The following is a 56,553-nucleotide window of genomic DNA, read 5'->3' as shown; positions in this document are numbered from 1 at the left end:
GCCCTTCCCCCTGGGCACAAGATGCATTTTGCAAATAAGTATCATACCAATACTGGGCTGTCAAGCAATTCTAACCTATGTCCTTCCTCGGCTCAAACGGGCGACGGGCTTCCCCCACTATGGCCAATGTCGGGCTCGGCCCTGTTCCGCCGCCCAAAGCCCGAAGTGCAACGCCCCGCGAAGCCCCATTGGCCGGCCAAGCACACTCGTCTCATACCAGCGTTTGCGGCGAAGTATGTATGCCGGGCTCCCTCCGGTGACCAGGAAGAAGCGGAGCGCTCCCAGCATCGCCAACTTCAGCGAGAGCAAGGCGATGCCCCAACCGACCACGGCCGCTGCAGGCCGAAGGAATATCCACCGCATCGCGCCCTCCCGGTCGCTAGAGTATGGTCCTTGCAAGCGCGATTGTCACCGCGACCAAAGCCGCGAGAGCTATCCACGGCCATATCGGACGCGCGTTGCCCTGACTATCGCCGCGCTGAGGCCTCCTACGGCGCTGTCTCCGGTTCATTCGCGCCCCCGGCCAAGGCCCTCTCAATGTGCGCCAGTGCGGCTCTTGCGGCCTGGCGCTCCGCCTCCACCTTACGCCGTCCGCTGCCCTGCGCGAGCGCCTCGTCGGCTACGACAACCTCAACGGTGAAGGTGCGGTCGTGCCCCGGCCCCGATTCCGAGAGCGCCCGGTAACGCGGAACGCCAAGTCCTTTGGCTTGCGCCATCTCTTGTAGCAGGGACTTGGGGTCCTGCGCTACTTGATTGGCGCCAACTGCTCCGATGTAGGGCTGCAAGACACGCAGCACAAAGACCTCCGCCGCCTCGTGGCCCTGGTCAAGGTAGACGGCCCCCACAAGTGCCTCCAGTGCGCACGCAAGATTGTTGGGCTTGGCCCTGCCGCCCGTCTGCTCTTCACCTTGGCCCAGCAGCAGGTGCTCGCCGAGACCCAGCTCAACTGCCGCCGCGCTCAAAGTCTCGCCGCGTACGAGGGAGGCCCGCGCCTCCGTGAGGTCCCCCTCGGTCATCTCGGGGTGGTCAAGGTACAGCTTGCGGGCAACTACCATGTCCAAAAAGGCGTCCCCCAAGTACTCCAGCCTCTCATTGGATGCGGGAGTGTCTTGGGGGTGCTCGTTGACGTAGGAGCTGTGGGTCAGGCTCAGGCGCAGCAGACCCGCGTCGTGGAATCCGACGCCTAGGGCCTGCTCGACCTGCGCCAGGTCCAGGTTCATTCGACGACACTAACTCCCGGCGGTGAAGGCGCCCTTGGGCCACGGCGGCTGGGGACGCTTCACTTCGCCGATGTAGATGTGGTCCTCCATCATTTCTGCCAGCAACTCCAATGCGCGGGAGGCGCGGGCCTCTGGCGGTTTGAGCAGCTTGACGAAGGCCGCGGCGCCGTTGGGGAACACGAACGTGGGGGTGCCGAAGACGCCAAAGCTCTCGACGGCCTCTATGTGGTCGGCGGCCACTTTGTCCTTGGTCGCCGGGTCCTCCATGTCGGCGCGAAACTGCTCGAGGTCCAACCCCACACGACCCGCAATCTCCATCAGCGCCTCGCGGTCGCCGACGTTGACGCGCTCCTCGTGCCGGGCTCGGAGTAGGGCCATATGGAACTTCTTGAACACTTCAGATCCCTGTGCCTTGGCGGCCTCGCCAGCCCGGAGCGCCCACATGCCCCGGAACTCATAATCGTCAGGTTGCTCCCAGACCTTCCAGTCCGCGCCCTCCTTGCTGTTGATCTGCTCCAGCAGGAAGCCGCGCCAGTTCAGTTCCAGTTCGTCACCCGCCGTCTCTTGTGCCGACTCCAGCCACACGGCTGCGTTGTAGACAAAGGGTCAGGTGTAGTCATAAAACACGTCGCAAGAAAGCTTCGCCATGCCGCACCTCCCGATCAAGTGGGCTCATTGTAGAGGGACGCCGCCCCAGCGTCAAAGCAGTTGCTGCACGCCAACACGGGATTACCCGCGTAGCTGTCCTATTGCCCGGCCTTCCAGACTTGTGCGAATATAGCGAGTAGCTTTCGCAAGGAGCAAACATGGACGTTGTTGAGACGGTGGACCTGACGAAGATTTACGAGACACGGCAGATTGCCCTCAATAGCGTCAACCTCTCCATTCCACAGGGATGCATCTTTGGTCTCATTGGCCCCAACGGCGCCGGCAAGAGTACGGCGCTCCGCCTCATCATGGGCCTCCAGCGCCCGACTGCGGGGACAATACGTGTCTTCCAGGAGCCGATGAACCTCTCATCGGGCCACCTCCGCCGCCGAATTGGCTTTCACTCTCAGAACGGCAACTTTCCCATCGACATGACGCCTATCACATACCTGGACCTCGTGGGCAAACTCTTCGGCATCACCACCAGTATCCGAAAACCCAGGCTTTCAGCGCTGTTGCACGCTATGGACCTCCTGCAAGCCTCGTCCCAGCGCGTTGAGCACCTGTCCAGTGGGCAGCGCACCCGGCTAGGCATTGCCGCCGCCCTCATGAATGACCCCGACCTCCTCCTCCTGGACGAGCCGACCATCGGCCTTGACCCGGAGGGCCGCCACTACACCTTGGACCTTTTTGAGGAGCTCCGCCGCAAGGGCAAGACCATCATCCTGTCCACCCACATCCTGCCCGACGCCGATGAGACCTGTGACTACGTGGGCATCCTGAATCATGGGAAGCTGGTGTTCACCGGCTCCGTCCTCGATATGAAGCAGCTCGCCCTTGCTAATACTATCGACGTGCTCGTGGAGGGTGAAGTCGAGCTCGGCCTCCAGGCCGCGTCGGTGGAAGTGCGCGGCATCCAGTTCGAGCGGCTTGGAGCAAACACGGTGCGTATTGCGTTTAACAACAGGGAAGGCGAGTTTATCTCGGTCCTTAGCCAGGTGCTGGATGCTCTTGCCCGCCACGGGGTGGTCCTCAAGTCAATCCAGCCTGCCGGTGACCTGGAGGACGCCTTCCTGAAGACGTTGCAGGAAGATCGGCGGAAGGGCTTCGCCAGGGCGCTGGACACTGAGGACATCATGGCCCAGTTGGGGATCTACCCACCGTCCAGGAACCCTCGGGAGGGTCTGCCCTCGCTCCGCTCTGCTTCATCTGATGAGGTGAATTGATGCGTAGAGGCCTTGGCACCAACGCGTTCCTGTGTCTGCTCGAATACGACCTTATGATCCTGGCGAAGTCTTGGATCGTCAGGTTCTGGTTTTCTCTCACAGTGCTTGGCGGCATCGTGGCCGTCATTGTGTCCCGCAACTTCATCGACGACTCCTCTTTCCTTATGGGCTGGGCTCTCGTCCTGTACGTGGCGTTGGGCAGCCTTGTGATCATGGCCAATAGCGTCAGCGCCATATCGCAGGAGTTCCGTTTCTTGGGCGAGTCCATTATCAGCCGCGGCATCGCCCCGACGCCCTACCTCTTGGCGAAGCTGGTTTCCCGGTCCTTTGGCAATGCCGTCATGTTCCTCGTCGTCGTAGCGCCGACGGCTTTCCTGATGCGTGCAATGTCCCTGAACAATGACATGACCGTGGAGGGCATTCTTGTCGGCATCGCCTACTGGGTGCTCTTGATCACCGTTCTCTCCTTCCTCGGCATAACCGTGAGTGTGCTGGTCAACAACACCATGCTTGGCCTGGTGGTGCTTGGCGTTATCTGGTACATGGCCCTTGGCATCCTTGACATCGCTTACGCCGAGGATTTTTCGCCCGAGGGGGTGTTGGGCAACCTGCCATTGGTGTTGCAGGGCAAGTCGCTTTCTGCCGAAGTCACAGTGCTGATCATCATCGGCATCATCCCCGTTCTTGTTCTGCCTATCCTGGCCGTCCGGTTGATGAACAGTCGCGACTTGTAGTCCACCGGACCACGCTGACGAATGTTGAGGAGGCGGGCGCAAGCCCGCCTCCTTGTTCGAGTTTAACGCCACGCCTCCATATGTGTTGACGCTCGCCCAAAATGCGTGACGAATTTCGTCACACCAAGCGAAAATCGCGTATAATGGAAAGAGAAGGTTAATTGGACGCGGCGCCGGGCCGCTCCGGCGCCGGAGAGGAGGCAAACGATGGACATCATCGAGACCCTGCAGACCGGCGACTACGAGCAACTCTTGGTTGCGGTCGACAAGACCTCCGGCCTCCGAGCCTTTGTATGTATCCACGACACCACCCTTGGACCCTCGCTGGGCGGCGTGCGCATCTGGCCCCACGCCACTGAAGCCGACGCCCTTGCCGACGTGCTCCGGCTTGCACGCGCCATGACGTACAAGAGCGCGGCGGCCGGTCTGGACTTCGGCGGCGGCAAAGGCCTCATCTGGGCTGACCCCAGCACCGGCGTCTCCAACGCGGCCATCCGCGCCTTTGCCCGCCACGTCGACTCTCTCGGCGGCCGCTACATCACCACGGAAGACGTCGGCGTTACACCGGAGCGCCTTGTCGAGATGAGCAAGGAGACCCGCCACGTCGTGGGCCTGCCCGCCCATATGGGTGGCAGCGGAAACACGTCCCACATCACCGGCTTTGGCGTGTACCGCGGCATGGAGGCAGCCGTTTACGAGGCGTTCGGCGTGGACTGCCTGAAGGATGTGACCGTTGCTGTACAGGGTTTCGGCAAGGTGGCGAACTCCCTGGTCGGCCACTTGTTGGCCGCCGGCGCACGCGTCACCGTCACGGACGTGGACCGTGAGGCCCTGGAGCGTGCCAGGCTCCTCAACTGCCGCGTGTTGGAGGACCCCGATGCCATCTACGACGTCGAGTGCGATGTCTTCGCGCCCTGCGCCCTCGGTGGCGTCCTGAACGAGAAGACCATCCGCCGCCTGCGAGCCAAGGTTGTGGCCGGCGCCGCCAACAACCAGTTGCTGACCCCGGACGACGGCCGAAAGCTCTGGCATCACGGAATCGTCTACGTGCCCGACTTCATCATCAACGCCGGTGGCGTCATCAACCTGGCCGTCGAGGTGGATGGCTACGACGAGAACATCGCGCGCGAGCGCGTCGGGCATATCTACGATACCGTGACCGAGGTGCTCAGCGTTTCCCACAAGCGCGGCATCCCGCCCCACGAGGCGGCTGACCGGCTGGCGGAAGAGCGGTTGGAGCGCGCTCGCCTCGCCCTCAAGGGCCAACTGAACGGGCAGGCCCACGAAGACCGCGAGCGCTTTCTCCGGGTGCGGACGCCGGACGGTGCCTTGGAGCACGCTGCGGCGTAGAAATCTTGTCGCCGGGAGCGGCGGGGAGCTAACCGAACCCCATTCGGTCGATCTCCTCGTCGCTCCAACCGAAGTGGTGGGCCAGTTCGTGCACGACGGTGACCTGCACCTGGCGCTCGAGTTCCTCGTGCGTGGAGCAGATGGCCTCGAGCGGCCGCTGGAACAGCGTGACCCGGTCCGGCAGCGCGAAGTTGTAGTGCCCCCTGTCTGTGAGAGGTGTGCCCTCGTAAAGTCCCAGGAGCCCGTACCCGTTCCTGATCCCCGTCTCCTCCAACTGGTCGACTGACGGCCAGAAAGCGGTATGAACGTCCACGTTATCCAGCAATTCGAGGACCTCCGAAGGCAGGCTGTCCAGCGCGTCAGCCACCAACTCCTGAAAGGCGTCCGGAGAAAGGCGGACGCTCATTACGCTGCCCCCGCAAGGTCTCTGATGGCCTTCACGTGGTCGATTTGCGCGCGGTCCGGCCCCTTCCCCTCCCCCGGCGTCTCCAGCAGGAACGGCACGTTCTGAAATGCAGAATGCGCCATGATTACCGCGAATCCCTCGTCGCCAATGTGGCCCTCGCCTATGTTCGCGTGCCTGTCGACGCCCGACGCAAAGGGAGTCTTGGCGTCGTTGGCGTGGACGGCCACAAGGTTGGTCAGCCCGATTGCCTCATCAAACTCCGCCATTGCCTCGTCCAGCATCTCCGCCTGCGAAACATCGTAGCCGGCCGCGAAACTGTGCTGTGTATCGAGGCACACCTTCACCCGAGGGCTGTTAATGCCCTCCATGATGCGCCCGATCTGTTTGAATGACGCTCCGATATGGTTACCCATGCCCGCGCAGTTCTCGATGATCAGGTTCGGCCCCTCTGGCGCAGCTCCCAGCACCTCCCGCAGCGCGGCGGCCGTCTGCGGCAGCACCGCCTCGAAGCCCTGCCCCATGTGACTGCCCGAGTGAAAGATGACACCCCGTGCGCCGATCTGCGCGGCGCACTCCATGTAGTTGGCAAGCGCCCCTTTGGATTTGGCCAGCAGCGCGGGGTCCGGACTGCCGAAGTTCATCAGGTAGATTCCGTGCAGGAAAGAGGGCAGGATGCCCGTCTCCTCAGACTTCTCTCGGAAGGCGAGTACCTCCCCCTCCGGCGGAGGCTTGTAGGCCCAGCCCTGCGGCGGCGAGCAGAAGATCTGTATCGTCTCCGCGCCTATCTCCACGGCGCGGTCGATCGCCTTGCTGATGCCTCCCGCGGACGACACGTGTGCGCCAATTCGCATCGCGCTACCCCAGGCTTCCCATTTTTGTGACGATGTCCCACTCCTCCGCTGTAACGGGCTGAATGGAGAGTCGAGCGCCGCGCTGCGCCACCATCATCTTCTCCAGTCCCGGCGTGCTCTTGATGGCCTCTAGCGTCACCGGGCTCTTGAATTCCCGGTCTGCCCGGATGTCCACCATGTACCACACGGGGTTGTCAGGGGTGCTCTTCGGGTCCGGGTGGGCCGAGTCGGGGTCCCATGCCGTCTCGTCCGGGTACCCGCCGCGCACGACTACGGCTGTCCCCACAACGGCCATCGGCGCAACGCTGCTGTGGTAGAAGAGGATGCCGTCGCCTTCCTGGATAGTGTCCCGAAGGAGGTTGCGGGCCTGGTAGTTGCGGACGCCGTCCCACTCGGCCACGCCGTCACGTTGCAGGTCGGCGTATGAGTACGCATTGGGTTCGGACTTAAACAGCCAAAACCGTCGTTCTGCCATAGCTGCCTCCCGCACCATTGTAGCGAATCACGACCGCTGGCGCGCCCCGCGCTCCTCGCCCATAATGCCCATATGAGAGAGCGCAATGGGGTGGTCTACTGGCTGGGACAGGTTGAGTACCGCCCCGCATGCGCGCTGCAGGCGGCGCTGGTGGAGGCCCGAAAACAGGGGCGCATCGGAGACACCGTGTTGCTGCTTGAGCATCCTCACGTCTACACCCTCGGCCGCCGGGGGCGCATGGATGACGTGCTCCTTGACCGTGACGCCCTCACCCGTGCCGGAGTCGAAGTTCACGAGGCCGACCGCGGCGGCGAAGTCACCTATCACGGACCCGGTCAGTTGGTGGGCTACCCCATCATGGACATTCGCCCCTTGGGCGGACCCGTGCGGTACGTCCGCGCCCTTGAGGCGGCCCTTATGGAAGCGCTGGCGTCGTACGGCGTCGAGGGCCATCGGCAGCAGGGGATGCCCGGAGTGTGGGTCGGTGAACCCGGCAACGAGCGCAAGATCGCCGCCATAGGGCTGCGCGTGAGCCGCGGCGTCAGCAGCCACGGATTCGCCCTCAACGTCAGCACGCGCCTCAGCTACTTTGAGCACATCGTCGCGTGTGGAGTGCCGGACCTGCGCGTAACGTCCCTGGAGCGGGAGCTTGGCGGAGATGTGGACCCCGCGGCAGTTAGGGAAGCCACTGCCAAAGCCCTTGCAACTCACCTGCGAATGGACATGCACTGGAGGTCCGCAGCAGACATTGAAACGATTCTCGCCCTGGAGGCGGCTGGCGCCTCCCTGCTCTAGGACTGCACGTCGATAATGTTGAACCGGATGCCCAGCATCAGGTTGCGCCAGTCGCGGGTGTTCAGCCGAATTGCTTCCGTACGGCGCCACAGCCCGGGGCTCCAGGTGTCCGCCTCATCGAGCGCGCTCATTGCCATCTCGAACTGGTCTTCCGCCATGTCCGCGAGTTCTCCCCAACGGGCCCTGTCGCTCCTTGTTGGGTTCTCGGTTTCAACCCACTCGTCAATGATGGTGTAGAGGTAATCGGCGGCTTGATACGTGCGTGCTTGCGCTTCCATGGCAAAGACCGTAGAGCGTGCCTGTCGGTGGCTCTCCACAAACGTCCGGTTGAGATCTTCGGGTACCAGGTCCACGAGTTCTTCGCTCTTGGTCGTAACCTCTGCCACGTTTGTCTTGGCTAGGTCAAAGGCCTTGCTGGACTCGCCGAAAAACTTCGCGGCCTCCCCGTAGTTGTCGTTGTTGGCGGCCCGGTGCCCTTCCTCGACCAAAAGCTGAGCGTCACCGTGATTGGGCCCAAACTCACCGTTGTTGAGAAGCTGCAATTCCTCAAGCAGACTGATGGCCATTGTGAGGTCCCGTTGCGACCCCATAAGACTCAGGACCTCGACCTGGAGCTTGCGGCTGCGCTCCTCGGCGCTTTCCAGCGAGTTCTCCGTCCGGTCCAGCTGAATCTGTGCGTTGCGCAAATCCGAGGACAGCCGCGCCGTGTCAGCTTCCATGTCCCTGACGGTGGAGCGGGACGCGTCAAGCGAGACGCTCAGGCCCGACCGTTCCGCGCTCACGTCGCTCAATTCCGTCTTGAGTGAAGCCACTTGGCTTTCCTGACCTGAAAGGCGCGCCTGCAAACTCGTTAGCTCATCTTTCTGTTCCGCGGTTTCCGCCCGGAGCGCCGTGACGTCCGGCCCGTGAACCCCAAGACCAATTATGAGGCCGCCGGCAAAGAGGGCGGCCATCAAGACCACAAGCAATGTACCCAGAAAGACCTTCTGCATCTGCACCCTCCCAGGTTGTCACTGTCATTGTATCACCGTGGATACCGCGTAGCTATCGCGTCGTTGGTGGGTTATTCCCGAAGCGGCCCTTCCGCAGTGGCGGCGCGTGTGAAGCGCCGTATTCGCGTACAATGGAAATGCCGGGCTGCAGGCTCCCTCGCGGGCGAGCGCCCCATCAACCCCATGACATTGAAACGTAAGAGAAGGGGAGCAAGATAGCGTTGCCGCCGTTATTGACCCTGAACGGCATCAAGGTGCACTTCTCCGCCAGGAAGATGCTCTTTCGGGCCGACATAGTGCGCGCTGTCGATGGCGTCTCCCTGTCGCTCAATCGGGGCGAGACCGTGTCGGTCGTGGGCGAGTCCGGCAGTGGCAAGACCACCCTCGGCCGCGCATCCCTGCGCTTGGCCCCAATCACGGAGGGCACCGTCGTCTTCGACGGTGACGACATCACTCGCATACCCGACGGCAAGCTGCGCTGGTTCCGCCGTCGCGCGCAGGCCGTCTTCCAGGACCCCTACTCCAGCATCGACCCATTCATGGACGTCCGGCAGGTCCTCGAGGAGCCGTTGCTCATCCATGCTATTCAGGACAGGGCGGATCGCGTTCACCAAGCGCTGGAAGAGGTGAGGCTGGCCCCGGCGGGCGAGTTCTCCGGCAAGTTTCCCCACATGCTCTCCGGCGGTCAGCGCCAGCGTGTCGGCATCGCCCGCGCGCTCATCATGCAGCCCGACTACATCCTCGCCGACGAGCCTGTGTCCATGATCGACGCCTCAAGCCGCACGGAGATCCTCTACCTCATGCGAGAGCTGCAGGAGCGGATGGGCATCGCTTTTCTGTACATAACGCACGACATCGCGACGGCGCGCTACTTCTCGGACCGCATAGCCGTCCTTTACCTCGGCAGGGTGGCCGAACAGGGTCTGCCGGGCGAGGTGCTGGACGACCCGATGCACCCCTACACCGTCGCGCTAATCGCAGCCGTGCCGGAGGCCGACCCGGACAACCGTCTCCGCGACCGGCCCACCGTCCCGGGCGAACCGCCCAACCCAGCCAATGTGCCCACCGGCTGCCGATTCCACCCCCGCTGCCCGGAGTTCATGGCCGGCCTATGCGACGTCGTGGAGCCGGAGCTTGTGGAGGCCCGCATCGGACGTTTCGTCGCCTGCCACCTCTACTCGCCTGTAACGCATGCTGACGGTGCCGAGACAGCGCGGCCGACCGAGGTGTAACCCATGGACCTGCACCATCTCATCCGCGACATTCCCGACTTCCCTCAACCGGGCATCGTCTTCAAGGACATCACCCCGTTGCTGAAGGACCACGCCGGCCTCGCCGCTGCCGTGGACGCAATGGCCGCTCCCTGGGCCGAGGAGCATATCGACACGGTGCTCGCCGTCGAGGCGCGCGGCTACCTGCTCGGCACGCCTGTCGCGCTCCGGCTCGGCGCCGGATTCGTCCCTGCGCGCAAGCCCGGCAAGCTGCCGTACGAGACCGTCAGCGTGGACTATGACCTCGAGTACGGCTCAGACACCATTGAGATGCACCGCGACGGCGTGGAAGCAGGCCAGCGTGTCCTCATCGTCGACGACATCCTCGCGACGGGCGGCCCCCTGGCCGCCGCAATCCGCATGGTTGAGGGCGCCGGCGCCGAGGTTGCGGGACTATCCGTCCTCGCGGAGCTTGGCTTCCTCGAAGGCCGGGCGAAGCTGCAGGGCTACCGGCTGGAAGCGGTGATGACCCTGTAGGGCCGTCAGTCCACGGCTTCTGCCGCCGTATCCTGCCGCAACCAGCACTTCGCCGTGTGCCCTGCTTCGACGGTGAAGAGGGGTGGGTCCTCCGCGAAGCAGATGTCCGTGGCGTAGCTGCAGCGGGGGCTGAAGCGGCACCCGGCAGGCGGGTCGAGCAGGTCTGGGGGCGCGCCCGGAATGAAGTCCGGCTGCTCGCTCATGCGCAGCTTCGGCGCGCTCGCCAGCAGCTTCTCCGTGTACGGGTGCGACGGGCGCCGCAGCACCCCCTCTATCCCGCCGATCTCCACGACACGCCCGCCGTAGATCACCGCGATGTAGTCGCACACATCGCTCGCCAGCGCCAGGTCGTGGGTGATGAAGATGAGGGAGAGACCCAGCTCCCGCTTGAGCCGCTTCAGCAGGTTCATGATCTGCGCCTGCACGCTCACGTCGAGCGCCGACGTCGGCTCGTCGAGCACCACAAGTTTCGGGTCGCGCACCAGCGCCATCGCGATGACGACGCGCTGCTTCATCCCGCCGCTCAGCTCGTGCGGGTAGCGCCCGAAGACCTCCGTCGGCAGGCCCACCATCTCCAGCATGGCCCGCACCTTCGCGTGCGCCTCCGACTTCGAGACCCCGCCGTCCACCAGCAGCGGCTCGGCGATCTGATGCCCCACGCGCATGACGGGGTTGAGCGAGTTCATCGCTCCCTGGAAGCCCATGGAGATCACGTTCCCGCGAATGCGCCGCCGGAATTCCTCCTCGCTCAGGGAAAGCGCCTCCACGCCATCGAGGTGCACGGCCCCCTCCGGCCCGTGCGCGTTGCGGGGCAGCAGCCGCATCAGCGCCAGCGCCAGGCTGCTCTTGCCGCTGCCCGACTCGCCCACAAGCCCGAGCGCCTCGCCCGGATCGAGCGAGAACGACGTGCCGTCCACGGCCCACAGCAAACCCCGGTCCGTGACGTACGCCAGCCGAAGGTCCTCAACCTCAAGGAATGCCACGCTGCCTACCCCACCTCAAAGCGCATGTGGTCCTCTCCCAGGACCACCTCGCATTCTACGCCCTGCTGCATGTAGCCCTGCAGCTCGTCCAGATGCTCGTCGGAGAAGAGGTGCGTGAGGACAAGCCGCTTGACGCCCGCCTCGTGCGCGATAGTCTTGACCTCTTCCGGCAGCGAGTGCTTGGTGCGCCGGGAGGCCGTGTACAACTCCTCGGTGGCGTCCTCCTTGGTGAAGGGGCGGCGGCCGTCCACGCCCTGAAGCGGCTGCCAGAAGACCTCGTGCACCAGCACGTCCGCGCCCTTGGCCAGCTTGCGAATGCCGTCGCACGGGATCGTGTCGCCGGAGAACACGATGGAGCCGTCGTCCGTGTCGATGCGGTAGCACAGCGTAAAATTTCCGCCGACGGTGAAGTGGTCGGCGCGCTCTGCCGTCAGCTTCCACGTGTCGCTCTCGAGGGTGAAGCCCGCGTCGATGTCCTGCACGCCGCTGAGGATGGTCCCGCGGTTGATGTCCGCGCTCAGCCGGTTGTTCAGGTCGATGGTGAACCCGCCGGTCACGAACAGGTCGCTCGACAGCTTCTCGGTGCCGATCGGCCCGTACACGTTCAGCGGTGTCTCGCGCCCCGACCGCCCGTGCAGCACGAAGGAGGGGTAGTCGACGTTGTGGTCGTAGTGATGGTGGGTGAACAGCAGCCGCTGCACGTCGTGCAGGTTGATGCCGTTCTCCGCCATGCGCCGCGCGGACCCGTACCCGCAGTCGATCAGGATGCTGTCGCCGCCGATCTGGATCAGGCTCGAGCTGCCGCACCGGTGGGGCCGAAGCCGAGGAGTGCCCGTGCCCAACATGAGGACCTTGATGTTCATGGCGCCCTCCCTCTACGCGGAAGCGGGGGGCGCCGCCCCCCGCTCCGTGGTCAAACTGTGATTCTCGGCAATGCCTAAGTCGACTTGAGCTGCCACAAGTGGGACCAGAACCCGGACAGCGCGCCCGGCCACTCGAAGCCGCTGACGACTTCGGGGTTCACGACCACCTCTGCTGGCAACCAGTAGAGCGGGATGCTCGTGTAGTTGTCGTAGAGGAGGTTGCCGTACTCGGTCCAGAGCTGCGCCCGACGGGCGTCGCTGGTCTCTCTGCGAATCTCAAGGAACTTCGCGTCGACTTCCGGCGTCGTGGCTACGCGGGAGAAGGAGGTGTTTGAAGTGTAGACGCTGGAACCAACGATCTGTCCCGCGCTCGTTGAACCCAGGGAGAGGTCGTTGGTGTACTGCTGGGTGCGGCTCCTGGCGCGGCGGGTCGCGGCATCGTCCTGCACAAAGTTGACCTTCACGCCAACGTCGGTCAGGTACGCGGCGATGACTTCCGCGATGTCGTCAGCGCCCGGCAGCTGCGTGCTCTTGAAGACGTGGACGTTGGTTTCCAGCGGGTTGTTCTGGCTGTAGCCCGCCTCGCTGAGCAGCGCTCGCGCCGCCGCCGGGTCGTAGCCGTAGGCCTGCGGGAAGCGGTCCACCCAAGATTGGGACCAGCCGGACAGCGTGGGGAGGAAGTTGTTCACGTACATGATCTGGCCCTTGCCCGCAAGAAGCGCATCATTCAGCTCGTCGCGGTTGACGGCCTTGTTCAATGCCTGGCGAACACGAATGTCCTGCAACGGTGAGTCCGGGTGCATTGGCCACTCGCGAGTGTCCTCGTCAACGAAGCAGCAATAGTACGTCATAAAGGTCCTGCGAAGCGGGGCCATGCCCGGAATGACCCTCATGCCGTCGCCCAGCGCCTGCCCGTAGAGGTCGTCGGGCAGGTTGGTCACGTGGATTTCCTTGGTCAGCAATGCTGCCAGTCGGGTGGAGGCCTCATTCATGTACCGGAACTCCAGCTCCGGAAATTCCGGCTGGATGCTCCGGTGGTTCTCATTGCGCTTGTAACGGAAGTAGACGTTCTGCTCCCGCTCAAGGAATTGGTAAGGACCCGTACCGACCAGCGGTTCGTCATTGATGTCCGGGTCGCCGCCAATCGAGTCATAGTGCGCCTTGCTGACGATCGACACGGCAGGCTGCGCCCTCGAGAGCAGGTTCACCAGGTCCGCGTCAAACTGGTTGAGGTGGATGAGCACCTCGTAGTCGTTGACGGCCTCGACCCTGTTGACACCGCGGCGCAGCGGCGCGCGAACGCCTCCCACGGCGTCGTCCTTGATGTACTCCTCGAAGGCAAACTGCACGTCCTGTGCGGTGACCTCACCCCAGCCCTTGTGGAACTGCACGCCCTGCTGGAGCTTGAACCGCCAGGCGCTGCCACCCTCGAGGGCCCATTCCTCTGCCAGCTCCGGGATCTGCTGACCGGTTGCCGGGTCCATACCAATTAGCGATTCGTCGATGGGGTCAAACTGCACGGCGGCGATCTGCCCGACGATACGCCGGACGTTCGCCTCCTGCGAGAACGGCACGATGCCCACGATGACCCTCTCCACTGTGGGCTCGGCCATCATGACCTGAGGTGCTTCCCGAGGCATCATTGCCGGCTCGGCCGTCGGGGCCGCCATCGCGCCTCCCGCCTCGCCCGTCGGCTGGTCCGGCGCGGCCGGAGCCGCCGGCTGCTGCGGCGCCGACGCGCTGCCCGTCGTCGTTGCCGTCGTCCCGCCCGAGTCTGATTCGCCGCCGCACGCCGCGAGGATCCCGATCATCGCTGCCAACGCCATGGCTACGGCGGCTAACCTGATGAATCCGATGTCTTTCATTAGTCTCCCCTCTCCTGGTTACCAATAATGCCAAAGGGCTCTGTATGGCTTGGGAAGCATACCTTGATTCAGATAGCATCCCCTATCTGCTGTCGGGCAATGATGCTAGCGCAAGCTAGGCAATAATTCAAGCGTCTCATGGCGGACATTCCATAATGGAATGAATTCGCTACCCCCTAAGGCGCCCAAATGCCCCCTACTGCCTCTGGATCGTCGAAGGCGGCCCCGTTTCTGCGCCCGCTACACCCGCCCCCGTATCTCCGAGCCGTCGACGGCGTAGCGGAGCGCCCGGAACACCGCGCGGTTGTGCTTCTCGCCGCGCCACTGCCGGATTTCGGGGTTCATGTACTCCCAGACTACGTCCCCATCCGTCGTAACCTCGAACAATCGACCTGTGCGGCCGTCGCAGATGGCCGTGTTGCCGTTGGGCAGCCGTTGCGCCCCGCTGATGCCCGTGCTGAAGAAGGACAGCCCGGGGTCGCCCCGGTACTGCCACACGATTTCCTTTGTGCCGGGATCAACCTCAACTACGCGCGAGTACACGCTGCCCACCGTGCGGTGCTCGCCGTTGTCGAAGATGAGCAGGTTGCCGTTGTCGAGCTGCGTCGGGTTGTGCTGGTGCGAAAGCTCGCCGGGCCCGAAGCGCCAGTACACGTCGCCCGAAGCCTTGTCGATGAAGATGAGCTGACTCGTCTGGCGGAAGCTGATGCAGACATTCCCGTCCGTGAGCTCGGTCACGCCGTTGCAATGGGTCCATTCGCCGCGAAACTCCCGCAGGCAGATCACTTCCTGTTCCGGGTCAAGCCTGTCCTTGCCGTGCCACTCCCACACGACCTCCCCGTCCCCGTTCAGCTCGAGCAGGAAATCCCCAAGCATGGCGTGGGCCGGGACGTGTCCGGGGGGCCAGTCTGCGCCGCCCCGCACCCGTGCCGCCTCCTCATCCGTCATCTCCTCCCACCCGATGACCATGATGTTGCCGTTCTTCAGCACGATGTGGTCGTGGTGGATGACCCGGTTGTCATAACGCCAGACGACGTTGCTGTCCCAGTCCAGCTCGACCAGCACTCCGCCGAAGCCGCCGCCGGTCCAGGGCTCCGTGTTGTCGTAGCACCGGACGAGGAGATTGCCGTTGTCCTTCATGAAGCCGTAGAAGGGCTTGGCCGGGTCCGGCGGCGTCCACTCGTGCACGACGTTGCCGTCCATGTCGATGAGCCGCGTCGTGTCCGCGCCAATGGTTGTGTACACCGTGACCCCGCCGTACGAGCGCTCCGGCTCGTGGTGCGTCACCCCGTGGTTGCCGTAGACTGCAAAGCCCATGTGCCTGCTCCCTTCGCGTCTCGTCCGATACTGCGGTCAAAGCGCCGAGACGACGCGTGTCGTATTGCCGATTTCGGGGTCGCGCGCTAGGTTCGCCCAGCGCCCATCGAGTGTCAAGGACGCCAGTGGCAGCTACACCCGCCCGCGAATCTCCGGCCCGTCGACGGCGTACCGGCGCGCCCGGAACACCGCCCGGTTGAACTTCTCCTCCCGAAACTCGAGGATCTCCGGGTTCATGAACTCCCAGACCAGATCCTTGTCCGCCGTCACCTCGAACAGCCTCCCGGGCCGGCCCTCGCAAACGAGCGTGTTCCCGTTCGGGAGCCGCTGCGCGCCGCTGATGTGCGTGCTGTAGAACGAGGCCGTCGGGTCGCCCTTGTATTCCCACACGATCTCCTTCGTGGCTGGGTCGAGCTCCACTACGCGCGACGTGGCGGCCGCCTTCGGCCGGTGTTCGCCGTTGTCGAAGACCAGCAGGTTGCCGTTCGCCAGCAGCGTCGGGTTGTGCTGGTGGAAGAGCTCCCCCGGCCCGAAGCGCCAGCACACCTCGCCGGTTCCCTTGTCGATGAAGATGAGCTCGCTCGTCTGCCGGAAGCTGAGGCAGATGTTGCCGTCGGGCAGCTCCAGCACGGCATTGCAGTGCGTCCATTCACTGCGGGTGTCCATTGGGCAGATCATGTCCTGCGCGGGGTCAAGCCTGTCCTTTCCGTGCCACTCCCAGACCACCTGCTTGTCCGGTGTCAGCTCCAGGAGGAAGTCTGCTAGCATCTCCTTCTCGTTCCCCTCGTCGTCGAGTTCCTCGTACCCGCCCTGTACCCGCTCCTTCTCTTCCGCGGTCATTGGCTCCCAGCCGATGACCATGATGTTGCCGTTGCGCAGGACGATGTGGTCGTGGTGGATGACCGGGTTGTCGTAGCGCCACACCACGTTGCTGTCCCAGTCGAGCTCGACGAGGACGCCCCCGTTGCCGCCGTGCAAGTACGGCTCCGAGCCGTCGAAGCACCTCACGAGCAGGTTGCCGTTGTCCCGCAGGTAGCCGAAGAATGGCTTGGCCGGGTCTGGCGCCGTCCACTCGTGCACCACGTCCCCGTCCATGTTGATGAGATTGGTGTTCGGGCTGCCGAAGGTGCTGTACAGCGTTACGCCGTTGAAGGTGCGGTCCTTTTCCCAGTACGTGACTCCGTGGTTGCCGTGCACAGCGAATCCCATGCGTGTGCTCCTTCGCGAGTATTGCGGCCTGCGCTGCGACATGCCCATCGACGCGCAGAACGCAGCCGGCCTGAGGATTTCGCATAAGATTCGCCGGGCGCAGGATGGGTGTCAAGGCGGGAAGGAAGTTGCGGAGGGCGTGCCGGGGCTAGTCTGTCGGCGTCAGATAGAAGTTGTAGCCCTCCTCGTCCGCGGTGACGTCGAGCATCATGTCCCCAAGGTCCGCGTTCATGTCGGGGTCGACCAGGAGTACCGGCTCGCCCTCGCAGCGGAAGACCATGTCCAGCAGGTCCGGCTCGTCCATCTCGAAGGCGAGATCGTCGCCGTCCCAGATGACGCGCATGACCTGCCCGGACGGGTGCCCCTCCGATATGCGCCCGTGCAGAAGGGCTTCCAGCGCCGCCGATGTCACGTTGAAGAGCATATGAAGAGTATACGGCAACTATCTGGCGTTTTCTTGGAAGTTACGGCTGGGTTTTCGCGCTATCGCATCGTGCGGAGACGCGGGTTCAGCACCGGCTCGATGGCCAGCGCCAGCAGCACGAAGGCCATCGCCGTCAGCACGATGAGCAGCCCCGGCGGCAGCACCCACCACCAGTAGCCGACGTACACCGCCCCCGTGCGGAAACCCTGCTCCAGTATCTGCCCCCACGTCGGAATCGACGGGTCGCCGAGGCCGAGGAAGCTGAGGCCCGCCTCCGCAAGGATTGCCGCCGGCGTGAAGAAGATCATCTGCGCGAAGACGTACGGCGCCGTCTGCGGGAAGATGTGCCGCAGCATCACGCGCCGCTGCGACGCCCCCAGCGCCTTCGTCGCCTCCACCAGCTGCCCCGAGCGGAGCTGCAGCACCATGCTGCGAATGAGGATCGTGAGCCCTGGCCAACTGAACGCAACGAGCACAAGGATGATGAGGAAGAGGTTGGACCCCAGCACGATGACCATGAAGATGAGGATGGGCAGCAGCGGCACATTCGCGACGACGTCCGCCAGCCGCTGGATGGCCGTGTCCACCCAGCCGCCGAGGTAGCCGCTCATGATGCCCAGCGACGCCCCAATGCCCGTCGTGAGCGTTGACGCCAGCAGTCCGATGAAGAGCGCCACCGGGAACCCGAACAGCAGCCCCACGAACAGGTCGCGCCCCTGCGAGTCCGACCCCATGCCGCCGAACACGTCCCCGCCCACCACAACCTTTGCGCCGTCCATGCTGTCGTTCTCGTCGGCGAAGGTGGCGGTGACGACAAAGGTGTACTCACCCTCCAACGGCTCGAAGGCAACATCCTCTCCCGCCGTCGGCGTGCCGAAGGCCGCGTGGTCGCCAAAGCCGCGCAGGTCCCGCTCGTCGAACGCCGTGCCGTAGCGCTCGTTGTGGTAGTCGGCGAGTGCCGAGCGGAAGGTTTCCTCCGTGCTCAGGAGAATGCGGTACGGGTTGTTTACGTAACGCACGAACGGCCCGTCCTCGCCGTCGCGTGAGCCGGAGGGCACGTGCTGCAGCAGCCGCACCGTGCCGCCGTCGGGCCGCTCGAGCGCGAGCGTGATGAGCGGCGGCCGCCCGTAGAACGTGACCGGCTCCAGCGAGAAGGAGATGAACGTCGGAAAGCCGTCGAAGGTGTGCGCGAGGGGCAGCCGATACGTCTCCGCCGTCACGCTTCCGGCGGTGCGCACATCGTCCGGCTCGGCGGTGACGAGCGTCGCGTGGGCGACGTTGTCCGACCCGGGGAAAATGTTCGTCCACGTCGGGGGCACGGCCTTGGGGTTGTCGGCCCACACGGCGGGGTTGCTCCACTCCCGCGTCCCAAAGTCGAGGGGGTAGGTGGCAAGCACCCATACGGACACGGCCACCAGGAAGCCCAGCAGGGCCAGCCCCGCCTTCCCGATAGCGCTCCCCACGAGCACCCTCACCGCGCCGCTGAATGTTGCGTTCATCCGCTGTACCGTACCCTCGGGTCAAGCAGGAGGTAGAGCACCTCCAGCACGAAGCGCGCCACCACGTACATCAGCGTGAAGATGAAGGTGAGCGCGACGATTAGGCCCTCGTCCGGCGTGCCCGCCACCGCCTCGAAGTAGAGGCGGCCCATGCCGTTCCAGTTGAACACCGTCTCGACGAGGATGGAGCCGCCAAGGGAGCCGACGAGGCTCAGGATGAGCCCCGTCACGATGGGCGGCGCCGCAACGCGCAGGATGTGCTGCCGCATGACCGCGCTCTCGGCGAGGCCCTTGGCGCGCGCGACAAGCACGTGGTCTTCCTGCGCCACGTTCAGCGTCATCGTCCGCACGGCGTACAGGTACGGCCCGACGCTCACCAGCACGAGGGTGATGATGGGCAGGATGGCGTGCTTCAGCAGGTCGAAGAAGCGCGCTATGCCGCCCTCCGGAGGCGGCGTGCTGAACATGCCCCCGCTCGGCAGGATGTTGAACTGGAATGAGAGCAGCAGGATCAGCAGGATGCCCGTCCACCACGCCGGCAGCGCGAATGACACCGCCGCCCCAAAGGACACGACGCGGTCGAGGCGCGTGCCGACGCGTGTCGCCATCTTGACGCCCACCGCAAGCCCGATGACCGCCGTGATGATGAGGCTCGTCGTCAGGAGGATGGCCGTGTTCGGTAGCCGCTCCAGCACGATGTCGGAGACGCGGCGGCTCCCCTCGGAGCTGCGCAGCGTGCGCGCCTCGCCGAGGTCCAGGGTGATGACGCGGAAGACGGTCGCCGGCATCCGCTCCCACCACGCCTTGTCGAGGTCGTAGAAGACGATGAGCTCCTGCCTCCTGACCTCCAGCGCCTCCTCGAGCGCGTCCGTGTCGCGGGCCTGCGTCGCCTGCGCCGTGCGGAGGGCGCGGATCTCCTCGTTGATGACGGCTGTCAGGATGCGGTCGGAGAACCCGGTGGAGCCCAGCGTCACCACGAGCAGCACAAGCACAGTGAGCAGCACGCCCAGCAGCGTTGCGGCGCGAATGCCAAGGGTGCGGACGAGGGCCAATGGGCTCCTCCGTCAGGTTCAGTATCGGCGCGGCGCAGTGCCGCTCGCACCAGTATACCGAAGGCAACGGGGCAAAGCGCGAGTACGGGTCAAAGAAAGGGACGGTCCCAAAGGAGCCGCCCCTGCTGAGTTCATCTTGAATGAGGTCCCTACCGCCAGAACCGCCGCCGGAACACCAACCCCAACAGCGCGAGCCCCGCCAGCGCGTACACCGACTCCGCCTGCTCCCCGCGGCCGCAACCGCCGCCGGTGTCCTGCTGCGTTGGCGTCTGCGCCTCGGGCTGCCCCGCGGCCGTCGTCGCCGCAGGTTGCGCGGTGTCCATGGTGGTGGCCGTCGTGGTGCTCGGCGTCACCACGGCGTCCAGCGACGCCTCCAGGTCGATGCGCCGCTGCGTCATGCTGGAGACGGCGTCGCTGTACCCGCCGAGGTAGAGCTGATACAGGCCGGGCTGCAGGTTGTCGCCGACAGCCTGGTCAAGCGCGATGGTGAACGCGCCTCCCGCGCCGGACTGCGCCTGCCCCATCGCCAGCACCTTGTTCTCCGCCGGGTCGAAGAGCGTGTACTGCAGCCCAACGGTGCCGGGGCCGTCCACCTGCACCGTCAACGCGTTGGCCGCGCCGATCTGCAGCGCAGATGGCGTGTCCGACAGCCGCACTAGCTCGGCCTCGCCGAAGCTGAAGTCGCCCTTGGAGAAGGGGTAGTCCGGGTGCCGGTTGGCCGTCAGCTCTGCGAACTGCGCCGGCGGGTCGTAGCGGGTGAGCATGAACGGGCCGTTGCTGATGACCATCAGGTTGTGCTCGCTGAACCAGTCGAGCACCGCCTGGTAGCGGTCCTGCGCCTCGCCCGCCGTCACGTACGACCGTCCATTGACGGTGAACACGCTCTCGGGAACCGTGTCGTTGCGCTGAAAGTCGAGCAGCGTCGTGCGGACGAGCCGTGCGTCGCGGTCCTGCACCAGGCTGATCCACGGCACGTCGAAGCGGGCGGCGGCGGTGTCGCTGTAGGCGGCGCGCCGCTGGTTGAAGACCAGGTCGTCCATGGCCGCCAGCACTTCCCACGGCATGGACACGCTGGACGGGCTCGCGTAGGACGCGATGTAGTTCTCCTCGAAGTGCCAGAAGTCCACGTAGACCTCCAGCCGGTTCTCGTCCAGCACGCGGATGCCCTTGAAGGTCTCCAGGAAAGGGCGCGCCGTCACGGCCAGCGCGCGCTCCACCTTGGATTTCTCCTCGTCGTAGGCCATGTCGAAGCCCTGGTAGATGGAGTAGAGGACGTCCGCCATCGTGATGTCGATGCCGTGGTGCCACTCCGCCGAGAAGTACTTGCTGTAGTCGAGGGTCACCTTGCTGGTCGCCTGCGTCCCGGCGGGCACGTTCTTCCATGTGTCCGTCGGCGGGTCGACCATGACCGCGTCCGAGGGCACGGACAGCTTGCCCGACGGCCCCGCGGTCTCCACCTCGAACGAGGCCCGCACCGGCTGCGGCACCCCGGAGAAGGGATGGTTCCAGATGGGCGGGTCGTTCAAGTTGCGCCAGATGTCCGTGCTGTAGACGTCCCCGAAGCCGCCGACGGGGTTCCACGTCGTCCGCTCCGTCCACACCCAGAGGTGCCCGACGGTCAGCTCGCTCTGACCTGGCACCTCGGCCTCGCGCAGCGTCCACGGCGCCTTCGGCCCGGCGACCAGGTCCTGCGTGACGCCGGTGAGGGCGCTGTTGGCCGCGAAGCTGTTTTGCACCGTCGCGACCCATATGCGCACCGAGTCCTCCACGGCGATGCGGGTGGCGCGCTCGTAGAGCTCGTTGCGCTCCCCCTCGTTGCTGAACTCACCCGTGAAGATGCGCTGGCCGATCTCGTCGAGCTCCTCGTTCTCGTACTGCCAGAAGCCGGCCTCTCGCCATCCGGGCATCCCGCCGGTCCACGGCGCCGTGAACTGGTTGATCGACGAGTAGTCGTACCGGTTGGGGGCGGAGCGGCCCCAGCCCTCCGTGTACAGGTGCCACTCAAAGGTCTGCGGGTTGGACGAGTAGACCGTCAGGATGGCGGGCGCGAAGTTCTGGTACACCGGGTCCACCTGGAAGCCCGCCTCGCGAAGCTCCGCGCGGACCAGGTCGCCTATCTCGCGGCGCTCGTCCTCGATGCGGATGATGAACTTGATGCGGATGGGCCTGCCGTTGTAGTTCCACACGCCGTCGGCCATCTCGGCCCCGGCGTCCGTCATGGCGTCGTTGATGAGGCCGCGCGCGTACTCAGGGTCGTAGCGAATGTTCAGGTCGCGGATCAGGTCGAAGACCGTGAGCTGGTCGAAGTCGGTCGGACTGACGTGCGTGACCATGGGGTCCGCCATGCCGCGGTAGATCTCCCCCGCCACGAACTCCCGGTTGACCAGGTGCTGCATGGCCCAGCGGACGTCGCGGATGGAGAAGGGGTTGAGCTGCCCCTCGGGAGCCTCCGCCGGGTTCAGGATGATGGATAGCGTTGTGGCCGGGGCCTCGAAGATCTGCAGGTCGTCGCGGCCCCGGAGTTCGGTGGCCGCCGCCGTCTTGAGGCCGAAGAGGTAGAGGTCCATGTTCCCCTGCTCCAGGTCCAGGGGCGCGCGGTCTACATGGAAGGCCTTGAAATAGACCGTGTCCACCGCCGGTCCCGTCTGCGACTGCTCGGGGCTGGCGGCGTACGCGCTCCCCACGCCGAGGGCGGTGACCAGGAGCATGACAGCGCTCAGGGTGAGCATGAGCCGGAATCGACGGGCCTGCATGTGGCCTCCTCCTCTTATGCTATCAATACTCTCGTGAGGACGCGCCGCCGGACGGTGCGTGTCCCCGCATTTTACTTGTCATAAACGATGCGTCTACTACCCACTCCCGGCTAGGACGAGGTCTTTCGCGCGGCGAGGAACGCCAGTCCGCCCACCACGACGGCGGTGCCGGCCACGGCGACGATCAGCAGCCACCACGGCGCCTGCGTGTCCTCGATGATCGGCGCCGGGATCTCTGGTATGACGACCTCCGGCGCGGTCGCTGGCGCGGGCTCCGACGGCGGTGCCGGGACGGCCGCGGCCGCGAGCGCGCCTAACCCTTGTAATTGCGCCTCCAGTGCCCCCATCCGGTCCACCAGGTCTTCCTGGGTGTCCTGGATGTTGTCAAACCCGAACTCCATGAAGAAGGACGATGTTGCAAAGTTGCCGGAGTCGTCAAACACATCGATGGCGTGGGCCCCCTCGCCCGAGATCGGGATGAACACCTGGCTCGTGAACCGGCCGAGATCGTTGGTGCGCTCCGAGGCGACGGACACGCCCCCGACACGGATGAGCACGTTGATGTCGGGCTGGAAGTTGAAGCCCTGCAGCGTGACCGGCTGTCCGCCCGGGCCCGCCGGCGGGTTCAGGAACACCTCCGGCGACTGTATTGCCGCGCGGCGCGTGAAGCCGATCTTCTGGTTTGTCGGGCCGAACTCACCCAGGCGCGTGTCCGCCCACGTCATGTACACGTCCTTGTCAGAGGCGGCGATGGAGAAGTAGTCACCGATGAAGACGCCTCCCGGAAAGCCCTTGTTGGCGTTGGAGTGGAAGTCGGTCACGCGCGTGTCCGGCGTGTCGATGTCCAGCTCCTCGTCACGAAAGCCCCAGGTGTTGCCCTGGTCCGTGGAGGTTGTGTAGTAGATGTGATAGCGCGTCTGCGCGCGGTCGTCGCGGAAGTCGCCCCACATCACGTGCAGGTCGCCGTTCGGCGACGTGGCGATGCTGGGGAAGAACTGCAGGTGGTGCGTCTCGTCGCCGTTCAGCGCCCTGGCGCGGGTCCACGTCTCGCCGCGGTCCAGTGAGCGCGTGAAGTAGATGTCGCCGTCGTCCACGCTCGAGTCCGGCGGCCGCCCGGTGTACACCACGTACACCTCGTCCCCGGGTCCCGTCGCAATCTGCGGGAACGACGATCCCCAGTAGCGGAAGAAGCCGTTGCGCGGCGAGAAGCCGGTTTCATTGAACACGCTTGTGCGGATCGGCTTCCCGAATGTCTTGCCGTCGTCATCCGAGCGGGCGATGTAGTTTTCGGCGAGGCCCTCCTGGGAGTCGTCGTCTGTGGAGTCCAGCCACGTGACGTAGACGGTGCCGTCGGGCGCGACCTGCGGTTGCGATCCCTGCAGCACGCGCTGCGAGCCGGTGGCCTCCCCGGGGGCGTCCTGCAACTCCTGTAGCGCCTCATCAGAGGAGCCCTCTTCGGAGGCGTCGGGCTCGGAGCCGCTGCCCGCGGCAAAGACCCTGCGCACGACGGGGCTGACCACCACGGGTTGGCTCCAGCTCCTCCCTCCGTCCTCGGAGCTCACGACCTGGATGGAGGTCTCAAGCACCGGGACGCCGAAGAACGGGAAGTTGCCGGAGAACGGGAAGACGATGGGGTACACGGACTCGAAGTGCGTGTAGGTGACGTAGATGATGTCCTTGTCCGGATCGTCCGCGCTGGGGCCGATGGCCAGCCACGGCTTGTCTAGGAACCCAAGGCTGATGTCACCCTCAAGGCGTCCGGTGCGGCCCGGCGCCAGGTTCTTGTCGATGGTGCTGCGGTAGGTGGAGATGGGCTCGCTCCACGTCCGGCCGCCGTCCTCCGACTTGGTGATGCCGATGCTGGACACCGTGGCCGCGTCCGCGGCGGGCCCGACCGTGAACTCCTCCACCCCAATGGAGATGAAGATCACGTAGACGTTGCCGTCCCGGTCAAATGCGACGACCGGGTCGCCGCCTGCGCCGATGTCCTCGGCGAGGAAGGGCGGCTGCGAGGGGCCTTCCCACGTCACGCCCCCGTCGATGGAGACATAGATGCTGATGTTGGGGAAGTTGTAGTCGACTGCGCCCATGACCAGGTGGTCCGGGTCGTTCGGGTTCACCGCGATGTGCGGCTCAGTTTGGATGGGCGAGTTGGAGAAGTCCCGCGGGATCAGGATGTTGCGGCTGAACGCCGGTGCCGGGTCCCGGAACGGCACCAGCCCCGCCCCCTGCGAGACCGGGGCGGTCGGCGGTGCGGCCGGAGCCATGAAGACTTCCGGGATGTTCTCCCAAGCAAGGCCGGGGGGCGGCCCATAGTTGTTCCGGGCCTTGTGGGTGTAGTTCAGCGGGCCTCGCGGGTCCATCCCCCGGGCCATGATGCCAACGGAGCTGGAGAGGATGTCTGTGAAGGGCGTCAGGTAGGTGAAGGGGGCAACGTTTACGTAGTTCTCCACTTCATTGAAGAATGGGCTCACCACCTGGGGCGCCCGACGGTTCAATTCTTCCGGGTCGGCCTGCGCGTTGGCGTCGTTCTCCGGCCCCTCGGCCAGGGCTGCGTGCGGCGCCGCTGTCAGCAGCAGGATGAGGGCCAGCAACCCCACGACCAGCCTGATGCTCCGCTTCATGCCATGCTCCCCTTTCGCTCTCCTCGTTTATCGCGCCGGTCCGGTGTCTGCCCTAGTTCTCGACGAGGCCGGTTGCAACGTCGATGCGGTTGATGAGCAGCAGGAAGACGTCGCTCTGCAGGTCGCCCGAGAGCGTGCCGAACTCCACCGCGCCCGTGTCGAAAAACGCCTGCAGCGACTCGCACGTGTCGGTGTATTCTCCCTCGAACCACTCGAAGTACGTCGGCAGGAACTGGATGACGCGGTCAACCTTGGCTCCCAGCGTGGGGTCTGCGGCCACCGCAAGCTCCTTCACCGTCTCCCAGTACTCCGTCGCCTCTTCCAGCGTGTCCGGTGTGTCCTTGCGCAGTTCGACCAGGAGCAACCGGTCGTCCGCCAGCGGCACGAGTGCCTCCGTAAAGCCGGAGATTTGTGAGGTCAACGCCGCTTCGCCGCCTATTTGCGTCTCCAGGGCCCTCACCTGCCTCTGTGTCGACGTGAGATCGACTTGCAGGCCCCGCTGCGCCGCCTCCGCGGCCGCGAGAGCCTCGCCCTGCCGCTTGATCTCATCCATGAGGTTCTCGTTGGTCGCAGTGGTAAGCGCGACCTCCTCCTTGAAGTCGGCCACCTGGTCAAGGAGTTCCTGGTACCGCGAGTCCTTCTCGGCTATAGACGCTTCCAGCCGCGCAACCCGTTCCTGGCTTGCGTCGAGGGTCGACGCCGCCTCAGTGGACTGGGGTTCGAATGCCACGTACCCGATGCCGACTCCGATGCCCAGCGCCAGCGCGATCAGCACGAGAGTAAGGCTCAGCGTTCCCATCGAAGTCGACTTGAACATCTGCTTCTCCTTGCAGGCGGACCGGCCCCGTCGGTCACGCACGCCGCCGCCTGCTCACCACGATGTGTGTTCTATTGTCCCGGCTATCTCTTGGGATGCGGCAGCGCCCCGCATCCTTATGAAATCTCTGTGCCCTCGGCCTCCCCAGCGGCCTCTTCTTCCGGCTCCGGGGCGGTTGAGAAGTAGCCCTTGCCGGCGCGGTAGAAGGAGTCCAGGCCGAACACCAGCAGCGGCGCGGGGTCGTTGACGTCCACCTGCCAGATTGTCCACGCTTCCACCCTGGCCCCTGGGTACAGCCGGGCGCTCAGGAAGGGCTGCGGTGGCCGGGTATTGTAGGGAATGATGTAATCATGCCCATCGCTGGAGAGCAGGCCGAAGTCGAGCTGGTTCACCCAGTCGGTGTGGCCCTCGGGTCCCTGCGTGTAGTCGATGCGCACCCACGCGAGCATGTATTCCGTGCCCGGGAACGCCGGCAGGTTAAAGCGGTATGCCTGCTGGATGATTTCCCATGCCGGCTCACCGCGCAGGACCTGCACCACCGTGATGTCGTGCGCCAGCGGGCTGCCGTCGAAGTACCGGCTCACCACGCGGACGGGGTAGTTCAGCGGCGCCGGGTCGCGGTAGGAGTGGCCTGGCCCTGGCTTGATTGGCACCAGGTTGATCTCGCCCTCCTGCAGGCGGCGGATGAGGCCCTTGGTCTGGTCGTCCATGCCGATGGCCCAGCCGAGCGTCACCAGCGGGCTCGTGGTCGCTGGCGCGCGGCTGATGACCCCCACGACATACCCTTCGTCGGTCAGGACGGGGCCGCCGCTCTGTCCCTGGTGGAACGTGGCGTCGGTCTGCAGGTAGGCGTATTGCTGTTCATCGTGCAGAAGAATCTCCGATACGATGCCTGTGGTTGAAGTCGTGGCCTCGTTGAAGGGCGTGAACCCCGTGGAAACCACTTGGTCGCCCTTCTGCAAATCCTCAAGGCTCCCGAACGGAAGCGCCGTGAGATGCGGCCCGCCGCTGATCTTCACGACAGCGAGGTCGCGGACTTCGTCCCGGCCAACAACCAGGCCGGTCTCTATGCTGCCGTTGGCATGCGTGATGGCTACCGACGCGTCGGCGCCCACAACGTGCTCCGCGGTCATGACGTACCCCAGCTTGTCGAAGATGAAGCCGGATCCCAACCCGCCGGAGGACTCCACCTGCACGATGGCCGGCCGTACCATATTCAATATCTCAGTGAACGTGGGCTTTGGCGGCGGGGCCGGCGTGGGCGGCGGCCCGACTGTCGCCGCCGGTGCAGCCGTTGGCGCGGCAACCGTCGGGCGAGGCGTAGCCGTTGGCGACGCTGGTTCGGCCGTCGGCGCCGGGGCGGGTGTCGCGGGCGCCGCAGTCGGCAGCGGTGTGGGCGCGGGCGCCGTTTTCGTCTCCGGAGCCTCATCCGTGCAGGCGATGAGTCCTGCAGTCAGCAAAAGAACGGACACTGCGGCTAAGACCCTATTCATAACAGTTCCCTTTCCGCTTGCTGGGACAGGGTGGGTTCAACGCAGTATAACGGGAGGCTGGATTCAAGTCGGATCAGACGGACGGCGCTTTTCCTGTGCCGGCACAAGGCCCAACGACTCCGGTCTCAACGCCATGGCTGTGTTGCCCTCTATGGTACCAACCCCCCGCACAAAATGAAACGCACCAGTATAGGGCCACACGCCCGGCGCTCCAGGTACCGGCTCGCCGTTCAATGAGCTGACGGTATGGCTGGAATGTCCGTGCATGCATAACCCCGTAAGCCTTGTAACGGACGCCCGCGTCGCGAGGGTATCACTGCGCGCGAATTTGCTCGACGGCGCAGCTGCGCGGGGACCTGAACGGTGCCCACGCGCCCGCCTTCCGCTCGTTGACACAAGTATGGCCGGTTTCTAGAATGTTGCCCTATTTCCCACACCCACTCTGTTCTGTGAGCGACGCCTATGGCGACCATAGAGGCCCTCTACAGGCTCCAGGAATTGGAGCTGGCCCTCAAGGAGAGTAAGACCGGCCTTGCCGGTATCGCTGCGCGGATAGAACGGGACGAACACGCGCTCCACGCCCACGCCCTCGCCGTCCGCGCCCAGCGGGCCCTCGCCGCCCTTGAAGCCGAGCAGGCCAAGCTCGACGGCGAGGTGCAGGGTACTGCCGAACACCTGAAGGGTTTGGAGCAACGGCTCTACAGCGGAAGCACCGCCGCCTCCAAGGACCTGCTTGCGCTCCAGCGGGAGATAGCCCACTTCAAGGAGCGGCAGGGCAATCTGGAGGAGCAGCTTCTGGCCAAGATGGAGCAGGTGGAGACCGCGCAGACTCGCGCCGCCGGACTGGAGGCCGCCTACCAGGACGCCGAGTCCCAATGGCGGGGTTCCCTGCCGTCTCTGCAGGATGAGCAGCGTCGGCTGCAGCAGCACGCCGAGGACATCGCCGCGGCGCGGAACGAGGCGGAGGCGGCCTTAACCCCCGCTGAGTTGAGAGGTTTTCGCAGCCTGGAGGCGAGCAGGGGGCAGGCTGTTGCTCGACTCGAGCGAGGCATGTGCGGCGGCTGCGTCATCGCCGTTCCCTCGCACGAGATCCAGCTGATGCGCTCCACCCACGACCCTGTCCGGTGCCCCAACTGCGGCCGCTTCCTCTATCCGGGGTAGCCCCGAGTCTCCACGCAGATCCCGATACCGAGGTCAGCATTGAACCCGCAGCTATCGCTCGAGATCAAACAGGTGGCCGTTTGCCTCCTCGTTGTGGCCGTCGCCCTCATCGCAGTGGGAATCATCAGCAACACCCTTGCGCGGCACGTCATTCAGATAATTCCGCCGCTGCTGGCCTTCCTGATCATCCCCCGCTGGATGTTCGCCGGTGTGTGGGCCGCCGTCGGCGTCCTCGGCATGTGGTTCGCGGTCATGTTGGCCATCTGGGCGTACCTGCTGGGGCTGTCCGACCTAGCCTCCGGGACCTTCACCAACGTCGATGTCTTCCTCACCATCGTCATCGCCGGATGCTCTGCCCACGCCATCCAGAAAGCGGTCCAGGGCGCCCGTCGAGGGCCGCTGCTGGTCGGCGTCGTCGCCCTCGCGGGAGGCCTCGCCGCGCAGGTGGCGGCCATTGTCCTCAGCTACGAGCTATTCGCGTGAGTCGGACGCCTGACTCTGCCCCTGCTACAATGTCATGGGGCCGGTGGGCTGGGTGGCCGCTCCGATTCGTCGGAGAGGAAAGTCCGAGCTCCTCACGGGCAGGGTGCTGGGTAACGCCCAGGCGGGGAAACCCGACGGAAAGCGCCACAGAAACATACCGCTCCGGCTTGCCGGAGTAAGGGTGAAATCGGGAGGTAAGAGCTCCCGGCCGACCGTGGTGACACGGCGGCGGGCAAGCCCCACCCGGAGCAAGGCCAAATAGGGGGGCCAAGAGCGCCCGGCTCGCCCCCGGGTTGGCCGCACGACCCCGCCGGCAACGGCGGGGCTAGAGGGATGGCCACCGCCCGTTTGGCCATAAGGAGGAAGCCCCTTGGGGCGTAAACTCATGGCGGACGGGTACAGAACTCGGCTTACAGGCCCACCGGCCCCTTCTCCCTTCGAGCAAGCGCGATGACCCCCGACACCCTCACCGCCCGCGAGGTCAAGCGCGGCCTCGCGACGGCCATCGTCGGCGCCCGCGTCCGCATCTACCGCTCCCTCCCGAGCACCATGGACGCCGCCCGCCGCGCTGCCGAGGGTGGCGCCCCCGAGGGCACAGTCGTCCTCGCCGAGCAGCAAACGCGGGGCCGGGGCCGCTTCAACCGGGAATGGCTCTCGCAGCCCGGCCAGAACCTCTCCCTCTCCATCCTGCTCCGTCCCCCTCTCGACCGGATGCGCACCCTCAACATGGCGGCCAGCGTCGCCCTCGTCGAGGCCATCCGCGCCACAACCGGCCTCGCCGCGACGGTCAAGTGGCCCAACGACGTCCGTGTCCAAGGCAAAAAAGTCGCCGGGGTGCTCATCGAGGCACACGCCGTGGGGGACCCGGCCGGCTACACTGTCCTCGGAATCGGCCTCAACGTGAACCACGATCCCACGCCGTCGCTGCCGCCCCCCGCAGAGGCCACCAGCCTCGCCGCAGCCCATGGCCTCCCCGTCGACCGCCTCCCCGTCCTGCAAGCGTTCCTCCGTTCCCTCGATGCCCTCTACGCGCCGGAAGCAGACGATGCCGCCCTCTTGCAGCAATGGCGCAAGACCCTGGACACCCTCGGCCAACGCGTACGCGTCGCATGGGGCGGCGACGGCGCCACCATCGCGGAAGGCGTCGCAGAGGACGTCACCCGCAACGGAGACCTCGTCCTCCGCCGTGACGACGGCACGACGGTGTCGCTGAACGCGGGCGAGGTGACGGTGCTTCCACCAGCCTCCCAGTAGCGTCGACTTGAGGAATCCCGATCTTATCCATCCCTGCTCTGTGACCCCCTCCCCTCCCTCCACGCGCCCCCGCGTTTGAGGCTATGCCCTTCCTAAGCTACAATGGATGTCGTATGTGCCCCATCAGAGGCACGGCAGGGCAGCAATTGCGGAGGAATTGTGGCGGCGCAGGGCAAGCACCCCCTCTTGGGCATGCGCGACCTCTTTGAGGAAGAGAATCGCCGGAAGCTGCGTGTGCAGAACGAGCTGCAGGCGGCGCTCGCGCTGTGCGGCTACCGCACCGTCGACACCCCCGTGCTCGAGCCCACCGACATCTTCCTCCGCAAGTCCGGCGGCGAGCTCGCATCTCAGATGTACAGCTTCGTCGAGCCCGGCGGCCACCAGGTGAGCCTTCGACCCGAGTTCACGTCGCAGGTGATCCGCCTCTTCCTGCAGCAGAACGGCTCGCTCCCGCTGCCCGTGCGATGGCAGTACGCGGGCCCCGTCTTCCGCTACACCGCTGGCGATACCGGCCAGGGCCGCCAGTACACGCAGGTAGGAGCCGAGCTCATCGGCGCGGGCGGTCCCGCCGCCGAGGCTGAGGTGATGGCGACGGCCTGCGGCGCCCTGACGTCGCTGGGGCTGCGCCCGCTGCGGCTCGTGGTCGGCGACGTCGGCGCGGTGCTCGGCCTGTTGCGGCAGTTCTCGCTGTCCGAGCGGGCGACGCACTACCTCCTGAACGTCATCGGACAGCTCCGCGACGGCGAGGAACACCTCGACGCCGTCCGCGCCCGTGCCGAGGAACTCGGCCTGCTCGTGCAGGGCGAACGGCAGGGCATGGCCGCGCTCGGCCAGCACCTCGCCGCAGTCGACGCCACCGAAGCGTCCACCTTTGGCGCTCGCAGCGCAACGGAGATCCTCGAGCGCCTCGCCCGCAAGCTGCAGGCGTCCGACGACCCCGGTCAACTCGAGCGCGCCATGCAGTTCACGGGTGCCCTCGCGCGGCTCAACGGCGCCCCGCAAGACACCGTCGACCGCGCCCGGTCGCTGGCGGCCTCGCACGGCCTCGACCCATCGCCGCTCGACACGCTGGATGCCTGCGTCGCGGCCCTGTCGCTCCACGACGCAGAGGACGTCGAGGTCTCGGTCGATCTCGGACTCGCCGGGGGCCTCGCCTACTACACCGGCCCGCTGTTCGAGGTGTGGGGCGGCCCGGCCTCCGTTCGTCCTGAGGGAAATCGAAGGATGAACGGCGTCCGGCTCGGCAGCGGTGGACGGTACGACGGCCTCGTGAAGGCGCTGGGCGGCTCGGACGACGTCCCCGCCCTCGGTTTCGCGTACAGCCTCGAGAGCGTCCTGGACGAGCTCGCGGAAGCGGGCGCACTCACCGACGACTCCCGCGGCGGCAAGCGGGCGCTCGTCGCCCCGCGCACGCCGGCAGCCGTGGCCGCCGCGCTGCGGACCGCAGCGTCGCTGCGCCTCGGCGGCGAGGCTGCGGCCGTCGCCCTGAACGGCGAGGTCGACGAGGACAGCGCCCGCAGGCAGGGCTTCGTCGCAATCGTAGCAGTGGATGAGGATGGGGCAAGTGAACGCACCTGGCTCTAACGGCGCCTCCGACCGCGAGGAGCTGCGGCTCGCAATCCCCAGCGACGGGGCGCTCTACGACCCGACGCTGGACTTCCTGCGCGCCTGCGGCATGCCCAACCGGCGCAGCAGCAGCCGCGGCTACACCGGCCGGCTCTCCGGCGTGCCTGGCGTGAGCACGCTCTTCCAGCGCGCCTCCGACATCCCCAGCAAGGTGGAGGACGGCACCGCCGACTGTGGCATCACCGGCCTCGACCGCGTCCTGGAGTCCACGCAGGAGGACGGCGACGCCACCGTCGTCATGGAAGACCTCCGATTCGGCGGCTGCGAGCTCGCCCTTGCCGTCCCCGAGACCTGGCTTGACGTAACGACGACTGCCGACCTCGCGGACATCGCCCTCGAGTTCCGGGAGCGTGGTCGCGAGCTGCGGGTCGCGACCAAGTACCCGCGCATGACGCAGCGCTTCCTCTTCTCCAAGGGCATCAACTACCTGAAGCTGGTGCCGTCGAGCGGCACGCTGGAGGTTGCCCCGGCCATCGGCCAGGCCGACCTCATCGCCGACATCACCGCCACCGGCACGACCCTCCGCGAGAACCGCCTCAAGACCCTCATGGACGGCACAATTCTCACCTCGCAGTCCTGCTTCATCGCAAACAAGCGGGCCCTCCGCGAGTCCGGCGGCAAGATGGCGCTGGTCAAGGCGGTGCTGGAGCGGGCCGAAGGCTACCTGCGGGCGCAGGACTTCTGCCGCGTCGCCGCCAACGTCCGCGGCCCGTCCGCCGAGGCCGTCGCCGCCCTCATCCTCGAGCAGCGCGACCTGTCCGGCCTCGAGGGGCCCACCGTCGCGCCCGTCTTTGAGCCCAACGGCCAGGACCTGTACAGCGTGACCATCCTCGTCGAGAAGGCCCGGGCCCTGGACGCCGTCGAGCACCTCCGGGGCTTCGGCGGCAACGGCATCACCATCTCGCAGCCCACGTACCTGTTCTTCGCCCAGTGCGAGGCGTACGAGCGGCTGGCTGCCGCTGTTGATGCGAGCGATGCGTCCTAGCGTAAATTGCATGTTCCCTTCCCCCCTGGGAGGGAAGGTCAGGATGGGGGCAAGACCATAGCTATGCGCGTAGTTAAGGGATATGAGGCGGGGCGAAAGGCCCTCGAGCGCGGTGCTCAGCGCGTCTGGGACGCCGCGTCGCCCGAGATGCTCGACGGCATCGAGGCCCGCTTCGGCGAGCGCCTCACGCCCCGGCAGGCCGTGCAGCGCGTCCTCGACGACGTCCGCGACAGCGGCGACGCAGCCGTCCGCTGCTACGCGGAGATCCTCGACGGCGGCGCGCCGGAGTCCCTTGAGGTCCCCCCTTCCGCGCTCCGGCAAGCCTACGACGACACCGCTCCCGATCTGCGCGCCGCCATGCACACCGCCGTCGGCCGCATTCGCGCCTTCCACGAGGCCTGTCTCCCCAAGTCGTGGATGGATGCCGCCACCGGCCTCGGCGAGCAGTTCACGCCTATGGCCCGCGCAGGCGTCTACGCGCCCGGTGGCCAGGCCGCCTACCCTTCGACGGTGCTGATGACCGCCGTCCCCGCCCGCGTCGCCGGCGTGGACGAAGTCGTCCTTGCGACGCCCGCGCGCCACGGCGTCGGCCCCAACCAGGCCGTCCTCGCGGCCGCCTGCGTCGCCGGCGTCGACCGCGTCTTCCAGATAGGCGGCGCGCAGGCCATCGCCGCGATGGCCTACGGGACGGAGTCGGTGCCCAAAGTGGACATCGTGTGCGGCCCCGGCAACATCTTCGTGACGCTCGCCAAGCAGATGGTCTACGGCGAGGTCGCCGTTGACGGCCTCTTCGGCCCCACCGAGACCCTCGTCATCGCCGACGCCACCGTCGACCCCGCCGTCTGCGCCGCCGACCTGCTGGCGCAGGCCGAGCACGACGAGCTCGCCTCACCGGTCTTCATCACCACCGACGCCGCAACCCTCGACGGCGTACGCGCCGAGATCGATCGCCAGCTCCGCACACTCCCCAAGCGCGAGATCGCCTCCGCCGCCGTCGCGAACCAGGGCGTCGCCGTCCTCGTTGACGACCTCGATCAGGCCGTCTCCCTCGCCAACCTCTACGGCCCGGAGCACATGTGCCTCCTCGTCGAGGAACCGCGAAGGCTGCTCGGCGGCATCCGCAACGCCGGCGGCGTCTTCCTCGGCGAGGCCTCGCCGGAGGTCGCCGGCGACTACATCGCCGGACCCAGCCACGTCATGCCCACGGGCGGCACGGCGCGCTTCAACAGCCCGCTCGGCGTCCACCAGTTCCTCAAGGTCACCTCTGTCATCGCCCTGGAGGAAGAGGTCTTCCACGCCCTCGGCGAGGACGCCGCGCGGCTGGCCGAGGCTGAGGGCCTCGAGGGCCACGCCCGCGCCGCCCGTATGCGACTCGACAGAACTCCAAGGAATGCATAATGAACGACAGCGTTGACCGTCTCGTGCGGCCCCTCGTCCGCGCGCTCGACCCGTACAAGGCCGTCGAGCCGCCGGAGGAGCTCGCCAAGCGCGAGGGCATCGACCCCGCCGGCATCGTCAAGATGGACGCCAGCGAGAACCCTTACGGCCCGTCGCCGCGCGTGGCGGAGGCCCTGGGCGCGTTCTCCGGCTACAACATCTACCCCGACCCGTTCCAGCGCGAGGTCCGCGCCGCCCTCGCCGCCTACGCGGGCGTGGAGCCCGAGTCCGTCGTCGCCGGTGCCGGCTGCGACGAGCTCATCGACCTCGTCGTCCGCCTGACCATGGACCCCGGCGACACGGCTATCAACCTGACGCCGACGTTCGGCATGTACTCCGTCACGCTCAAGCTCGCGGGCGTCGAGGTGGTGGACGCTCCGCGCGATGCGTCATTCGCCGTCGACATGGACGCCGTCCGCGCCGCCGCTGCCGACGGCCGCGCCAAGCTCGTCTTCCTCTGCAACCCCAACAACCCGACGGGCACCCTGTCGCCCGAGACGGACATCCTCGCGCTCCTTGACCTCGGCCTGATGGTCGTCGTCGACGAGACCTACCACGAGTTCTGCGGCTTCACGTCGGCCCACCTCGTTGACGAATACCCGAACCTCGTCGTCCTGCGCAGCATGAGCAAGTGGGCCGGCCTCGCTGGTGTGCGCCTCGGCTACGGCATCATGCACCCACGGCTGGTCGAGCACATCATGGGCATCAAGCAGCCGTACAACGTCAGCGTGGCGGCGCAGGTGGCCCTCGGCGCCTCCCTGCAGGACACCGACGTGCTCCTGCAGCGCGTCCGCATGCTGGTCGAGGAGCGGGAACGCATGCGCGGGCTGCTCGAGGACTCCCTCGGCCTCCACTGCTACCCGTCGAAGGCCAACTTCCTGCTCTGCGAGGTCCCCGACGGCCGCGCCCCCGAGCTCCAGGCGAAGCTCGCCAAGCGCGGCGTCTTCGTCCGGCGCTTCAACGAGGACCGGCTGACGGAGTGCCTGCGCATCTCCGCCGGCAAGCCCGAGGAAACGGACGCCCTCATCAACGCCCTGACAGAACTCATGAAGTAGGTGTCGCAATGGACGCACGAACAGCCACGGTAAAGCGCGAGACCCGCGAGACGAATGTGAGCGTCGAGCTCAACCTCGACGGCACGGGGCAGTACAGCGTCAGCACGGGCAACGGCTTCTTCGACCACCTGCTCTCGCAGCTCTCCCGCCACTCGCTAATGGACCTCACCATCGAGGCCTCCGGCGACGCCGCCCAGACCGGCTGGCACCACACCGTCGAGGACGTCTCCATCGCCGTCGGCCGCGCCCTCCACGAAGCCCTCGGCGACGGCCGCGGCATCATGCGCATGGGCCACTCCATGGTCCCCTTCGACGAGACCCTCGTGCAGGTAGCCATCGACCTCAGCGGCCGAAGCTACGCCATCGTAGACACCGCCATCGACGCCGAGATGGTCGAATCACTCCCCGCGGACCTCGTCCGCCACTCCCTCGAGTCCATCGCCATGGAGGGCCGCTTCAACCTCCACGCCACAGTCCTCGCCGGCCAGAACCCCCACCACAAAGCGGAAGCCCTCTTCAAAGCCCTCGCCCGCGCCCTCCGCCAGGCCATCGCCATAGACCCGCGCCAATCAGACCAGGTCCCCAGCACCAAGGGCACCATCAGCGGGTAGCCCCCTCCGTTCGTCCTGAGGGAAATCGAAGGATGAATGGAGGGGGCGGGAATGGTAAACTCCCCGCCAAATGGCTTTCTGGGTATACATTCTCCGCTGTGCCGACGGCTCCTATTACGCGGGCCACTCTGACGCGCTGGAGGGCAGGTTGGCGGCACATCAGAACGGGGAACTGCCGGGGTACACTGCAACCAGACGCCCCGTAACTCTCGTCTATGCTGAAGCCTTCTATACTCGCGAAGAGGCGCTCGCCGCAGAATTCTAGGTGAAAAAATGGTCAAGGGCAAAGAAGGAAGCCCTGATTCGCGGTGACTGGTCAACGCTGTCTGCACTTGCCCGACGCCAGACGCCGAATCGGAACAGGTAGCGCGTAGGCCGCCCTGTTCGAGACCAGCGGCGGGCCTGACCCGCCCCGCTCGCCCACCAATTCTCCCCAAGCCGGACGCTCTCCGCTCCCCTCAACCTTGACACCCCCACGCCCGCGCCCGTAGCATCGTCACGTTAGCCACGGACACTTCCCACGGAGACCTGAATGGCCCAAGCCGACATCGCCCGCCCCGTTGCCGTCCAGGAGCGCCCGCGCTCCGAGCGCGGCCAGAGCGACCTCTTCGTCGCGTGGGCCCTCATCGCAACGCACACCATGCAGCACGTCTACTCCCGCGGCTTCCTCGTGCTGCTTCCATTCATGATGGAAACCCTCGGCATCGGCTACATCGCGGCCGGCGTCATGGAGGCCGTCCGCCGCATCTCCAGCGGCGTCGCCAGCATGGGCGGCGGTGTCATCACCGACCGCGTCCAGCACCTCCGAGGCCCCATCCTCGCCGGCAGCATCGGCCTCATGGGCTTCGGCTACCTGCTCATAGGCGTCTTCCCCAACTACTACGTCATCATCATCGCCCTGGGCTTCGCCGCCGCGGCTGGTTCCATCTGGCACCCGCCGGCCCTCGGCATCCTGTCGCAGCGATTCCCGGAGCGTCGGGGCTTCTACATCTCGCTCCACCGCTCCGCCGGCAACGTCGGCGAGACCATCGCCCCCGCCGTCTTCGGCCTCCTGCTCGGCATCATCGCCTGGCAGGCGATCCTGTGGGGCGTCTTCCCGATCGCATTCGGCGTGGCCGTCTTCATCATGGTCTACCTGCGCAGCATCGGCGGCGCCAAGCGCGTCGCCGTCCAGGGCGGCGACCGCACCCTCGGCGAGCAGCTGAGCGACATAGGCCGGCTCTTCCGCTACAAGTCCTTCGTCGCGTTGTTGTTCGTGGGCGGCGTCCGAGGCATCGCCGACGGTGCGGTGCTCCTCTTCCTGCCCATCTACCTGCGCCGGGAGCTGGAGATGGAAGCGTGGGCCATCGGCGTCTACGTCTCGCTGCTTACGGCCATCGCCATCTTCACCGGCCCCGTCTTCGGGCGCATGTCCGACTCATGGGGTCGAGGCCGCGTCATCTTCATGATCATGGCCTGCAGCACGGTCATCGTCTCCCTGATGATCGTCTACAACGATGGCCTCGCGCTCGCCGGACTTGTCGCGCTGGCCGGCGTCTTCATGTTCTCCGTCAACTCGCTGACGCAGGCAGGCTCCATGGACATGGCCGAGGGCCTCCACCTCGAGGGCAGCATGATCGGGCTGCTCTGGGGCGTGAACGCCATGTTCGGCGCCATGTCTCCAATCGTCATCGGCGTCCTGACCGAGATCTATGGCCTCAGCGTCTTCTTCCTGTACGGTGCCATCTTCTATGCGATCGGGACGCTCGCCTCGCTGCTGCTTCCCGGCGTCCTGACCCGCAGCGGCCCCGCCGTCGGCGCGAAGTAGACCCCCGCTACCACTCTGCATTCGAGGTGCCTTCCATGAAGCTAGGTGTGATTTTCCCGCAGACGGAGATCGGCGACGACGCGGGCGCCATTCGCGAATTCGCGCAGACTTCGGAGGAGCTCGGTTATGAGCACATCCTGGCCTACGACCACGTCCTTGGCGCCGATCCGGCCAAGCACCCGGACTGGGGCGGCCTCTACACCATGGAATCCGCCTTCCATGAGCCCTTTGTCCTCTTCGGCTACCTGGCGGCGGTGACCTCCGCCATCAAGCTGACCACCGGCATCATAATCCTGCCGCAGCGGCAGACGGCCCTCGTTGCCAAGCAGGCCGCCGCCGTCGACGTGCTCAGCAACGGCCGGATGCGCCTCGGCGTCGGTCTCGGCTGGAACCGCGTCGAGTACGAGGCCCTCGGCCAGGACTTCCACAACCGCGGCAGGCGAGTGGAGGAGCAGGTCGCCCTGTTGCGCAAGCTGTGGACCGAAGAGTCCGTCGACTTCGCAGGCCAGTGGCACACCGTGTCCGGAGCGGGCCTCAACCCCATGCCCGTGCAGCGCCCCATCCCCATCTGGATGGGCGGCGGCGCCGACCCGGTGCTCCGTCGCGTGGCCACGCTCGCCGACGGCTGGCTCCCGCAGGCCCAGATGGACGACGCTGGCCGGCAGCACATTCAGAAGATGTGCGACTACGCCAGGGAGGCGGGCCGCGACCCGGCGGACATCGAGATCTGCGCCCGCATGAACCCGGCCCGCATACCCGAGAGCGAGTGGGCGGCCGCGGTCGAGTGGTGGAAGGAAACGGGCGCCACCCAGCTCGACGCCGTCACCATGGGCGCCGGATACACGTCAGTCGACCAGCACATCGACGTGATCCGCCGCTTCAAGGAAGTCGCAGACAGCGTGAACTAAGTCGACCTTGGTGCGCTCGCGCCTGATGCCGACGATGCTACTGTGAAGACGCAGGTCTCGTACTTTCACGCGCCCAACGACTGGGGTTGCCAATTGGTGTGCAGGAGAGGAACATTGACCCATGCCCACTGAGTTTGAGTGGAGCGAGGAAAAGGATAGACAGCTCATTGAACAGCGGGGAATCTCTTTCGGCAGGGTGGTTTCCGCAATTGGAGAAGGCTACTTGGTGGACGTGTTCGTTCACCCAAATTTGGAGCGCTATCCGGGTCAGCAAGTTTTCGTTGTGGAGATAGACGACTACTATTACTTGGTACCCTTTGTGACACAGCCTGACGGCAAAGGCTTTCTCAAGACGATTATCCCAAGTCGCAAGGCGACCAGAGGTTATCGAGGGAGGCGGCCTCAATGAGCGATGAATTGATGAAGAACAAGCTGGACGACGAGGAGCGGGAGGTTCTGAAGGCCTTCGAGCAAGGCGAAACCGTCTCCGTGCCCAACGTTGAGCAGGCCATCGCGGATGCTGGGGAAGCGGCTCGCAACACGTACGCAAAGAATAGGCGGATCCAACTTCGCGTTACGGAGCGGGACTACATGCTTGCGAGTGCCAGAGCCCACGAGGAGGGCTTGTCGCGGCAAAGTTTGCTCTCTAGCGTGGTCCACAAGTACCTTTCGGGGAGACTTGTGGAGAAGGAGCAACCTCCAGCCAATTGATCCAATAGGTGCATCCCTGAACAAGACCGCCCCGTTCACACTGTGATGAACGGGGCGGTCTTCTTTCTCAGGACGTACGTTGCCGCTACCCGCCGCTCTCCGCCGGAATCCGACCGGACTCCGCTGGCTCCCGCTGCGGCCGCATCATGCCCCCCGCCTCGCGCATCCGCGGCGTCGCCGTGATGATCTCCTTGTAGTACCGCGCCGTCGAGCCCTCGCGCATCCGCTCCCGCAGGTCGAAGTAGTCCTCCAGCCCCGCGCGCAGGTCCGCCTCCACCGTCCACCCGGCCTTGAAGAACACCCGCCCCGTGTGGTCGATGATCCAGCTCATGTTCGGCATCCCGCCCCACGCGCGGTGCACGGCCCCGTCGAGGTCATCGATGACGATGGTGCGCGGCGTCCCGTGCCTCTCCTGCATCAGCCGCGCCTGCTCGAACTTCTGCTCGATGCTCTTGTGCTCCGGCCACTGCGGGAAGTCGTCCGGGTGCGCCTCCCGCACGTACACGAAGACGAAGTGCGCCCGGTCCGCGTAGTCGCGGGCCAGCTGGTCCATGAGGGGGAACTCCCCCTGGCACGGCGGTCAGGTGATCGAGCCAAACTCCATGACCACCGGCTTGCCCTTCAGGTCCGACAGGCTCAGCTCGCCGCCGTCGAGCAGCGGCAGCGTGAAGTCCGGCGCGGCGTCGCCCGCGTGGTGGATCTCCTTCAGGAGCTGGAACTCGGCCTGCGACGGCCGCCAGACGTCGTAGTTGTACTCGCGCCCCAACCACTCTGACATAACTCGCCTCCTCGACGCTGTTTGGCGCTCTCCTGGCTTGCGCCTAGCATAAGCCCGCGCAATGCAGTGTCAAGCGAGCGACGCCCATTCCTTGACCCCCCGCGCGCCCGACTCCTATACTCGCATCCCACCGCTTGGGACTGCATCGCGTGCGCTTGTCGCGCGGCCACATGGAAAGGGGGAACCATGGCAAGTTCAAGGATTCGCGCCGCGTTCATCGGCGCCGGCAAACAGGCCAACTGGCGCCACTACCCGTCCGTCGCCACCCAGCCCGACGTCGAGTTGGCCGCCCTGTGCGACCTCGTCCCGGAGAAGGCCGAGGAGACCGCCGCCCGCTGGGAGGTTCCCAAGGTCTACACCGACTACAAGAAGATGCTCGACGAGGTGGACCCGGAGGTGGTCTACGTCATCATGCCCCCGCAGGACGTCTTCGAGCCGACGCAGTACGTCCTCAGTCAGGGCCGCAACGTTTTCATCGAGAAGCCCCCGAGCGTGACCCTGCACGGCATCAAGCTCCTCGCCCATTACGCCGAGCTCAATGACTGCACCACGATGGTCGGCTTCCAGCGTCGTCACGTACCGTCGGTGGCCGCCCTCAAGGCGCGAGTCGAGGAGCGCGGGCCCATCCACGCCGTCACCGTCGCCAACCTCAAGTCCACGCGCGACTTCAGCCAGCACACCGGCGGCGTTGGCCTGCTCGACATCTTCACCAGCGACGGCATGCACTCCGTCGACCACCTGCGTTGGCTCGGCGGCGGCGACATCGTGGGCCTCGCAAGCAACGTGCGCACGGTGTACACCCCCGGCCCCGTCGCAAACCACATCATGGCCCAGGTGGAGTTTGCCAGCGGCATTGTTGGGCAGCTCCACTACAGCATCGTCAGCGGCGGTGCGCAGATCGTCCCCGGCGCCACGGCCGCCGGCTTCTTCCGCACGGAGATCTTCGGCAAGAACGCCACCGCAACCATCGACGCGGACCGGCAGAGCACCTACGTCGAGGACAGCGGCGAGCTCGAGGTCTACGACTCCAAGGTGTTCAGCGAGGACGTCGGCAGCAACCCGGAGCACTACCTCGGCTTCTGGCACCAGCACCGCTATTTCATCGACTGCCTGCAGGCCGGCGAGCAGCCCAACGCCCACTTCGGCGACGCCGTCAGGACGTGGGAGTTCATCCAGCAGATCTACGAGGCCGCGCCGGACTGGTAGCCGAGAATCGGACAAGCGCAAGCCGCCGTTCATCCTGAGGGAAATCGAAGCCTGTCCTGAGGCTCTCGAAGGGGATGAACGGCGGCCTCTTGCTGTAATTCGCAGGTTGACGGCTAGTCGCGCAGTTCGCGCGGCAGCACGAAGGTGACGTCCTCGTCGATGACGTCCCGCGCGACGATGCTCGACGGCTCCAGCTTCGCCACCACGGCTTCCACCAGGCTCTCCGGCGTCGACGCCCCTGAGACGATGCCTACGCGCTTGGCCCCCGTGACGGCGTCCTCTGGGAGATCGTCCGGCCCGTTAACCAGGTGCGCCGGAATGCCCATCGCCTCCACCACCTCGCGCAGCCGGTTGCAGTTCGAGCTGTTGCTCGCGCCTATGACCAGCACCACGTCCGTGTCCCCCGCCAGCGACTTTGCCGCCATCTGCCGGTTGGTGGTCGCGTAGCAGATGTCGTTGCGGATGAGCAGGTTCGGGAAGCGCTCTCGCAGCGCGTCCACGATCTCCTTCGTGTCGTCGACGCTCAGCGTTGTCTGCGTCAGCGCCGCGACCCGCTCCGGGTCCGGCACCTGCACGCTCTGCGCGTCCTCGACGGTCTCCACGATGATCGTCTGGTCGGGCGCCTCGCCGGACGTGCCGATCGTCTCCGGGTGTTCGCGGTGCCCCACGAGCAGGATCGTGTACTCCTGCCCGCCGTACTTGATGGCCTCCAGGTGTACCTTGGTCACGAGCGGGCATGTGGCGTCCAGGACCCGCAGGCTGCGCCGGTCCGCCTCGTGGCGCACCTCGGGCGATACCCCGTGCGCGCTGAAGATCACCATCTGCCCGTCCGGCACTTCGTCCAGCTCCTCCACGAAGATCGCGCCCTTCCCCCGCAGCTCCTCCACGACAAAGGGGTTGTGCACAATCTCATGCCGCACGTACACAGGGCTCCCGTACCGTTGCAGCGCCAGCTCCACAATGTCGATGGCCCGCACCACGCCCGCGCAAAACCCACGCGGTGACCCCAGAATGACCTCCATACCGCCCTCCTGCCGACTATGCTACAGGGTTGCGCGCGCAGGCTCAACTACAGGGTAAGCGAGGAGCCTTACTTGACGGCGATGCGCTCGTCTTCCATCATCTACGAATGTCCTTTCGCATCTACATTGATGAGTCCGGCGACCATGTATTTCACGACTCACCCAATCCCGCACCGCGATATTTGGGATTGACCGCCGTCGTATTTCGGAAGACTGAGTATGACCCTTCAGTGCCACAAGAGCTGGAGACTCTCAAGCGGGAACACTTTACATACGATGTTGATGATCCTCCGGTGCTCATCAGGAAGCAGATAATGGACAGAAAGTCCCACTTTGGCGTCTTGAGGGAAACGCGCCTGAATGCCGGGTGGGAAGCCGCGCTTCTGAAATTTCTCGCCTTTGTCCCCATGTACGTAGCTACAGTCGTCTTTGACAAGAAGGATGAAGGAGACGCCATAAGGAAGGGAAATGTGGAGCCGTATCATCGCTGTATGGAGGAACTGCTTAGCGTCGTCGGCCACTGGCTCTCCGAGCAAAGGGACGGCATAGCCGACGTCATGGTGGAAGGGCGCGGGAAGAAGGAAAACCATGAATTGCAGGAGTTCTATTCGAGGCTCAGAGAAACCTGGGCAACCGAGTTGAAGGCAGACGCATTCAAAACGTTATTTCCAAACGGATCGCTCTTGTTTGGCAAGAAGCAGAACAATATAGCGGGTCTGCAGGTGGCCGACATCGTAGCTGCCGAGCAGAAAATCCTCGCAGTCCGGGAAGCGCAAGGACCAGGGGCATACCCCATCGGCGTATACGGGCAGAGAATAAATGAAGCCATAAGTGAGAAGCTTGTGCCGGATGGAAGAAAACTGCTGTTGAAATGAAAAAGGACAAGCCTGAGCCTGCCCTTTCCACGATAGCCCTCACGGGCTACCCTTTCGATAACCCTCACGGGCTATCCACCCCAATACTACCGTTCTACCTCTCCATTGTCAATATATTGTGTACACAGTTGGCTATAGAGACCACCCTCACTCCTCCCCAAACAACGCCAGCTGCGGGTTCTCCGGCGCCGGCCCGAAGTGCGACACCCCGACGCCGATCAGCCGGAACCACCGCCCCGGCGTCGCCTCCCGCACGAGTATGCCCTGCGCGACCTCGTCGATCTGCGACGCCTCGCTCACCGGCGCAGCGAGCGTGACCTGCCGCGTGAACGTCGTGAAGTCCGAGAGCCGCAGCTTCAGCGTGACCGTCCGCCCCTGCAGGTCGCTGCCCTCCAGGTGCCGCGCCACCCGCTCGCTCACCCGCCGCACGATGGCCCGCAGGTCCTCCAGCTCCGACACGTCCTCGGCCAGCGTCGTCTCCGCGCTGACGGACTTGGTCTCCCGCTCGGTGGCAACGGGGTGCTCGTCCTGCCCGTTGGCCATCAGCCGTATCTCAGGCCCCCGCTTGCCGAACCACCGCGTGAACCACTCATCGGGCCTCTGCGCCAGCTGTCCGATTGTGTGGACGCCCTCCGTCTCCAGCCGCGCCGCCGTCTTCGGCCCGATGCCCCATAGCTTCCGGACGGCCAATGGCGCCAGGAACGCCCCCTCGCTACCGGACGGCACCACGGTCAGCCCGTCGGGCTTGTCGAAGTCCGACGCCACCTTGGCCACCGACTTGCACGTCGAGACGCCGACGGAGATGGTCAGCCCCACGTCCAGCCGCACCCGCGACTTGATCTCCCGTGCGATGGACTCGGGGCTCCGGTCCGGCGTGACGACGTCGGTAATGTCGAGGTACGCCTCGTCGAGCGACAGGGGCTCCACCAGCGGCGTGACGCCGAGGAAGATCGCGCGTATCTGTTCGGACACCTCGTGGTACCGGTCGAAGCGCGGCCGCACGATGACCGCGTGCGGGCACTGCCGCACCGCGACGCTCATCGGCATGGCCGAGTGCACGCCGAAACGCCGGGCCTCGTAGGACGCGGCCGCCACGACGCCCCGGGACGTCGGCGACCCGCCCACCAGCACCGGCTTGCCCGCCAGCTCCGGGTTGTCCATCTGCTCGACGGACGCGTAGAAGGCGTCCATATCCGCGTGCAGTATGTGCCGCATGTTCCTGCTCTCCCTGTCGGGCAACATTACACCACATAGCACGCATGTGCCAAACCCTTTGGCAACCGCCGCGGGGTCTGCCATGAATCAGGGGCAACCCCACACCGGCGGAGCATCCCGCCCCGTCATGGACCCGCCAAAGTCCAATAGTAAGACCGCCCAGGGCGAAAGCGCCCTGGGCGGTCTTGTGTGTCGAGTCGTCTGGCCTACTCGGCTGCGGCGGGAGCTGCCTGCGTCGCCGGACGGCGTCCGCCGCGCCCTCGCGGCCTGCGTCCGCCGGCGGCGGGAGCCGCGGCTGCTGCGGCCTGCCCCTGTGCCTGGCTGCCCTCGGAGAGGCACCGGTCACAGACCCGGTGCGTCGTGCGCTTCTGCAGTCCGGGCAGCAGCACCCGCTGAATCACCCGCTTGCACCGCGAGCAGACTGAGGTGTGCCAGACGGACCGCGCCGGATGCTTGAAGGTTCCCATACTCTCGACGATTTCTCCTAGCGAGAGGGGCGCAAATAGCCACCCCAAGAATGCATTGGCTGACAGTATAGCAGTTACAAGCTATCGCGAGTAGGGGCAAGGTCACGCCGCCCGAGGGTATCCGGTTTAGTCGAGGCCTCGGCGGCCCGCAGCAGCGCGAAAGGCTAAGCCGAACGCCGCGCCCATCGGCGCCCCCATCCCTGGCAACCAGGCCTCGCCCGTCACCGCAAAGAGCACGGTCCCGACGACGATGCCTATGCCTGCCCCGTAGACTATACCGATGCTCACACCACCACCATCGGGCCGTCTTGGCCGTTCGCCCTGAGGGAAATCGAAGGGTGAACGGCTTGCACGGCCGGCTACCCCAGCACGTCCAGGTACTTGAGCCCGCTCCCCGTGTTCAGCAGCACGACCCGTTCCGAGCCGCCCACCTCGCCCGACGCGAGCAGCTTGCGCAGCGCGGCCAGCGTCGCGGCCCCCTCCGGGCACGCGAAGACGCCCTCGGCCGCGGCCATCTCGGGCACGGCGGCCAGCGCCTCCTCATCGGTGACGGTCAGCGCCGTCCCGCCGCTCTCGCGCAGGCACTGCAGGATCAGGTAGTCTGCGACAGGCCCCGGCACCCGGAGCCCCGCCGCCACCGTCTCCGCGTTCTCCCACGGCGAGATCGACTCCTGCCCCGCGTGGAAGGCCGCCACGATGGGCGCGCACCCCACCATCTGCACGGCAACCATGCGGGGGCGGCGCCCGGCCGGGATCCACCCCATCTCCTCCATCTCCCCGAACGCCTTCCACATGCCGAGCAGCCCTGTGCCGCCGCCCGTCGGGTACACGATGACGTCGGGCAGCTCCCACCCCAGCGCCTCCGCGATCTCGTACCCCAGCGTCTTCTTGCCCTCGACGCGGTAAGGCTCCTTCATCGTGGACATGTCGAACATGGGCGAGACCGCCGCGCGCTCCCGTGCCGCCCGGCCCGCGTCGCCAATGTGCCCTGCCACCAGCTCCACGGCCGCCCCGGCAATCCGCGATTCCAGAATGTTTGACTGCGGCGTCGTGTCTGGCATGAAGACGAACGCCGGCATGCCCGCCCGCGCCGCGTAGGCCGCCATCGCGCCCGCCGCGTTGCCCGCGCTCGGCACGACCAGCCGTTCCGAGCCGAGTTCCTTCGCCCGCGAGACGGCTGCCGCCATGCCGCGCGCCTTGAACGTCGCCGTTGGGTTCTTGCCCTCGTCCTTGATGTACATCTCCGGGCACCCCAGCGCCGCGCCAAGCTGCTCCGCGCGCAGCAAAGGCGTCCCGCCCTCGCCGAGCGTCACCTCGAAGGCGCCGTCGCGAACAGGCAGCACCTCGCGGTACCGCCACATCGTCGACTCCCGCGGCGCGATGTCGGCAGGCGAGACGGCATTCGCCGCCGCGGCCAAATCGTAGCGCGCGTACAGCACTTTGTTGCAAGTCGTGCAGAGCGTCTGCAGCACGTCGGCGTCGTGGCGCTGCCCGCAGGCCGTGCATTCTAGGTGGGTCAGGAAGTTGCGCATATCGGCATCCCAAGCGAAATTCGGACAGGGCATGATAGCATAGGACCGTGCCCGTTTCGGGCGCGTCTCCGTTCGTCCTGAGGGAAATCGAAGCCTGTCCTGAGGCTCTCGAAGGGGATGGACGGAGACGCAGGGCGGCACAATACGGCCAACCAACAACACCACTGAGGGGGGACGGCATGCCAACCATTCAGGAACTGTACGCGCAGCAGCACCCGGGGTCCGCCGCGCTCCATGCGGAAGCTGTCGGCATCTTCCCCGACGGCGTCACCCACGACACCCGCTACATGGACCCGTTTCCCCTCGTGGTGACCCACGCCGAGGGCAGCCGCAAGTGGGACGTCGACGGCAACGAGTACATCGACTACGTTATGGGCCACGGCGCCCTCCTGCTCGGCCACGGGCGCCCCGAGGTGATCCAGGCCGTGACCGAGGCCCTTTCGCGCGGCACCCACCGCGGCGCCAGCCACCTCGAGGAGATGGAGTGGGCCCGCTGGGTGCTGCGATTGGTGCCCTCGGCAGAGCGCGTGCGCTTCACCTCGTCCGGCACGGAGGCGACCATGCTGGCCCTGCGGCTGGCGCGCGCCTACACCGGCAAGACCCACGTCCTCCGCTTCACGGACCACTTCCACGGCTGGAATGACCTCCTCGCCGTGGGTTCGAGCCGCAACATGGGCGGCATCGCGCCAGAGGTCGCCGCCCTCTCCTACGTCGTGCCCCCCAACGACCCGGCGCTGGTCGAGCAGGCCCTAGAGGCCCACGACGACATCGCCGCCGTCATCCTCGAGCCCACGGGCGCGAGCATGGGCCACGTTCCCGTCTACCCCGAGTTCCTCCACGCCCTGCGCGACCTGACGTTGAAGCACGGCGTGCTGCTGATATTCGACGAGGTCGTGACCGGCTTCCGCGTGTCGCCCGGCGGCGCGCAAGGGTTGTACGGCGTCACGCCCGACGTCACCACCCTCGCGAAGATCCTCGCGGGCGGGCTGCCCGGCGGCGCCGTCTGCGGCCGCGCCGACATCATCGACATGATCGCCCACCACGAGGGCGTTGGCGACAACCGGGTCGCCCACCCCGGCACGTTCAACGCCAACCCTATCTCGGCCTCCGCGGGCGCGGCCGCTCTCCAGATTGTCGCCACGGGCGAGCCCAACGCCACCGCCGACGCCCGTGCCGCAACGCTCCGCGCCGGTCTCAACGACATCATGACCCGGATGGAAGTGCCGGGCTGCTGCTACGGCGTCGCCTCCATCTTCCAGGTGCGCCTCGGCGCCCAGTGCCAGTGCTCCGACGCCGAGCACCTGCACCCGTCCGAGAGCCAGAAACAAACGCCGCCGAACATAGTCTCTGCAATGCGTCTCGCCGCCATCAACGCCGGCGTAAACCTCATGAGCGGCCGCCCCTCCGGCCTCATCTCCGCCGCCCACACCGAAGCCGACGTCCAGAGCACCCTCGCCAGCTTCGAGCAAGCCTTCACCGCCCTCCGCACAGACGGCCTGCTGTAGGGGAGGGGACGCTACGGACCCTCTCCCTCCGCTAAGGCCGCATCTGCGAGCGCCTCCTCCATCTCCCGCCGCCGCAGCAGCTTGCCCGCGTCCTTGGCCGCGCAATCGAGCGAGTAGGCGATGGTGTCCAGCGCCGCCCGCGCGATGCGCCCATCGATGATGACGCCCTGCCGCACACCGTACGGTCGCCCTTCCCGCCGCGCCTCCGTGTACGTGCGCACGGCCTCGGCGCACAGCACCACGTCCGCCTCCGTCGGCCGAAGCCCCCGGTTCGCCGCCGCAACCTGCGACGGGTGGACGCAGAAGGTGCTCCGGCACCCCGCCTCCCACGACGCCCGCATCGAGCGCTCCATCGCCGCCGCGTCGCCGTAGTCGGCTATCGTCGAGCGCCCGGACGTCCACGCGCGCCCGTTCACCGTCTTGCCGAGCGCCCGCGCCGCAAGCCCAACCTCGCCCCGCGCATAGCCCAGCACGTCGATCTCATGCAAGTCGTCGAAGGAGAGCCCCAGGTCCGCGGTCAGGTCCGCCTCGCCCAGCACGCCGAACGAACGCACCCGTGCGCTCGCCGACGCGATGGCGTGCGCGTTCTGCACCCCCACCGCCGATTCGATCATCGGCATGATCTCCACGCCGCCCGCCGCCATCCCCCGCGCCGCCTCCAGCCGGGACAGCATCGCGTCGAGCCCGCTCACCTGCTCTGCCGTCTCGGCCTTGGGCAGCACGATGGCGCTCAGCCCCGGCCACACGCCAGCGTCGCAGTCCGCCTCGACGGCGTCGTGGTTGATCCGCAGCGCCGCCTCCGCACCCCCGCGCTGCACCAGCCCGATGGCCTCCCGCACAGCCGCCCTGGCGGCCGCCTTCTCCTCCGGCGCCACGGAGTCCTCCAGGTCCAGCGCCACCACGTCCGCCGAATGCCGCCATACACCCTCTACAAACCGCCGGACGTTGGCCGGCGTGAACAGCATGGACCGTCGAACGGGCGGCATGGCCTAGCGCTCCTCCACAGTCGGCGTTTCGACGCTCTCCGGCTCCTCGAAGCCGTCGGGCTCCCTTGGCGGCACGCGGATGCCGAAGTGCGAGGGCACGACGGGCTGCCACACGACCGGAGCCGTAGGCGGCGCGGCCGAAGGTGCAGAAGTTGACGTAACGCTTGGGGCCTCTGGCTCGTCGTCCGCTCTATCCGCCGAAGCGTCGGGCATCGCGGCTGCGGTCGCCTCGGTCGCCCGCGCCACCCCAATGCCGAAGTGCGAGGGCACAACGGGCTGCAACGCCGAGGGCGCGGGTGCCGCCGCCGGGGGCGCGCTCGCCACACGCGTTCCCGGAAACGCCGCATTGCACGCCGCGACCGCCTCCGAGTGCAGCGTCACCGCCCCATGGAAGCCATGCGCGCGGGCCGCCGTTGCGGCATCGGCCAGCCGCTGCGGGGCATCGTGGCCCAGCGCGTCGACAAGCCCCCCCGGCGCGATCCCCGTTGCGAGGCTCGCGTACACCGGCGCCCCCGCCGCCGCTGCTGCCGCGGCGATGCGCCCTCGCCGGTGCGCGGCCTCCGGCAGCGCCGGCGGCCGCAGCTTCTCCCACCTGGCCCGTGCGTCCGGCCTGCCCAGCAGGTCGAGCGCATCGTGCGTCGCGACAATCACGCCGGACACGCGCGGCGTAGCCCCCATCGTCTCCCGCAGCGCCCAAACCCCAGCGGCCGTTTCCACCTGCACCACGATCCGCACCCGTTCCATCAAGCTGCGCTCGCTCTCGACGTCGTTGAGCAGCGCCTCCAGCCGCCGGGCGTCCTCCGCCGACTCCACCCTCGCGGCAACGGCCCCAAGTCCCGGCCACACACAGGCGGCCACGTCCGCCTCCGCCTCGTCGACGCTGACGCGGACCCACACCCGGCGCCCGGCCGCCGCCACGGCGGCAACGGCGCTCCGCACAAGCTCCCGCGCCGCTGCACGGCGGGACGCATGCACCAGCGTCGTCAGGTCGAGGCAAATCACGTCGGCATCGCCGCTCAGCGCCGCCAGCGTCAGCGCCGCTTCGTCTGCCGGCAACAGCAGCACGGAGCGCGCGATCACGCTCTGCGGCATGGGGGCGGGGGCGGGTTCGGGGGCAAAATCGTACTCGCCGTTCATTGCGGCCCGCGCAATGCTGACCAGCTCCTGGCTCTCTCGCCGCCCAACTTCACGCAGCGGCCAGCGAGTGGGCTTTGCGCCGCCCGTCTCCGTCGTGATCACCAGTGAGAGGTCGCCAAACACGATGCCCAGCAGCACAGCGGCCGCGCCCAGCCCTGCGGCGCCGATCTGCAGTGGCGATCCCGGCCCCGCCAGCAGGCTCAGCACGGCGATGAGCGCGCCCAGCACGACCGTCGTGATGCGCGGACGCTGCGCCAGCCTGATGCCCTGCACTGCGGAGTACGGCAGCTCGCGGAACAACGGCGCGCCGGAGCGGGCGGCGTAGTGGATCAGTCGCAGGTTGGTGGCCGCCACATGCCCGCACTCGGCCGCCACGCGCTCATGCGGTTGCAGGTAGTCCGCTAACGCCAAGGCGGTGCGCTCCCTTCCTCCGTCGAGGGTTCCGTCGCCGAAGGCTCGCCATCAGGTTCAGGCTGATCATGCCGTCGGCGGATAGCCTCGGCGCGATCAACGACAGCCTGCGCCTGCCGCACATTCGCTAGGTCCGCCATCGTCCCCGGCGACGCTGCAATCGCGCCCCGGCCGCCGGCAACTGCGTCCTCCATGGCCGACAGCACGCGCCGCGCCGCCGTGACTTCCCCTTCCGTTGGGCTGAATCCCGCGTTGACGAGCGATACTGCGTCGGCGTCGAAGCACAGCGCCCCGCGAAGTCCCATGCGGCGCCCCATAGTCGCGTACCCCGCGGCCAGCGCCCCCGACCCCGGCGCGACGGCCCCGTGCGCCTGCACGCCCAGCGCCTTCGCTGCCACGACCACCGCGCCGCGATAGTACGCCGCAAGCTCACGCCTCGCGGCGGCGTTCTCCCCGGCGCTCCGCACCAGCGCCCGCTCGTCCACCACAAGTGCGACGACGCGTGAGCACCCCCCGGCGATGTCATCGCACCCCCGCACCGCCGCCCCGGTCGCCAACACAACCGCTATATTCACCGAACCCGGCCCCAACCCCCGTGCCGCCTCCCACGCGCGCAGCGCGCCGTCCACCGAGGCAACGTCCGCCGCCGATTCCGCCGCCGCGAGCACACCGGACACACCGCCCTCGCACGCCGCAAGGTCGGCCCCCGCGCCGCCGGCGTCCGTCCACAACAGGACCTCCGCGCCCGACTGCGCGACCGAGGCAATCGCCGCGCCGAGACCGCGCCGCGCCTCCTCGCGCCGGTGCGCCGCCGGTCCCCGCGCCACGTCGAGTACCACCGCGTCGGCGCCCGCGCCAACCGCCCGCTCCAGCGCATCCCGGTCCAGTGGCGACACCACCAGCAACGACCGGCGTACCAGCGCATCCCGTATGGCCAAGGCTGATTCCATAGCAGGCAGGATACCATACCAGGCCGTTCATTCAGCCTTGCCCCGCGTCGTTCTCCGGGGCCTCCGGCGCCTGCAGGTGCTATGGCGTCAGCGTGTGTTCATTAGGTGGGTAGTATCGAATCTGATATGCTAGTTCAATGTGGCGGTATTCCAAACGCCACATGAAGACACGCAGCGGAGCGGCATCCATGATCTCCTTCATCGGCGGCACCGGGCCCGAGGGCCGAGGTCTCGCACTGCGGTTCGCCATCATCGGCGAGCAAATCTTCCTCGGCTCCCGCGACCCCCAGCGCGGCGTGGCCTCCGCCTCCGATGTGCGCGCGCTCCTGCCCCGCAACTACCCCGACACCAGCGTCTTGGGCGGCTCCAACGAGGAGGCCGCCCGCGTGGGCGGCCTCATCTTCATCGCCGTGCCCTACTCGGCCCAGAAGGACACGCTGACGGAGCTTGAGCCGCACCTGCGCGGCAAGGTCATCGTCAACGTCGTCGCGCCCCTCGCCTTCGTCCGGGGCTCGGCCCAGGCCCTCCCCGTCCCCGCCGGCTCCGCCGCCGAGGAGGCCCGCGACCTGCTTCCCGAGTCCTCCGTCGTCGGCGCTTTCCATAACCTTAGCGCCATCGACCTGCTCATGCCCCTCCGCGCCCTCGACTGCGATGTCGTCGTCTGCGGCGACGACCCCGACGCCAAGGCCAAAGTCATGCAGCTTGCCGAGTCCATCAAGGGCGTCCGCGCCGTCAACGGCGGCGCCCTCGTCAACTCCCGCTACGTCGAGCACCTCACCTCGCTCCTCATCAACATCAACCGCATCTACAAAGCCCACTCCTCCATCCGCATCACCGGCATCTAGCCCCCCTCTCCGTTCGCCCCAAGCCCGCCCACCCCACAACCAACCACCGTCGCAATCCCCCTCTCCTTCCGCCTCCATCCCGGCGGATGCCGGGATCCAGGGGCGGCCCACCCCCGCGACCGACCCCCGGGACACCCCCCTCAGCCCCCCTCTCGTCATCCTCCACCCTCAGCGACCTGCGCACCACCCTGACACAAGCCCCTCGCGCAAACACCCCAGCCTCCGCTACCCTCCTCCCATGACGTGCGTCCCCATCAACCACCAGAACGACCTACGACGACTATGTGAGCGGGTGGCCCTTTTGCAAAATTTTTCAACTTGTAGCTGCTTTGCGACACCTTCCCTACAAAACAAAGGGCAAACAACCTCCCCGTCAGCTACGGACATAACGCAACGAATGTCAAACCAATGGAAAGGAGAGGGGCCGGGGCGGCAGCCCACCCCACAACCAACCTCCGTCGCCCTTCCCACCACTTCCGCCTCCATCCCGGCGAAGGCATGCCCCGTACCCCGATACGGGGCCGGGATCCAGGGGCCGGGCAACCCGTCCGGCCGCTCGCCCGGATTCCCCCGATTCCCAAAAATCGCCCAAATCCCCCCTTGGGCATCCACAACGAAATTCGTTATACTCTTTTGCAACACATTCGCCGCCATGCATTGAAGGAGGGAAGATGCAGTTTGCTCGGTACTACGCCCACGGCGAGGTCGCCTATGGCGTGGTGGAAGACGGTCAGGTCAAGCAGATCACCACAACGCCCTTTGAGGACTATGAGGTAACCGACCACACCCACACCCTTGAAGAAGTGCAGATCCTTCCCCCCGTGCAGCCCGGCAAGGTCATCGCCATCGCCCTGAACTACAGCACCCACCTCGGCGAGCGCCCGGCCCCCAAGCGCGTGGAAGGCTTCTACAAGCCCCACAACTGCATCATCGCCGACGGCGAGGACATCGTCCTCCCCGATGGCGCGGGCCGTGTCGACGAGGAGGGCGAGCTCGTTGCCATCATCAGCAAGACGTGCAGCAAGGTCTCCCGTGAAGAGGCCCTCGAGTACGTCCTCGGCTACACCATCGGCAACGACGTCAGCGCCCGCGATTGGCAGAACGGCCCCGAGAAGGACATGCAGTGGTGGCGCGCCAAGGGCGCCGACACCTTCGGCCCCCTCGGTCCCTTCATCAGCACCGACGTCGACCCGTTCGACTTCACCATCCAGGTGTCCGTGAACGGCGAGAAGACCCACAACCACGCCCACGCAGAGGACCTCATCTTCGACATCCCCACCGTCATCAGTGAGATCAGCCGCTACGTCACCCTTGACCCGGGCGACGTCATCTACACCGGCACCCCCGGCCAGACGAGCCAGCTCAACCCCGGCGACGTGGTGGAAGTCGAGATCCCCGGCATCGGCACGCTCCGCAACCCCGTGGTGAGCGAGTAATCGGCCTTGGGCTTGTATATGCCACATACGGCTGAAAGCGTTACGGCGGAAGGGGCCTGTCCTGCGGACGGGCCTCTGACTTTTACCGCGCACCCCCCGCCCACTCCGTCATACCGGCGGATGCCGGTATCCAGAAAGCCCGCGCCCAACGGCGCACACCCGCCCTGCCCCAAAACTCCGTTCAAAGCGCGTTTCAAGCAAATTGACGGCGAAAAACCCCGTTGCTAAACTCCCCGAAACCATTCGCCGCAGAAAGGAAGTGGCCTATGGGGGCGCCTCGCTTCAAGGAGGTACGCCGCAGTTACGGTTTCGACGAAGTAGCTATTGTCCCCGGTCAAGTCACTATCAACCCTGAGCAGGCAGACATGGGCCTCACCATCGGTGAGCACCGCTTCCCCATCCCCGTTCTCGCATCTGCCATGGACGCCGTCGTTTCGCCCGGCTTCGCCATCAAGATGGGCAAGCTGGGCGGCCTCGCCGTCCTGAACCTCGAGGGCCTCTGGACCCGCTACCCCGACGCTGCCGACAAGCTCGCCGAGGTCGCGGAGACGCCCATTGAGGAGGCCACCGCACTCCTGCAGCGCCTCTACCAGCAGCCCGTGCAGGACGAGCTTGTGGCCCAGCGAGTCCAGGAGATCAAGTCCGGCGACGTCCCCTGCGCCGTCGCCATCACGCCCCAGCGCGCCAAGCGGCTCGCCCCCATTGCCGTCGAGGCCGGCGCCGATGTCGTCGTCGTGCAGTCCACCGTGACGACGGCCCGCCACATCTCCAAGAGCTATCGCGGCCTCATCTTCTCCGAGCTGGTCGAGCAGACCCGCCGCCCCGTCATCGTCGGCAACTGCGTCGGCTACGACGTCGCGCTTGAGCTCATGGAGAACGGCATCAGCGGCCTGCTCGTCGGCATCGGCCCCGGCGCCGCTTGCACCAGCCGCGAGGTCGTCGGCATCGGCGTCCCCCAGGTGACCGCGACGATGGACTGCGCCGCTGCCCGCGAGGAGTACCTGCACCGCACCGGCCGCTACGTCTCCGTCATCACCGACGGCGGCATCCGCACCGGCGGCGACTTCTGCAAGTCCATGGTCGCCGGTGCCGACGGCGTCATGCTCGGAACTCCCTTCGCCCAGTCCGTCGAGGCCCCCGGCCGCGGCTACAACTGGGGCATGGCGACCCCGGACCCGGCGCTCCCTCGGGGCACCCGCATCCGCGTCGGCACCAAGGGCACGCTGGAAGAGGTGCTCTTTGGCCCCTCATCCCGCACGGACGGCACCATGAACCTGACCGGCGCGCTCCGGGCCTGCATGGGCATGGTGGGCGCCTTCAACGTCCGCGAGCTCCAGCAGACGGACCTGGTCTACGCCCCTGACATAAAGATGGAAGGCAAGGCCTTCCAGATGGCCAACAGCTTGTAGGACGGGAACGGTGTCAGCCGCGGCCGGTGGCCGGCGCCCATTGGCGGGTGGGCTTGTGGCCCGCCGCGAAGATACATAGGAGCACGACATGGCAAGGTGGGAATACCGCGTGATAGAGTTGGGCGACGAGGTGGAGGACGGCGCTGGCCGCGTCGCCGAGTACGAGGAGATCCTCAACGAGATGGGCGAGGACGGCTGGGAGCTCGTCGCCGTCACCGAGACCGAGTACATCGACGAGTCTGATCCTGACGAGGCGGGTGTCCCCTCCGGCACCACCGTCGTCTACCTCAAGCGCGAGAAGACCTAGTCGGCCAGGCGCGTCACACAATGGCAACGTCGAAAGCGTCCGGGACGTCGACAAAGCCCGCAGCCGGCGCGGGTGTGCGCAAGGGCCGCGGGAAGACGGCAGCCCCGCACCGGATGGGCTTCGTCACCATCCTCGGCCGGCCCAACGCGGGCAAGTCGACGCTCCTGAACACGCTCCTTCGGGAGAAGCTGGCCATCACATCGCCGCGCCCCCAGACCACGCGCCAGCAGCTCCTCGGCATCCTCACGCACGATGACTACCAGATCGTCTTCTGGGACACCCCCGGATACATGCGCCGCACCCGCGACGCCCTCGACCGCCGCATGCTCGGCCACGTCCAGGAGGCGATGCTCGCCGCCGACGTCGCCCTCCTCGTCGCCGAACCCAGGCCCCCCGGCGAGACGGAGAAGTCGCTCCTCAAGGCGCTGGCAGCCGAGGAGACGCCAACGGTGGTCGCCCTCAACAAGGTCGACAAGGTGAGCAAGCCCCACCTGCTTCCCGTTATCCAGGCCTACCACGAGATCGCGCCGTCCTTGGAAATCGTCCCCATCAGCGCCCTCAACGCCGACGGCACCGACCTCCTCCTCAAGCTCCTCGTCGACCGCCTCCCCCAGCGCGGCCCCGAGTACGACGCCGACGAGCTCACAGACCGCTCAGAGCGCTTCCTCGCCTCCGAGATGGTCCGCGAGCAGCTCTTCCGCCGCTTCGGCCAGGAGGTCCCCTACGACACCGCCGTAGAGGTCGAGGAGTTCCTGGAAGCCGACGGCGAGGAGCGCACCAAGGACTACATCCGCGTCGTCGTCTACGTCAACCGTGCCTCCCAGCGCCGAATCCTCATCGGCAAGGGCGGCGCCGCCATGAAAGAAGTCGCCACCGCCGCCCGCCTCCAGATGGAAGACCTCTTCAACCGCCCCATCTACCTGGAAGTCTGGGTCCAGGTCTGGACAGAATGGCGCGATGACCCCGCCTTCCTGGAAGAAGTCGGCTACTAGCCACCCCCGTACCTCCATCCCGGCGGAAGCCGGGATCCAGGGGCCGTGTGGGGCGCCCCCACCCAAAACCCCTCCTCCACCCCAGACTCCCCCAACCC

Annotated in this window: 53 protein-coding genes, 1 other RNA gene and 1 pseudogene; 28 read left to right on the top strand and 27 right to left on the bottom strand. The window is 66.4% G+C overall.

What is annotated here, in order from left to right; translation table 11 throughout:
- Positions 1–488 precede the first annotated feature (488 nt).
- Together rnc and OXC99_08225 are read right to left on the bottom strand one after the other, a co-directional pair.
- A complete protein-coding gene (gene rnc / locus OXC99_08230) occupies positions 489–1,220 on the bottom strand; it encodes a ribonuclease III (GenBank protein ID MCY4624970.1) in 732 nt (243 codons plus the stop codon).
- Between the two features lie 9 nt (positions 1,221–1,229).
- Positions 1,230–1,868: a DsbA family protein gene (locus tag OXC99_08225; GenBank protein MCY4624969.1), complete on the bottom strand. Its 639-nt coding sequence runs from the start codon at positions 1,866–1,868 to the stop codon at positions 1,230–1,232.
- A gap of 158 nt (positions 1,869–2,026) precedes the next feature.
- On the opposite strand from OXC99_08225, the gene OXC99_08220 reads away from it, so the two are divergent.
- The 3 genes from OXC99_08220 (at position 2,027) to OXC99_08210 (ending at position 5,178) form a co-directional block, all read left to right on the top strand.
- Positions 2,027–3,094: an ABC transporter ATP-binding protein gene (locus OXC99_08220; protein ID MCY4624968.1), complete on the top strand. Its 1,068-nt coding sequence runs from the start codon at positions 2,027–2,029 to the stop codon at positions 3,092–3,094.
- Positions 3,094–3,828, top strand: coding sequence for a hypothetical protein (locus tag OXC99_08215; protein MCY4624967.1), 735 nt, complete (start codon positions 3,094–3,096; stop codon positions 3,826–3,828). The genes OXC99_08220 and OXC99_08215 overlap by 1 nt, the downstream gene beginning before the upstream one ends.
- Before the next feature lie 207 nt (positions 3,829–4,035).
- Positions 4,036–5,178, top strand: a complete 1,143-nt coding sequence (locus OXC99_08210; protein MCY4624966.1) for a leucine dehydrogenase — start codon at positions 4,036–4,038, stop codon at positions 5,176–5,178.
- A 28-nt stretch (positions 5,179–5,206) separates the two neighbouring features.
- Here OXC99_08210 and OXC99_08205 read toward each other — a convergent pair whose 3' ends face one another.
- Genes OXC99_08205 through OXC99_08195 form a run of 3 tightly spaced genes read right to left on the bottom strand, consistent with a single transcriptional unit; the run spans position 5,207 to position 6,910 of the window.
- Complete coding sequence (locus tag OXC99_08205) at positions 5,207–5,584, bottom strand: metallopeptidase family protein (GenBank protein MCY4624965.1); 378 nt, start codon at positions 5,582–5,584, stop codon at positions 5,207–5,209.
- Positions 5,584–6,435, bottom strand: coding sequence for a deoxyribonuclease IV (locus OXC99_08200; protein MCY4624964.1), 852 nt, complete (start codon positions 6,433–6,435; stop codon positions 5,584–5,586). Before OXC99_08200 ends, OXC99_08205 begins: the two co-directional genes overlap by 1 nt.
- Positions 6,436–6,439: 4 nt before the next feature.
- Complete coding sequence (locus OXC99_08195; GenBank protein MCY4624963.1) at positions 6,440–6,910, bottom strand: EVE domain-containing protein; 471 nt, start codon at positions 6,908–6,910, stop codon at positions 6,440–6,442.
- A gap of 72 nt (positions 6,911–6,982) precedes the next feature.
- Between OXC99_08195 and lipB the strand changes: the two genes are divergently transcribed.
- Positions 6,983–7,705, top strand: coding sequence for a lipoyl(octanoyl) transferase LipB (gene lipB / locus OXC99_08190; protein MCY4624962.1), 723 nt, complete (start codon positions 6,983–6,985; stop codon positions 7,703–7,705).
- Here the strand turns inward: lipB and OXC99_08185 are convergent.
- Positions 7,702–8,697, bottom strand: coding sequence for a hypothetical protein (locus tag OXC99_08185; protein ID MCY4624961.1), 996 nt, complete (start codon positions 8,695–8,697; stop codon positions 7,702–7,704). The two genes, lipB and OXC99_08185, sit on opposite strands and share 4 nt — an antisense overlap.
- 221 nt (positions 8,698–8,918) lie before the next feature.
- Here OXC99_08185 and OXC99_08180 point away from each other — a divergent pair, with 221 nt between their 5' ends.
- Together OXC99_08180 and OXC99_08175 are read left to right on the top strand one after the other, a co-directional pair.
- The gene (locus OXC99_08180) at positions 8,919–9,929 is read left to right on the top strand and encodes an ABC transporter ATP-binding protein (GenBank protein MCY4624960.1); all 1,011 of its coding nucleotides are present in this window, start codon (positions 8,919–8,921) and stop codon (positions 9,927–9,929) included.
- Between the two features lie 3 nt (positions 9,930–9,932).
- Positions 9,933–10,445: an adenine phosphoribosyltransferase gene (locus OXC99_08175; protein MCY4624959.1), complete on the top strand. Its 513-nt coding sequence runs from the start codon at positions 9,933–9,935 to the stop codon at positions 10,443–10,445.
- 5 nt (positions 10,446–10,450) lie between these two features.
- On the opposite strand, the gene OXC99_08170 is transcribed toward OXC99_08175, so the two are convergent.
- The 12 genes from OXC99_08170 to OXC99_08115 all read right to left on the bottom strand — a co-directional run bounded on the left by OXC99_08170 (position 10,451) and on the right by OXC99_08115 (position 27,065).
- Positions 10,451–11,428, bottom strand: a complete 978-nt coding sequence (locus tag OXC99_08170; protein MCY4624958.1) for an ABC transporter ATP-binding protein — start codon at positions 11,426–11,428, stop codon at positions 10,451–10,453.
- 5 nt (positions 11,429–11,433) lie between these two features.
- Positions 11,434–12,291 carry an MBL fold metallo-hydrolase gene (locus tag OXC99_08165; protein MCY4624957.1) on the bottom strand — a complete coding sequence of 286 codons (858 nt, stop codon included), beginning with the start codon at positions 12,289–12,291 and terminating at the stop codon, positions 11,434–11,436.
- Positions 12,292–12,365: 74 nt separating this feature from the next.
- Positions 12,366–14,156, bottom strand: a complete 1,791-nt coding sequence (locus OXC99_08160; GenBank protein MCY4624956.1) for an ABC transporter substrate-binding protein — start codon at positions 14,154–14,156, stop codon at positions 12,366–12,368.
- Between the two features lie 240 nt (positions 14,157–14,396).
- On the bottom strand, positions 14,397–15,473 hold the full coding sequence (locus tag OXC99_08155; GenBank protein MCY4624955.1) for an aryl-sulfate sulfotransferase: 1,077 nt from the start codon (positions 15,471–15,473) through the stop codon (positions 14,397–14,399).
- 132 nt (positions 15,474–15,605) lie between these two features.
- Positions 15,606–16,682 carry an aryl-sulfate sulfotransferase gene (locus OXC99_08150; GenBank protein MCY4624954.1) on the bottom strand — a complete coding sequence of 359 codons (1,077 nt, stop codon included), beginning with the start codon at positions 16,680–16,682 and terminating at the stop codon, positions 15,606–15,608.
- 148 nt (positions 16,683–16,830) lie between these two features.
- Positions 16,831–17,106, bottom strand: coding sequence for a hypothetical protein (locus OXC99_08145; protein MCY4624953.1), 276 nt, complete (start codon positions 17,104–17,106; stop codon positions 16,831–16,833).
- 59 nt (positions 17,107–17,165) lie between these two features.
- On the bottom strand, positions 17,166–18,605 hold the full coding sequence (locus tag OXC99_08140; GenBank protein ID MCY4624952.1) for an ABC transporter permease: 1,440 nt from the start codon (positions 18,603–18,605) through the stop codon (positions 17,166–17,168).
- The gene (locus OXC99_08135) at positions 18,602–19,657 is read right to left on the bottom strand and encodes an ABC transporter permease (GenBank protein ID MCY4624951.1); all 1,056 of its coding nucleotides are present in this window, start codon (positions 19,655–19,657) and stop codon (positions 18,602–18,604) included. The genes OXC99_08140 and OXC99_08135 overlap by 4 nt, the downstream gene beginning before the upstream one ends.
- A gap of 149 nt (positions 19,658–19,806) precedes the next feature.
- Entirely contained in the window at positions 19,807–22,410 is a 2,604-nt protein-coding gene (locus OXC99_08130; GenBank protein MCY4624950.1) for an ABC transporter substrate-binding protein, read from the bottom strand.
- A gap of 110 nt (positions 22,411–22,520) precedes the next feature.
- Complete coding sequence (locus OXC99_08125) at positions 22,521–25,034, bottom strand: sialidase family protein (GenBank protein MCY4624949.1); 2,514 nt, start codon at positions 25,032–25,034, stop codon at positions 22,521–22,523.
- A 52-nt stretch (positions 25,035–25,086) separates the two neighbouring features.
- Positions 25,087–25,851 carry a hypothetical protein gene (locus tag OXC99_08120; protein ID MCY4624948.1) on the bottom strand — a complete coding sequence of 255 codons (765 nt, stop codon included), beginning with the start codon at positions 25,849–25,851 and terminating at the stop codon, positions 25,087–25,089.
- A gap of 116 nt (positions 25,852–25,967) precedes the next feature.
- A complete protein-coding gene (locus OXC99_08115; GenBank protein ID MCY4624947.1) occupies positions 25,968–27,065 on the bottom strand; it encodes a S1C family serine protease in 1,098 nt (365 codons plus the stop codon).
- Positions 27,066–27,806: 741 nt separating this feature from the next.
- On the opposite strand from OXC99_08115, the gene OXC99_08110 reads away from it, so the two are divergent.
- From OXC99_08110 to OXC99_08045, 14 genes and pseudogenes are all read left to right on the top strand, one after another.
- A complete protein-coding gene (locus tag OXC99_08110; GenBank protein ID MCY4624946.1) occupies positions 27,807–28,505 on the top strand; it encodes a C4-type zinc ribbon domain-containing protein in 699 nt (232 codons plus the stop codon).
- 39 nt (positions 28,506–28,544) lie between these two features.
- Complete coding sequence (locus OXC99_08105; GenBank protein MCY4624945.1) at positions 28,545–28,988, top strand: hypothetical protein; 444 nt, start codon at positions 28,545–28,547, stop codon at positions 28,986–28,988.
- 40 nt (positions 28,989–29,028) lie between these two features.
- Positions 29,029–29,417: RNase P RNA component class A (gene rnpB, locus OXC99_08100), an RNA gene on the top strand.
- A gap of 21 nt (positions 29,418–29,438) precedes the next feature.
- Positions 29,439–30,242, top strand: coding sequence for a biotin--[acetyl-CoA-carboxylase] ligase (locus OXC99_08095; protein MCY4624944.1), 804 nt, complete (start codon positions 29,439–29,441; stop codon positions 30,240–30,242).
- Positions 30,243–30,401: 159 nt separating this feature from the next.
- Positions 30,402–31,826 (top strand): ATP phosphoribosyltransferase regulatory subunit, encoded by a 1,425-nt coding sequence (locus OXC99_08090; GenBank protein ID MCY4624943.1) that lies wholly within the window; start codon positions 30,402–30,404, stop codon positions 31,824–31,826.
- Positions 31,807–32,853: an ATP phosphoribosyltransferase gene (gene hisG, locus OXC99_08085; protein MCY4624942.1), complete on the top strand. Its 1,047-nt coding sequence runs from the start codon at positions 31,807–31,809 to the stop codon at positions 32,851–32,853. The genes OXC99_08090 and hisG overlap by 20 nt, the downstream gene beginning before the upstream one ends.
- Positions 32,854–32,916: 63 nt before the next feature.
- Positions 32,917–34,251, top strand: a complete 1,335-nt coding sequence (gene hisD / locus OXC99_08080) for a histidinol dehydrogenase (GenBank protein ID MCY4624941.1) — start codon at positions 32,917–32,919, stop codon at positions 34,249–34,251.
- Positions 34,251–35,345, top strand: a complete 1,095-nt coding sequence (gene hisC / locus OXC99_08075) for a histidinol-phosphate transaminase (protein ID MCY4624940.1) — start codon at positions 34,251–34,253, stop codon at positions 35,343–35,345. The genes hisD and hisC overlap by 1 nt, the downstream gene beginning before the upstream one ends.
- 8 nt (positions 35,346–35,353) lie before the next feature.
- On the top strand, positions 35,354–35,956 hold the full coding sequence (gene hisB, locus OXC99_08070) for an imidazoleglycerol-phosphate dehydratase HisB (GenBank protein ID MCY4624939.1): 603 nt from the start codon (positions 35,354–35,356) through the stop codon (positions 35,954–35,956).
- A gap of 70 nt (positions 35,957–36,026) precedes the next feature.
- Positions 36,027–36,323, top strand: a pseudogene (locus OXC99_08065) (GIY-YIG nuclease family protein).
- Between the two features lie 165 nt (positions 36,324–36,488).
- The gene (locus OXC99_08060) at positions 36,489–37,763 is read left to right on the top strand and encodes an MFS transporter (GenBank protein ID MCY4624938.1); all 1,275 of its coding nucleotides are present in this window, start codon (positions 36,489–36,491) and stop codon (positions 37,761–37,763) included.
- 35 nt (positions 37,764–37,798) lie between these two features.
- Positions 37,799–38,671 (top strand): LLM class F420-dependent oxidoreductase, encoded by an 873-nt coding sequence (locus OXC99_08055; protein ID MCY4624937.1) that lies wholly within the window; start codon positions 37,799–37,801, stop codon positions 38,669–38,671.
- 121 nt (positions 38,672–38,792) lie between these two features.
- On the top strand, positions 38,793–39,080 hold the full coding sequence (locus OXC99_08050; GenBank protein ID MCY4624936.1) for a toxin: 288 nt from the start codon (positions 38,793–38,795) through the stop codon (positions 39,078–39,080).
- Positions 39,077–39,382: an antitoxin gene (locus OXC99_08045; protein MCY4624935.1), complete on the top strand. Its 306-nt coding sequence runs from the start codon at positions 39,077–39,079 to the stop codon at positions 39,380–39,382. The genes OXC99_08050 and OXC99_08045 overlap by 4 nt, the downstream gene beginning before the upstream one ends.
- An 85-nt stretch (positions 39,383–39,467) precedes the next feature.
- Here OXC99_08045 and OXC99_08040 read toward each other — a convergent pair whose 3' ends face one another.
- Entirely contained in the window at positions 39,468–40,160 is a 693-nt protein-coding gene (locus OXC99_08040; protein MCY4624934.1) for a TlpA disulfide reductase family protein, read from the bottom strand.
- Positions 40,161–40,346: 186 nt separating this feature from the next.
- On the opposite strand from OXC99_08040, the gene OXC99_08035 reads away from it, so the two are divergent.
- A complete protein-coding gene (locus OXC99_08035) occupies positions 40,347–41,366 on the top strand; it encodes a Gfo/Idh/MocA family oxidoreductase (protein MCY4624933.1) in 1,020 nt (339 codons plus the stop codon).
- A 113-nt stretch (positions 41,367–41,479) separates the two neighbouring features.
- Here the strand turns inward: OXC99_08035 and ispH are convergent, their stop codons facing one another.
- Entirely contained in the window at positions 41,480–42,388 is a 909-nt protein-coding gene (ispH, locus tag OXC99_08030) for a 4-hydroxy-3-methylbut-2-enyl diphosphate reductase (GenBank protein ID MCY4624932.1), read from the bottom strand.
- Between the two features lie 107 nt (positions 42,389–42,495).
- Here ispH and OXC99_08025 point away from each other — a divergent pair, with 107 nt between their 5' ends.
- The gene (locus OXC99_08025) at positions 42,496–43,263 is read left to right on the top strand and encodes a DUF3800 domain-containing protein (protein MCY4624931.1); all 768 of its coding nucleotides are present in this window, start codon (positions 42,496–42,498) and stop codon (positions 43,261–43,263) included.
- Between the two features lie 147 nt (positions 43,264–43,410).
- On the opposite strand, the gene OXC99_08020 is transcribed toward OXC99_08025, so the two are convergent.
- The 4 genes from OXC99_08020 to OXC99_08005 all read right to left on the bottom strand — a co-directional run bounded on the left by OXC99_08020 (position 43,411) and on the right by OXC99_08005 (position 46,477).
- Positions 43,411–44,562: a DNA polymerase IV gene (locus tag OXC99_08020; GenBank protein MCY4624930.1), complete on the bottom strand. Its 1,152-nt coding sequence runs from the start codon at positions 44,560–44,562 to the stop codon at positions 43,411–43,413.
- A gap of 122 nt (positions 44,563–44,684) precedes the next feature.
- Positions 44,685–44,945, bottom strand: coding sequence for a hypothetical protein (locus tag OXC99_08015; protein ID MCY4624929.1), 261 nt, complete (start codon positions 44,943–44,945; stop codon positions 44,685–44,687).
- A gap of 126 nt (positions 44,946–45,071) precedes the next feature.
- On the bottom strand, positions 45,072–45,233 hold the full coding sequence (locus tag OXC99_08010) for a hypothetical protein (protein ID MCY4624928.1): 162 nt from the start codon (positions 45,231–45,233) through the stop codon (positions 45,072–45,074).
- Positions 45,234–45,304: 71 nt separating this feature from the next.
- Positions 45,305–46,477, bottom strand: coding sequence for a threonine synthase (locus OXC99_08005; protein ID MCY4624927.1), 1,173 nt, complete (start codon positions 46,475–46,477; stop codon positions 45,305–45,307).
- Positions 46,478–46,656: 179 nt separating this feature from the next.
- Between OXC99_08005 and OXC99_08000 the strand changes: the two genes are divergently transcribed.
- A complete protein-coding gene (locus OXC99_08000; GenBank protein ID MCY4624926.1) occupies positions 46,657–47,982 on the top strand; it encodes an aspartate aminotransferase family protein in 1,326 nt (441 codons plus the stop codon).
- 11 nt (positions 47,983–47,993) lie between these two features.
- On the opposite strand, the gene OXC99_07995 is transcribed toward OXC99_08000, so the two are convergent.
- The 3 genes from OXC99_07995 to OXC99_07985 are packed head-to-tail and all read right to left on the bottom strand — an operon-like array spanning position 47,994 to position 51,466.
- Positions 47,994–48,968: an aldolase/citrate lyase family protein gene (locus OXC99_07995; protein ID MCY4624925.1), complete on the bottom strand. Its 975-nt coding sequence runs from the start codon at positions 48,966–48,968 to the stop codon at positions 47,994–47,996.
- 3 nt (positions 48,969–48,971) lie between these two features.
- Positions 48,972–50,516, bottom strand: coding sequence for an aldolase/citrate lyase family protein (locus OXC99_07990; GenBank protein ID MCY4624924.1), 1,545 nt, complete (start codon positions 50,514–50,516; stop codon positions 48,972–48,974).
- The gene (locus tag OXC99_07985) at positions 50,507–51,466 is read right to left on the bottom strand and encodes an aldolase/citrate lyase family protein (protein ID MCY4624923.1); all 960 of its coding nucleotides are present in this window, start codon (positions 51,464–51,466) and stop codon (positions 50,507–50,509) included. The genes OXC99_07990 and OXC99_07985 overlap by 10 nt, the downstream gene beginning before the upstream one ends.
- Positions 51,467–51,627: 161 nt before the next feature.
- Between OXC99_07985 and npdG the strand changes: the two genes are divergently transcribed.
- The 5 genes from npdG to era all read left to right on the top strand — a co-directional run bounded on the left by npdG (position 51,628) and on the right by era (position 56,455).
- Positions 51,628–52,311: an NADPH-dependent F420 reductase gene (gene npdG / locus OXC99_07980; GenBank protein MCY4624922.1), complete on the top strand. Its 684-nt coding sequence runs from the start codon at positions 51,628–51,630 to the stop codon at positions 52,309–52,311.
- A 671-nt stretch (positions 52,312–52,982) separates the two neighbouring features.
- Positions 52,983–53,747: a fumarylacetoacetate hydrolase family protein gene (locus OXC99_07975; GenBank protein MCY4624921.1), complete on the top strand. Its 765-nt coding sequence runs from the start codon at positions 52,983–52,985 to the stop codon at positions 53,745–53,747.
- Between the two features lie 266 nt (positions 53,748–54,013).
- Entirely contained in the window at positions 54,014–55,156 is a 1,143-nt protein-coding gene (locus tag OXC99_07970; protein MCY4624920.1) for a GuaB3 family IMP dehydrogenase-related protein, read from the top strand.
- A gap of 88 nt (positions 55,157–55,244) precedes the next feature.
- Entirely contained in the window at positions 55,245–55,463 is a 219-nt protein-coding gene (locus tag OXC99_07965) for a DUF4177 domain-containing protein (protein MCY4624919.1), read from the top strand.
- Between the two features lie 20 nt (positions 55,464–55,483).
- On the top strand, positions 55,484–56,455 hold the full coding sequence (gene era / locus OXC99_07960) for a GTPase Era (GenBank protein ID MCY4624918.1): 972 nt from the start codon (positions 55,484–55,486) through the stop codon (positions 56,453–56,455).
- Positions 56,456–56,553 lie beyond the last annotated feature (98 nt).

The organism is Chloroflexota bacterium (assembly GCA_026713825.1).
In the GTDB taxonomy this organism is placed as follows: domain Bacteria; phylum Chloroflexota; class Dehalococcoidia; order Lucifugimonadales; family UBA1127; genus UBA1127.
The sequence above is the reverse complement of the archived record's forward strand: the minus strand, read 5'-3'. Positions and strand labels throughout refer to the sequence as shown.

Coding starts and splice junctions, on each gene's coding strand:
- rnc (MCY4624970.1), bottom strand. CDS start 1,220: ATGAACCTGGACCTGGCGCAGGTCGAGCAGGCCCTAGGCGTCGGATTC.
- OXC99_08220 (MCY4624968.1), top strand. CDS start 2,027: ATGGACGTTGTTGAGACGGTGGACCTGACGAAGATTTACGAGACACGG.
- OXC99_08215 (MCY4624967.1), top strand. CDS start 3,094: ATGCGTAGAGGCCTTGGCACCAACGCGTTCCTGTGTCTGCTCGAATAC.
- OXC99_08210 (MCY4624966.1), top strand. CDS start 4,036: ATGGACATCATCGAGACCCTGCAGACCGGCGACTACGAGCAACTCTTG.
- OXC99_08205 (MCY4624965.1), bottom strand. CDS start 5,584: ATGAGCGTCCGCCTTTCTCCGGACGCCTTTCAGGAGTTGGTGGCTGAC.
- OXC99_08200 (MCY4624964.1), bottom strand. CDS start 6,435: ATGCGAATTGGCGCACACGTGTCGTCCGCGGGAGGCATCAGCAAGGCG.
- OXC99_08195 (MCY4624963.1), bottom strand. CDS start 6,910: ATGGCAGAACGACGGTTTTGGCTGTTTAAGTCCGAACCCAATGCGTAC.
- lipB (MCY4624962.1), top strand. CDS start 6,983: ATGAGAGAGCGCAATGGGGTGGTCTACTGGCTGGGACAGGTTGAGTAC.
- OXC99_08185 (MCY4624961.1), bottom strand. CDS start 8,697: ATGCAGAAGGTCTTTCTGGGTACATTGCTTGTGGTCTTGATGGCCGCC.
- OXC99_08175 (MCY4624959.1), top strand. CDS start 9,933: ATGGACCTGCACCATCTCATCCGCGACATTCCCGACTTCCCTCAACCG.
- OXC99_08165 (MCY4624957.1), bottom strand. CDS start 12,291: ATGAACATCAAGGTCCTCATGTTGGGCACGGGCACTCCTCGGCTTCGG.
- OXC99_08160 (MCY4624956.1), bottom strand. CDS start 14,156: ATGAAAGACATCGGATTCATCAGGTTAGCCGCCGTAGCCATGGCGTTG.
- OXC99_08155 (MCY4624955.1), bottom strand. CDS start 15,473: ATGGGCTTTGCAGTCTACGGCAACCACGGGGTGACGCACCACGAGCCG.
- OXC99_08150 (MCY4624954.1), bottom strand. CDS start 16,682: ATGGGATTCGCTGTGCACGGCAACCACGGAGTCACGTACTGGGAAAAG.
- OXC99_08145 (MCY4624953.1), bottom strand. CDS start 17,106: ATGCTCTTCAACGTGACATCGGCGGCGCTGGAAGCCCTTCTGCACGGG.
- OXC99_08140 (MCY4624952.1), bottom strand. CDS start 18,605: ATGAACGCAACATTCAGCGGCGCGGTGAGGGTGCTCGTGGGGAGCGCT.
- OXC99_08130 (MCY4624950.1), bottom strand. CDS start 22,410: ATGCAGGCCCGTCGATTCCGGCTCATGCTCACCCTGAGCGCTGTCATG.
- OXC99_08125 (MCY4624949.1), bottom strand. CDS start 25,034: ATGAAGCGGAGCATCAGGCTGGTCGTGGGGTTGCTGGCCCTCATCCTG.
- OXC99_08120 (MCY4624948.1), bottom strand. CDS start 25,851: ATGTTCAAGTCGACTTCGATGGGAACGCTGAGCCTTACTCTCGTGCTG.
- OXC99_08115 (MCY4624947.1), bottom strand. CDS start 27,065: ATGGTACGGCCGGCCATCGTGCAGGTGGAGTCCTCCGGCGGGTTGGGA.
- OXC99_08110 (MCY4624946.1), top strand. CDS start 27,807: ATGGCGACCATAGAGGCCCTCTACAGGCTCCAGGAATTGGAGCTGGCC.
- OXC99_08095 (MCY4624944.1), top strand. CDS start 29,439: ATGACCCCCGACACCCTCACCGCCCGCGAGGTCAAGCGCGGCCTCGCG.
- hisD (MCY4624941.1), top strand. CDS start 32,917: ATGCGCGTAGTTAAGGGATATGAGGCGGGGCGAAAGGCCCTCGAGCGC.
- hisC (MCY4624940.1), top strand. CDS start 34,251: ATGAACGACAGCGTTGACCGTCTCGTGCGGCCCCTCGTCCGCGCGCTC.
- hisB (MCY4624939.1), top strand. CDS start 35,354: ATGGACGCACGAACAGCCACGGTAAAGCGCGAGACCCGCGAGACGAAT.
- OXC99_08060 (MCY4624938.1), top strand. CDS start 36,489: ATGGCCCAAGCCGACATCGCCCGCCCCGTTGCCGTCCAGGAGCGCCCG.
- OXC99_08055 (MCY4624937.1), top strand. CDS start 37,799: ATGAAGCTAGGTGTGATTTTCCCGCAGACGGAGATCGGCGACGACGCG.
- OXC99_08050 (MCY4624936.1), top strand. CDS start 38,793: ATGCCCACTGAGTTTGAGTGGAGCGAGGAAAAGGATAGACAGCTCATT.
- OXC99_08045 (MCY4624935.1), top strand. CDS start 39,077: ATGAGCGATGAATTGATGAAGAACAAGCTGGACGACGAGGAGCGGGAG.
- OXC99_08035 (MCY4624933.1), top strand. CDS start 40,347: ATGGCAAGTTCAAGGATTCGCGCCGCGTTCATCGGCGCCGGCAAACAG.
- ispH (MCY4624932.1), bottom strand. CDS start 42,388: ATGGAGGTCATTCTGGGGTCACCGCGTGGGTTTTGCGCGGGCGTGGTG.
- OXC99_08025 (MCY4624931.1), top strand. CDS start 42,496: ATGTCCTTTCGCATCTACATTGATGAGTCCGGCGACCATGTATTTCAC.
- OXC99_08020 (MCY4624930.1), bottom strand. CDS start 44,562: ATGGCAGACCCCGCGGCGGTTGCCAAAGGGTTTGGCACATGCGTGCTA.
- OXC99_08015 (MCY4624929.1), bottom strand. CDS start 44,945: ATGGGAACCTTCAAGCATCCGGCGCGGTCCGTCTGGCACACCTCAGTC.
- OXC99_08005 (MCY4624927.1), bottom strand. CDS start 46,477: ATGCGCAACTTCCTGACCCACCTAGAATGCACGGCCTGCGGGCAGCGC.
- OXC99_08000 (MCY4624926.1), top strand. CDS start 46,657: ATGCCAACCATTCAGGAACTGTACGCGCAGCAGCACCCGGGGTCCGCC.
- OXC99_07995 (MCY4624925.1), bottom strand. CDS start 48,968: ATGCCGCCCGTTCGACGGTCCATGCTGTTCACGCCGGCCAACGTCCGG.
- OXC99_07985 (MCY4624923.1), bottom strand. CDS start 51,466: ATGGAATCAGCCTTGGCCATACGGGATGCGCTGGTACGCCGGTCGTTG.
- npdG (MCY4624922.1), top strand. CDS start 51,628: ATGAAGACACGCAGCGGAGCGGCATCCATGATCTCCTTCATCGGCGGC.
- OXC99_07975 (MCY4624921.1), top strand. CDS start 52,983: ATGCAGTTTGCTCGGTACTACGCCCACGGCGAGGTCGCCTATGGCGTG.
- OXC99_07970 (MCY4624920.1), top strand. CDS start 54,014: ATGGGGGCGCCTCGCTTCAAGGAGGTACGCCGCAGTTACGGTTTCGAC.
- OXC99_07965 (MCY4624919.1), top strand. CDS start 55,245: ATGGCAAGGTGGGAATACCGCGTGATAGAGTTGGGCGACGAGGTGGAG.
- era (MCY4624918.1), top strand. CDS start 55,484: ATGGCAACGTCGAAAGCGTCCGGGACGTCGACAAAGCCCGCAGCCGGC.